Origin of the sequence: Streptomyces longispororuber (genome assembly GCF_024448165.1) — a bacterium.
GTDB lineage: Bacteria > Actinomycetota > Actinomycetes > Streptomycetales > Streptomycetaceae > Streptomyces > Streptomyces longispororuber_A.
Genome location: NZ_JAMOLN010000041.1, coordinates 1 through 56,650, shown reverse-complemented (window position 1 = coordinate 56,650; position 56,650 = coordinate 1). Strand labels below are relative to the sequence as shown.

The following is a 56,650-nucleotide window of genomic DNA, read 5'->3' as shown; positions in this document are numbered from 1 at the left end:
CGCGGGTGCCCACCAGGCCCACGTGCCCAGCAGCGCCATCGTGGCCGGGACCAGCAGTCCGCGCACGATCGTCGCGTCGACAAGGACCGCGATGACGAGGCCGACGCCGATCATCTTCATGAAGACGATCGAGGAGGCCATGAAGCCGCCGACGACCACGACCAGGAGCAGCGCCGCACTCGTGATGATCTTCGCGGTGCGCTGCACGCCGACCGCCACGGACTCGACGACGTCGCCGCCGGCGTCGTACTCCTCGCGCACCCGGGACAGCAGGAACACCTCGTAGTCCATGGCGAGCCCGAAGGCGATCGCGACGACCAGGACGGGGAAGTTCACGTCCACCGCGCCGATCGGGTCGAAGCCGAGCGGCCCGGACAGATGGCCGTCCTGGAAGATCCACTTGATCGCGCCGAACGCCGCGAGGAGCGAGAGCAGGTTCAGGACCACGGACTTGAGCGGCAGCAGCAGCGAGCCGAACGCCAGGAACAGGACCAGGAAGGACACCACGGCGACGAACAGCGCCATCCACGGCAGGCGTTCGCCGATCATGGCGACGATGTCGACACGGGAGGCCGGCATGCCGGTGACCAGGGTCTCGGCCCCGGCCGGCGGATCGACCGCGCGTACGTCGCCGACCAGGGTGCGCGCGGCGTCCGACATCGGGTCGGGCGTGTAGTGGAGGGTGACGCGGGCGTCGTGGCCCGCGACGTTCGTCGGGGACGCCGACGCCACTCCGTCGATCTTCGCCAGCTCGTCGGCGTACGCGGCGACCCGGGCGGGCTGCGCGGGACCGTCGAAGCGGACGACCGAGGTCATGATCCGGCCGGGGTCGGTCTCGAAGTCGGCGGCGAGCTGCCGGCTGACGACCTTCGCGTCGGCGTCCGAGGGCAGCACCCACTCGCCGGGGCGGGCCCAGTTCACGCCGAGCAGCGGTGCGCCGAGGCCGGCCAGGACGGCGACGATCGCGAGCGTGGAGACCAGCGGCTTGCGCATCACGGCGTGCGCGGTGCGGTACCAGCGGCCCTGCGTACCGGACTTGGGGGCGCGCCGGCCCGAACCGGGCAGCGGGATGCGCCACTTGTCGATGGCGTGGCCGGTGTAGCGCAGCAGCGCGGGCAGCAGGGTGAGGGCGCCGAGGACCGCGAAGGCGACGACGGCCACGGCCGCGTACCCCATGGAGGACAGGAAGCGGGACGGGAAGAGGAGCAGCCCGGCGAAGGAGATCGCGACGGCGACGCCGGAGAAGGCGACCGTGCGGCCCGCCGTGGCGGTGGCGCGCCGCACCGCCGTGTCGACGTCGGCGCCCGCGTGCAGTTCCTCGCGGAAGCGGTTCACCATGAACAGCGCGTAGTCGATGGCGAGTCCGAGGCCGAGGATCGTGATGACGTTGATGACGGTGCTGGAGATCTCCGTGAACATCGTCAGGACGCGCAGCACCACGAACGAGCCCAGTGCCACGAACGCGCCGACCGCCAGCGGCAGCAGTGCCGCGATCGCGCTGCGGAAGATCAGTACGAGGAGGAGCAGGAGGACCGGCACCGAGAGCAGTTCGGCGCGCGCGATGTCCGATCCGGTCAGCGCGTTGACCTGCTCGGTCATCGCGGTGACGCCGCCGTGGCGGACGTCGGTGCCCGGCGCCTCGAAGTCCTTCTCGATCCTGCCGAGCGCCTCGACCTGTTCCTGGTCGACGTCGCTGGTGAACTGCACGGTCGCGTAGGTCTTCGTGCCGTCCTTCGAGACGTACGCGCTCTTGTCCCGGGCGCCGGGGTGCCAGTACGAGTCGAGGCGTTCGATGCCGGCGCGCGGGACGCGGTCGAGGGCGGCGCGCACGGCGGGGGCGACGTCGTCGATCGTGGCGCCGTCCGCCGTCGCCTCGTAGACCACGATCAGGTCGTTCGACTCCCGGCCGAGCGGGCCCGCGAGGACCCGGTCCGCCCGGACGGACTCACTGGCCGGGTCGTCGAAGCCGGCGCCGCCGGTGAACGAGGCGAAGACGCGGGTGCCCCAGACGCCGGCGAAGAGGGTGAAGGCGACCGCCGCGACGACGACCCACTTGCGGCGCCGCGCGGTTAATTCTCCGAGTGCGGCAAACACATCATTCTCCTGAACTCGGTTCCGGTGTCGGGCTCTTGGCAGGAACTTACACTATCGATAGTGGAACTATCACTAGTGGTCGCGATGAGTGCCACGCGCCTGCCCGTTCCGGGTGGGTCGTCCTCAGGTGGTGCGTGCGGTCAGGCCGAGTGGCGGGAGGACACGTCCTCCTGGGCGATACGGCGCAGTGCCGACATCGCCGCGTCGCCCAGGACGGTGCCGAGGACGACGCCCTCCACCTTGCCGTCCGTGGACGGTGCGTCCGCGAGGGTGGCCAGTTCCGCGGCGGCCAACTCCCCTGCCGCCGTCGCGTACTTGTCGAGCAGGACCAGCAGGTCGCCGCGGTCCAGGTCCCGGTACGTCACCACGATCTGCACCAGCGACCGCCGGCCGGGGTTCTCCGGCTTCGCCGACCAGCCGTGGCGGGCGACCAGGTCGGCGACCTCCGCCTCCGCGCGCTCCCAGTCGGCCCGGTCGCCGTGCTCCGGGGCCGATCTGGTGACCGCGGACTGGGCTACGCCGAGTGCGCCGTGGACCGTGCGGTGCGGGGAGTCGACCTCGGCGAGGACCTCGCGGGCCGCGGCGATGGAGAGGCCGCCGACCTCCAGCATGGCGCGGATCAGTTTGAGGCGGCGTACGTGGGTGTCGTCGTAGGCGACCTGGTTCGGGCTGGTGCGTTCGCCGGCGGGGAGCAGGCCTTCGCGCGAGTAGTACTTGATGGTGGGTACCGGCACCCCGGTCCGCCGCGCCAGCTCTCCGATCCGCATCGCCCGAGAGTACCTGGCGTGGGGTTTCGGCCGGTTGTCGCGTGCGGGTCGGTGGGGGCCGGCCGCGCAGTTCCCCGCGCCCCTGAAAGCACGGCTGCTCGCCGTGGACAGCAGGCGTTTCCGCCGACTGCCGGCCGGTGGGACTTCTCGCGCAGTTCCCCGCGCCCCTGAGAGGCGCACTTCGTGCACCTCTCAGGCCGATGCCCTCTTGCGTGGAGTGGTCTTCTTGGCTGTGGTCGATGTCGACGTCGACTTCTTTGCCGACGTCGACTTCTTCTTCGACGCCGTTCCGGAGGAACTCTTCTTCGACGCCGTCGACTTGGCGGCGGACGCGCTCTTCTTCTTGGGGGCCGCCTTCTTCCGGGACCGCGACGACAGATGGGTCACCTCGGCCACGTCCTCCGCCGAACCGCCGGAGGCCCGCGCCTCCTTGGCCGCTCGTACGCTGCTCTCCAGCGCGGCCATGAGGTCGATCACCTTGCCGCCCTTGGCGGCCGGCGCCGCCGGAGTCTGCGCCTGCTCGCCGCCGGAGGTCTTCGCCGCGATCATCTCCTCCACCGCGGTCCGGTAGTCGTCGTGCAGCGAGTCCATGTCGACCTCGCCCAACGTGTCCATCAGGGCGTCCGCCAGGTCGAGTTCGGCGTCCCGCACCGTGACGTGGGTGTCGGGCGCGACGTCCTCGGGCGCCCGGATCTCGTCCGGCCACAGCAGCCCGTGCATCGCGATGGCGTCGTCGACGACCCGCAGCATGCCAAGACGTTCCCTGCCGCGCAGCGCGAACTTGGCGATGGCGACCTTCTTGCTGCGCTTCAGCGCCTCCCGCAGCAGCGTGTACGGCTTGGCCGCCGGCACGCCGTTCGCGGCGAGGTAGTACGCCGCGTCCATCTGGAGCGGGTCGATCCGGTCGGCCGGGACGAAGGCGACGATCTCGATCGTCTTGGCCGTGGGGATCGGCAGCTGCGCGAGGTCGTCCTCGGTGATCGGGATGATCGAGCCGTCGGCGTCCTCGTACCCCTTGCCGATCTCCGCGGCCGTGACCTCTTTCTCCTCCAGCTCGCACACCTTGCGGTAGCGGATCCGTCCGCCGTCCTCCAGGTGGATCTGGCGGAAGGAGATCGAGTGGTTCTCAGTGGCGTTGACCAGCTTGATCGGGATGCTGACCAGACCGAAGGAGATGGCGCCGTTCCATATGGAGCGCACGGTGTACCTCCCGTTTCGCCCTGCTTGGCTGGGAATTTCTCAGTATTGCCAGACTATTACCGTATGACGCCCATCACAGAAGTGGAGGGGCGGCGGCTCCCGCTCAGCAATCTGGAGAAGGTGCTCTACCCGGCCACCGGGTTCACCAAGGGCGAGCTGCTGCACTACTACGCGACCACGGCCGGCTCCCTGCTCGCGCACCTCTACAACCGTCCGGTCTCCTTCCTGCGCTTCCCCGACGGGCCCGCCGGACAGCGCTTCTTCGCCAAGAACGTGCCGCCCGGAACCCCCGCATGGGTGAAGACGGCCGAGGTTCCGCGTTCGGCGGGCGTCTCGCGGCAGATCCTCGTCCAGGACCTGGCGACGCTGATGTGGGCGGCGAACCTGGTCACGGAGTTCCACACCCCGCAGTGGCAGGCCGACGCCCCAGGGCAGGCGGACCGGCTGGTGTTCGACCTGGACCCCGGGGCCCCGGCCGACGTCGTGCAGTGCTGCGAGGTCGCCGTGTGGCTGCGCGAGCGGCTCGCCGCCGACGGTCTGCACAGCTACGCGAAGACCTCGGGCTCGAAGGGCCTGCACCTCCTCGTCCCGCTCACCCCGACCCCGTCCCCGCAGGTCAGCGCCTACGCGAAGGCCCTCGCCCAGGAGGCCGAGGCCGAACTGCCCCGCCTCGTCGTGCACCGCATGACGCGCAGCCTGCGGCCGGGAAAGGTGTTCGTGGACCACAGCCAGAACTCCGCCGCGAAGACGACGGCCGCCCCCTACACCCTGCGGGCCCGCCCCGAACCGACCGTGTCGACGCCGGTGACCTGGGAGGAGGTCGAGTCCTGCGCCCACGCGGACGACCTGGTGTTCCTGGCGGACGACATCGCCCCGCGGCTGCTGCGGTACGGGGATCTGCTCGGCCCGCTGATCAACCTCAACCGGGCCGGGCGGCTGCCGTCATGAGCGACGTCCTGAGACCGCCGGTCGACGTCGCCCTCGCCGAGTCCGTGGACGCGCTGCCCCGGGACGACACGGGTGGGGCGTGGGCGTACGAGCCCAAGTTCGACGGGCACCGGATGGTCGTCCTGCGCACGGCCGACGGCGTCGTGCTGCAGGCCCGCTCGGGGCGCCTGGTCGCCCGGGCCTTCCCCGACCTCGTCGCGGCGGCCGAGGCGCTGCCCGCCGGCACCGTGCTCGACGGCGAGGTCGTCGTCTGGCACGACGCGCGCACGGACTTCGCGGCGGTGCAGCGCCGGGCGGCCGCGGCGTCGACGGCCCGGGCCCGGGTGCTGGCCCGGGAGCTGCCCGCCTCGTACGCGGCCTTCGACCTGCTGGCCGAGGGCGGCACGGACCTGCGCCGCCGCCCGTACACGGAGCGCCGCGCCGGTCTGGTCCGCCTCCTCGCCCCGCTGGGCCCGCCGCTCCAGCCCGTCCCGTCGACGACCGACCGGGCGACGGCCCTGACCTGGTACGAGACGCTGCCCGCGAGCGGGATCGAGGGCCTGGTGGCCAAGCGTCTCGACGGCACCTACCTCGGCGGCCGCCGCACCTGGCTGAAACTCCGCCACAGCGACACCCGCGACGCCCTGGTGATCGGCTTCACGGGCCCGCCGACGGCGCCCCGCGCGCTGGTCGTCACGCTGCCCGGCGACGGCTCCCCGATCCTGACGACTCCCCTGCCGTCGGCCCTGCGCACGGAAGCGGGCCGCCTCCTGCCCCCGCCGACCGGCGAGGAGGCCGTGGTCACGGCGGTGGGCGTGGGCGAGGTCCCGTATCAACTCCTGCCGCAAGAGGGCGAGTTGAACCTGGAGATCCGCCAGCGCACCACCCGCCACGGCGCCTTCTCCGCCGAGCCGGTCCGCTTCCGGTGAGCGCAGGCCCGCCCGAAGGGCCCGATCCGGCGCGCCCCGGCCACACGCCCCGCAGGGCCCGGTCCACGGCGCGCCCCGGCTACACGCGCACCCACGCCCCCCGGTCCCGGGCCATCGCGTGGAGCGCCTCCACGTCCGCCGGCTTCAACAGCCCGCCCATCCGGGCCAGACCGGACACCTCGGTGTCGGTGAGCAGCCGGACGTCCCGCGGCGGCCCCGGCACGTCGACCGAGGACGGCTCCACCAGTACGAGCCCGGCCCGCACCTCGGCGGTGAGCGCGAACGAGGCCCGGGACGCGTCCGCCCGCACCCGCCGCAGCAGCGCGTCCGGTTCGCCCCGCCCCAGCGTGACCATGGGGTCGCTGACCCGGACCCGCTGCTTGCGGGCGGGCAGCACGTGCAGGGCGAAGAGGCCGCCGGGGCCGATCAGCAGGTGGTGGATGTGCGCCCCGCCGGGCAGCGGTACCGAGTGCAGCACCCGCCATCCCGCCGCTTCGAGCCCGTCGAGCACCTCCCCGGTCTGCTGCTGCGCGGCGAGCGCCCGGCGCCGCGGATCGCTGCGCAGCCTGCGCTGCGGCGCCGGATCCCGGTCGAGGGAGATCACCAGCGCCTCGCCCGGCCGGTTCGGCGCGAGGTCGTCGTCCGGGTGGAGGCTGAGCCGGGCGAGCTCGGCCGGGGTGGGCACCGGCGGCGGCCCGACGGCGACCTGCCCCGCGATGAACGGGCGGAGGACGGCGAGGACGTCCTCCCTGCTCGATTCGCTGAGCAGGTTGACCCGGCCCGCATCCCGGTCGTACCAGGCGACGTTCCTGCCGTCGTCGCCGTAGACGTAGAGCCGCTCCTGGCCGTGCCGCCAGGTCGGTATGACGCGCAGTCCGCTCATGCCCCATCACCCCATGACCATGGGAGCAGGATGCCCGCCGCAGGGCAAGAAGCCCGCAAGCCCGGCATGACGTCCGTAACCGCCCGGTCCTGCGGCCTTCACCGCATCGGGCGGAGAGCGTGGGCCTGCTGTTACACAGCTGCCGAATTGTCGTGATGGCGAACTTTTACCGTTCATGAGGTCGAACCGGACACCACCGTGTCCCCCAGAGCCGGACGGAGAGACCTTCATGCGCCCCGCCTTCCTCCGCAGCGCCGTCGTCACCGCCGTCCTCGGCGGCGCCCTGCTGGTGCCCGCCGGCGCGTTCGCCGAGGCCCGGGTGCCGCAGCACGCCACATCAACGGCGACGACCGCGCCCGCCGAGATGTCCGTGCCGCGTCCGCCCGAGGCCCAGGCCCCGGACGACCCGTCGGCCAATCCGTACTTCCTGCTGGCGGGCGGCGGCATGGCCGCGGCCGGGATCGCGGGGCTGGCCTACTCCACGGTCCGCCGCGGCCGCGCCGACGGCTGAGCCACCCCAGCACCCCACTCCCCGGAGCCGCACCGTGCAGACCCCCGCCCGTATCGCCGCCACCGCCGTCCTCGCGGCCTCCCTCGCCGCCGGGGTCACGGCCTGCGGTCAGGGCGGTGCGGGTGGCGCCGCCCCCGCGCCCGACGTCTCCGTGCGCGGCACCACCGCCCCCGCCACCCCGCGGGGCGCGCCCGCCGCCATGGACCGGTCGGCGCCCACCGGGCTGCGGATCCCGGCCGCGGGGGTCGACGCGCACGCCATGCTGCGGCTCGGCCTGGACGCCGACCACGAGCTGGAGGTGCCGCCGGTCGGCAGGGCGGAGCAGCCGGGGTGGTGGACGGGCAGTCCGACGCCGGGGCAGCAGGGCGCCGCGGTGCTCGTCGCGCACTACGACACGGCGCGCGGGCCCGCGCTGCTGCGGAACATCGCGAAGGTGCGGGCGGGTGACCGGATCGAGGTGCCGCGCGCCGACGGCAGCACGGCGGCGTTCGAGGTGCGCGAGATCCAGCAGGTTAATAAAAAGGACTTCCCCACCAATAAGGTGTACGCAGCGACCGACCGCCCCACCCTGCGCCTGATCACCTGCGGTGGTCCCATCGTGGACGGTCACCGCAGCGACAACATCGTTCTCTTCGCCGACCTCGTCGGGGACTGATCCGGTCCGGGCGAGCGGCCCGGCAGGCAGGAGTGCAGTGACGCCCAGGCGCCTCGGCCCGCTGGCCGCGACGGCCCTCGCCGTGCCCGCCGCCGCCCTGCTCCTGTCGGGCTGCGGGGACGCGGGCGGCCTGGAGGCCGCGGGCGCGACCCCGACGGCGGTGGGCCCGCGCCACCTGTGGCCCTCGCTCGCCCCCGCCTCCGCGCCCGCCGACGACTACGGCGCGGGCGAGACCGAGCTGGTCAAGGGCGTCACGGTGCCGCACGGGAACCTGCGCGAGGTCAGCCCGGTCGCGGTGGTGCGCGCCCAGGTCGCGGCCGGTGACCCGGACCTGTCCAAGGAGTCGGCGAAGAATCTCGACGCCTGCGGCGACCCGGGTCCGAAGAAGGCCGACTGCCCGGTCCAGCACGGGTACTACGCGGATCTGACCGGGGACGGCAAGGAGGACCTGGTCGTCGCGATCCGCGAGCCCAAGAGCCTCCTCGTGGTCCGCGTCTACATGTACACGGACCGGCAGCTCATCCAGATCATGGACGACGAGGACGCCGTCATCAGCGTCCAGCTGGCCGGGCGCAGCATCGTGGTGCGCGCGGTGGCGGACCTGCCCGGGTACGAGTACCGGACGTCGTGGTCGTACGACGCCCATCAGCGGGCGATGCTGCCGACGCGCGACGAGATCGTGCGCACCGGACCGCCGAAGACTCCCCCGGCCGAGACCCCTGCTCCGGAGTCGCCCTCGCCGGCCCCGTCCGCGTCACCGTCCGCGTCGCCGTCCGTGTCACCGCCCGCCGCGCCCTCCCCGAGCACCTCGTGACGGGCCGGCTGCGGCTGCCCGCCTGGACCGCTTCGCTGACCTGGAAGGCGGCGGCGTTCATCACGGTGATGTGCTGTGCGCTCGCCGCGCTGCTCGGCATCCTCGTGCACGTCTCGGTCACCAACCAGACGGTGCGCGAGGCGCGGGAGCGGGCGCTGTCCCGGCTCGACGAGGCGACCACGGCGTTCGAGGCGGGCGGGCGGCTCGGGCCGGGGGCCGGGGTGGATCCGCCGGGTCTGCCGGAGTCGCTGCGCGCGCTCGCCGTGGACGGGCAGCGCGGCACGATGGTCGGCAGCGGCCACGACGCGCGCCCCACGATGTGGGCGGCGGGCCCGGCGGCGGGCGGCACCGCGCTGGCGGTGCAGATCGACTACGGGCAGGGCGCCCGCACCATCGACGGCCTGGACAACGCGATCCTCGGCTCCTCCGTCCTGGCGATCGGGGCGACGCTCCTGGTGGGCGCGTTCGCGGTGACCCGGGTGACGCGGCGGCTGCACACGACGGCGCGGGTCGCGCGCAAGATCAGCGCCGGTGACCTGGACGCGCGGGTGAACGATCCGCGGACCAGAACCACCGGGACCGCCGGGGACGCCGCCCGCCACCAGGACGAGGTCGCGGCGGTCGCCGGGGCCCTCGACAGCATGGCGTCCTCGCTGCAGGCCCGGATCCTCACCGAGCAGCGCTTCACGGCCGACGTCGCGCACGAGCTGCGCACCCCGCTGACCGGGCTGCACGCCGCGGCGGAGCTGCTGCCGCCGGGCCGCCCCACGGAGCTGGTCCGCGACCGGGTCGCCGCGCTGCGCACGCTCACCGAGGACCTCCTGGAGATCTCCCGGCTGGACGCGCGCAGCGAGCGCGTGGACCTGGACGCGACGTGGCTCGGCCCGGTGGCGGAGCGGGTGGTGCGCGCGTCCGCCACCGACACCGAGGTCGTCGTCGTCCGGGACGTGTGCGTGGTGACCGACCGGCGCCGGCTGGAGCGCGTCCTCGGCAATCTCGTGGCCAACGCCCACCGGCACGGCGGCGCCCCGGTCACCCTCGCGGTGAACGGGCCGGTGATCACGGTCAGGGACCACGGCGAGGGCTACCCGGACTATCTGGTGGAGCACGGCCCGCAGCGGTTCCGCACCGAGGGCGGGGCGCGCGGCCACGGCCTGGGCCTGACCATCGCGCTCGGCCAGGCCGAAGTCCTGGGCGCGCGGCTGCGGTTCACGAACGCGCCGGACGGCGGCGCGGTGGCCACGCTGACGCTGCCGTACGACGAGCCCGTCACCTGGCCCGGCTAGGCGGACCGGGCCGGTCCGGGCCAGTCCGGGGTCACCCTGGCGGCGTCCGCCGCCGTGCGCATCCCCCGCGCGGCGCATTAGGTGGGAGGCACGGCCCGTGCACACGCGGCCGGCCCCGTCACTGCGCCCCAGGAGGCTCCATGAGCGCCCGCACCCGCACCGCCCGCCTCGGCATAGCCGTCGCCGCCGTCGCCGCCCTCGTCGCCACCGCGTCCCCCGCCCTCGCGGCCGACAGCACGACCGGCACGACCGGCGCCACCGACGCGAACAATCACCCGCCGGTCTACTGGGGGCGGGTCACCGCCAAGTCCGGTCTGCTGCTGCGCGACGCGCCCACCCGTGGCAGCCGCGTCATCCGCACCGAGCCGTACAACGCGAAGGTCCCGATCTTCTGCAAGACGGGCGGCGACGACGTCGGCGGCAACCACCTCTGGTACCTGCTGACCGACGGCACCTGGGCCTGGGGCTCGGCGAAGTACATCGCGAACATCGGCGCGGCACCCCGCTGGTGCTGACATATCTGGATATCACCAGCGAACTTGCTACGTTCCCGGCATGACCGGATCAACGGGATCACCGGGAACGACGGCCCGCTCCTCGGTGCCCGCCGTGCGCGTCCCCAGACGCCGGGGCACCGAACTCGCCCTGATCGTCCTGGCCGTGCTGCTCAGCGTCTACGGCTACTGCGACGTGGGGCTCGCCAAGAACGGGAACGTTCCGCCCGGCGCCGCCGGTTACGGCGCCGGGCTCGGTGTGCTCGCGCTGCTCGCGCACGTCGCGGTCCGCTTCCGCGCCCCGTACGCGGATCCGCTGCTGCTGCCGATCGCCGTGCTCCTCAACGGCCTGGGCCTGGTCCTGATCTACCGCCTCGACCTGGAGACCCCCAGTGACGAGGCGGCGCCCACCCAGTTGATCTGGTCGACGCTGGGCGTGGGCCTGTTCATCGCGTTCGTGGTGTTCCTGCGCGACCACCGGGTACTGCAGCGCTACGCGTACCTCTCCGTCGTCGCGGCGCTGATCCTGATGATCCTGCCGATCTTCTTCCCCGCCGTGAACGGCGCCCGGATCTGGATCCGCATCGGCAACTTCTCCATCCAGCCCGGCGAGTTCGCCAAGATCCTCCTCGCGATCTTCTTCGCCACCTATCTCGCGGCGAACCGCAACGCGCTCACGTACACGGGCAAGAAGTTCTGGAAGCTCCAGCTGCCCACGATGCGGGTGTTCGCGCCGATCCTCGCGATCTGGCTGATCAGCGTCGGTGTGCTCGTCCTGGAGACCGATCTCGGTACGTCGCTGCTCTTCTTCGGGCTCTTCATCGTGATGCTGTACGTGGCCACGGGGCGCGGCAGCTGGATCGCGATCGGGCTGGTGCTGGCCGCGGCGGGCGCCTTCGTCGTCGCCTCCTTCGAACCGCACGTGCACAGCCGCGTCGAGGACTGGCTGCACCCCTTCGCCTCCATCGACGCGGGCGACGGTCCCGGCCAACTCGCCCAGTCCCTCTTCGCGTTCGCGGCGGGCGGGATGCTCGGCACCGGGCTCGGGCTCGGCCACTCGATCCTCATCGGGTTCGCCGCGAAGTCCGACTTCATCCTGGCGACGGCCGGCGAGGAACTGGGTCTGGTCGGGCTCACCGCGATCTTCCTGCTGTACGCGCTGCTCGTGGAGCGCGGCTACCGGGCAGGGCTCGCGCTGCGCGACCCGTTCGGGCGGCTGCTCTCCATCGGTCTCGCCTCGATCGTCGCGCTGCAGGTGTTCGTCATCGCGGGCGGCGTGATGGGGCTGATCCCGCTGACCGGCATGGCGATGCCGTTCCTCGCGCAGGGCGGTTCGTCCCTCGTCACCAACTGGATCATCGTCGCCATTCTCGTCCGCGTCAGTGACCGGGCCCGCGGCTCGCTGCTGCCCGAGGGCGCCCCGGAGGCCGTCACGTGACCAAGTACATCCGCCGCGCCTCGGCGTTCTGTCTGATCCTGCTGGTCGCGCTGTTGGTCAACGCGGCCCGTGTGCAGGTCTTCCAGGCCGGATCGCTCGACGACAACTCGGCCAACCGCCGCTCCACGATCCAGCGCTACGACCAGCCGCGCGGGAACATCCTCGTCAACGGCAAGCCGATCACCGGCTCGAAGGACAGCGGGCAGGCGCTGCGCTACGAGCGGACGTACAAGAACGGCCCGCTCTACTCCCCCGTCACCGGGTACGCCTCGCAGACGTACGGCACGACGTTCGTGGAGAGCGCCGAGGACGACATCCTCGCCGGCACCGACCCGATGCTCTCCCCGATCCCCTTCTGGAACGAGATCTCCCGCACCCAGGAGCCCGGCGGCCACGTCGGGACGACCGTCAACGCGGCCGCGCAGCAGGCCGCGTACGCGGGGCTCGGCGGCAAGAAGGGCGCGGTCGCGGCGATCGACCCGTCGACCGGGAAGATCCTCGCGCTGGTGTCGACGCCGTCGTACGACCCCGGGGACATCGCCGGCACCGGCAGCGCCACCACCGACGCGTGGGCCCGCCTCAACGCCTCCTCGGACCAGCCGATGCTGAACCGGGCGATCCGCCAGACGTATCCGCCCGGTTCGACGTTCAAGGTGGTCACGGCGGCCGCGGTGCTGGAGAACGACGTCGTCAACGGCATCAGCACGCCGACGGACACCCCGTCCCCGTACACCCTGCCCGGGACGACGACGGTGCTGCGCAACGAGTCCGCGTCCGCCGCCTGCGAGGACGCCACCCTGGAGTACGCGCTCCAGGTCTCCTGCAACACCGTGTTCGCCAACCTCGGGGTGAAGGTGGGGCTCGCCGATATGGTGAAGACGTCGGAGAACTTCGGCTTCAACGACAGCGGCGTCAGGGTCCCGATGACCGCCGCGCGCTCCAACTTCGACACGGACATGAACCAGTCGCAGCTGGCGCTCTCCTCCATCGGCCAGTTCAACACCGCGGCGACGCCGCTGCAGATGGCGATGGTCGCGGCGGCCGTCGCCAACGGCGGGACGCTGATGTCGCCGTACCTGGTCGACAGGACGACGACCAGCGACGGGACCACCGTCTCGACGACCGGGAGCAGGACCTACAAGCAGGCCATGTCCCCGTACACGGCGACCCAGTTGCAGCAGATGATGGTGAACGTCGTGGAGAAGGGCACGGGCACCAACGCCCGGATCTCCGGCGCGACCGTCGGCGGCAAGACGGGCACCGCGCAGAACGGCGTGAACAACGAGGGCGTCCCGTACGCCTGGTTCATCTCCTACGCCCAGGCCGACGACGCCTCCCAGCCGCAGGTCGCGGTGGCCGTGGTGGTGGAGGACGCGGCGGCGGACCGGGCCGACATCAGCGGCGGCGGCAGCGCGGCGCCGATCGCCCGCGCGGTGATGGAGGCCGTGCTGAACTCGGCCGAGCACTGAGTGGTCCCCGTAGCGGGGAACGGAATGGCCCTGGTACGGGCCGGCCGTGGCCCCTACGGTCCCGATCATGACGACGCACGAGCTCGCGCAAGTGAACATCGGCCGCCTCAGGGCCCCGCTCGACGCCCCCGGGATGAAGGACTTCACGAACAACCTGGAGCCGGTGAACGCGGTCGCCGACGCGGCGGACGGGTTCGTCTGGCGGCTGCAGGACGACACCGGTGACGCCACGGACTTCCGGATCTACGGCGACGAGTGGCTGCTGGTGAACATGTCGGTGTGGCGCGACACGAACGCGCTGACGGCCTTCATGTACCAGGGCACGCACCGTGAACTCCTCGCCCGCAGGCGGGAGTTCTTCGATCGGATCAGCGAGGCGGTCACCGCGCTGTGGTGGGTGCCCGCCGGGCACCGGCCGACGATCAAGGAGGCCGAGGAGCGGCTCACGCTGCTGCGCGAGAACGGTCCGACCGAGCGTGCCTTCACGCTCGGGAGGTCGTTCAGCCCACCGGCTTCCTGATCTCCTCCCGGACCGCGGCCGTCTTCTCGGCGAAGGCCGCCAGGTCCACGTCCTGCGGGTCCTTGGTGGCGATGGCCGGGGTGACCTCGGCGACGGAGGCGCCGGTGTTGTCGTCGACCCAGGCGCACACAGGCATGGTCATCTTCGTGCCCGCGGTGGTCTGCGTGACGACCTCGCAGGTGATGGTGGCGTCGGTGCCCGAGGGGTGGAAGTCCTTGGGCTCGACGGCGACCTGGGCGTTGTCCGCCTTGCCCGCGCCGTCCATCATGTTGTCGCGCGCCTCGTCGGTGTTCTTGAAGCGGCCGTACATGCCGGAGACGACGAGCACGCCCTTGTTCTGGTCGCCGCCCTGCGCGTACTGCCCGATGACCGCGGTGGTGTCCTTGGCGTCCCAGGAGCCGTCGGCCTCCTCCTCCAGCTCCCGCCCCTTCTCGTCGGACAGGTCGGAGGCCAGCTCGTACTCGCCGTCGGACACCGTCTTCGGCAGCGTCAGCTTGTACTCGGCGTCGGGAAAGCCGCCCTCGGCCTGGAACCCGATGAACGCGAGGGCGCCGAGCCCGACGACGACCACGCCCACGACGCCGGCGACGATCCCGATGATCAGCCCGGTCTTCTTCTTGGGCGGCGGCGGGGCGCCCCAGGGTGCGGGGTACTGGCCGCCCGGCTGCTGCGGGAAGCCCGGGTAGGCCGCCGGCGGCTGCTGACCGTACGGCTGTTGCCCGTAGGGCTGCTGGCCGTAGGGACTCGGCTGCTGCCCGTACGGCTGCTGCGGCTGCGGGCCGTACGGGTTCGGCTGCTGGGGCTGGGGCGGCGGTGGCGTGGACACGCCCGGAACGCTACTGCATGGCGCCGCCCGACCGGATCGCCGCGTCCACCTCCGCGACCCGCTCCTGCTCCTCCGCCGCGAACCGCTCGGCGTCCAGCTTCTCGGCGATCTCCTCGTCCTGGGCCATCAGCAGATCGAGGTTCGAGTCGCCCATCTCGAAGACGCCCATGTCGACGTACGCCTGTTGCAGGCGCTTGCCCCACAGGCCGATGTCCTTGACGCAGGGCACGATCCGGGAGAACAGCAACTGCCGGAACAGGGCGAGGAATTCGGACTGCTCGCTGTACTCCTCGGCCTGCGCCTTGGGGATGCCGAAGTTCTCCAGGACCTCGACGCCGCGCAGCCGGTCGCGCATCAGGTAGCAGCCCTCGATGACGAACTCCTCGCGCTCGCGCAGTTCGGCGTCGGTGAGCTGCTTGTAGTAGTCGCGCAGCGCCATCCGCCCGAAGGCGACGTGGCGGGCCTCGTCCTGCATCACGTAGGCGAGGATCTGCTTGGGCAGCGGCTTGTCGGTGGTGTCGCGGATCATGCCGAACGCCGCCAGCGCCAGTCCCTCGATGAGGACCTGCATGCCCAGGTAGGGCATGTCCCAGCGGGAGTCGCGCAGGGTGTCGCCGAGCAGCGACTGGAGGTTGTCGTTGATCGGGTACAGCATCCCGATCTTCTCGTGGAGGAAGCGGCCGTAGATCTCCGCGTGCCGCGCCTCGTCCATGGTCTGGGTGGCCGAGTAGAACTTGGCGTCGAGGTCGGGCACGGACTCGACGATGCGGGCCGCGCACACCATCGCGCCCTGCTCGCCGTGCAGGAACTGGCTGAACTGCCAGGAGGCGTAGTGCTTGCGCAGCTCGCCCTTGTCCTTGTCGGTCATCTTCGCCCAGTGGGGCGTGCCGTACAGGGACATCGATTCGTCGGGGGTGCCGAGGGGGTCGTACGGATCGACTTCCAGGTCCCAGTCGATGCGCTTTGCGCCGTCCCACTGCTTGTCCTTGCCCTTCTGGTAGAGGGCGAGCAGGCGGTCGCGTCCGTCGTCGTATTCCCAGCTGAGGCGGGCCGAACTGGCCGACGGTACCTGCCAGTTGAGTCCATCCGCGGGGCTGGTGTACAGCTCGTGCGTCGACATGAGGGCAGGCTCACACGGCGGTAGACGCGGGGTCAACAAGTGGCGCGCAAGGGATTGACGGCCTTGCTGACGCGCAGTCTCATAAGTGATGACCGCCGGTAACCCTCACGGAAGCGGGACGTGCCATGACGACCATGACGGAAGCCGACGCGGTCGAAGGGCTGCGGGACGCGCTCGGTCTCCTCAAGGACCGGGAGCAGGTGGCCGAGCGGCTGCTCGACTCCTCCGCCAAGCACTCCTTCGACCCGGACAAGGAGCTGGACTGGGCGGCTCCGTTCGAGGACGGCAAGTGGTTCTGGCCGCCGGAGCTGGTGTCGCTGTACGGCACCCCGATGTGGCAGCGGATGAGCGAGGAGCAGCGGATCGACCTGTCCCGGCACGAGGCGGCCGCGCTCGCCTCGCTCGGCATCTGGTTCGAGCTGATCCTGATGCAGCTGCTCGTCCGGCACGTCTACGACAAGGCGGCGACGAGCGCGCACGTGCGGTACGCCCTCACGGAGATCGAGGACGAGTGCCGGCACTCGAAGATGTTCGCGCGGCTCATCACGCGCGGCGAGACCCCGCACTACCCGGTGGCGCGCGTCCACCACAACCTCGGCCGGCTCTTCAAGACGATCTCCACGACGCCGGGTTCGTTCACGGCGACGCTGCTCGGCGAGGAGATCCTCGACTGGATGCAGCGGCTGACCTTCCCGGACGAGCGGGTCCAGCCCCTGGTCAGGGGCGTCACCCGCATCCACGTCGTCGAGGAGGCGCGCCACGTCCGGTACGCCCGCGAGGAGTTGCGCCGCCAGATGGTGACGGCGCCGCGCTGGTCGCAGGAGTTCACCCGGCTCACCTCCGGCGAGTTCGCCCGCGTCTTCTCGGTGGCCTTCATCAACCCCGAGGTCTACACGAACGTCGGCCTCGACCAGCGGACGGCCGTGGCCCAGGTCAAGGCGAGCGCCCACCGCACGGAGATCATGCAGACCGGTGCGAAGCGGCTCACGGACTTCCTGGACGACATCGGCGTCCTGCGCGGCGTGGGCCGCCGGATGTGGCGGTCGTCGGGACTGCTGGCCTGACGCCGTCGGCGGGCCGCCGGATACGCTGCCGGGCATGACCTCGGCCACCGGCTCGCCCGCGTACAGACGGCTCAGCGTCGAGGAGCGGCGCGCCCAGCTGCTGGAGGCGGCGCTGTCCCTGTTCGCGCACCGGGCGCCGGAGGAGGTCTCCCTCGACGACGTGGCCGAGGCCGCCGGGGTCTCCCGGCCGCTCGTCTACCGCTACTTCCCGGGCGGCAAGCAGCAGTTGTACGAGGCCGCGCTGCGCTCCGCCGCCGACGAGCTCGAGCAGTGCTTCGCCGAGCCCGCCGAGGGTCCCCTCACCTCCCGCCTCACCCGGGCCCTCGACCGCTACCTGGCCTTCGTGGACCAGCACGACATGGGCTTCGCGGCGCTGCTCCAGGGCGGCAGCGTGATCGAGACGTCCCGGACGACCGCGATCGTGGACGGCGTCCGGCGGGCCGCGGCCGACCACGTCCTCAGCCATCTCGCCGCACCGGAGCCGGGTCCGCGGCTGCGGATGACGGTCCGCATGTGGATCACCGCGGTCGAGGCGGCGTCACTGATCTGGCTCGACGAGGGCAAGGAGCCGCCGCTGGACGAGCTGCGGGACGCCCTCGTCGAGCAGTTCCTCGCGGTGCTGGTGGCGGCCGCGGCCCGGGACGCGCAGACCACCGACGTCGTCCGCCGCGCCCTGGACCTCGAGACCCCGCAGGGCCCCGTCGGGGAACTCGCCCGCCGGGTGCTGCCCGTGGTGAGCGACGCCGGGCACCTGCTGTCCCCCGGCGCGGGCCCCCGGCAGCCGTGACCGGACCGACGGCGCGGCTGCGCCCGGCGGATCCCGGCACCCTGGGCCCGTGGCGGCTGCTCGGCGTACTGGGAGAGGGCGGCATGGGCGTCGTCTATCTCGGGCGCAGCGGACGACGGATCGCCGCCGTGAAGACCCTGAGGCCCGAACTCCTCGCCGAGGGACACTACGTGGACCGGTTCCGGCGCGAACGGCAGGCCGTCGAGGCGATCCGCCACCCCCACGTGGCACGGCTGCTCGGCGCCGATCTGGACGGGCCCCGGCCCTGGCTCGCCACCGAGTTCGTCGCGGGGCCCACCCTGGAGCGGTGCGTCGAGGACCGCGGACCGCTGCCGGAGCCCGCCGTGCGCGCCCTGGGCGCCCTGCTCGCCTCGGCGCTCGCCGCGCTGCACACCGCCGGGGTCGTGCACCGCGACCTCAAGCCGTCGAACGTGCTGCTCGCCGCCGACGGCCCGCGCCTCGTCGACTTCGGCATCGCCCGCATCCCGGCCGCCACCACCGTCACCGTGACCGGACAGCGCCCGGGATCGCCCGGCTACATGTCGCCCGAGCAGGTGCTCGGCCAGGAACTCGGCCCGCCCAGCGACGTGTTCACACTGGGCGCCCTGCTGACGTACGCGAGCACCGGGCACCACGCCTTCGACGCGGCCGGGTTCGCCCCCGTCGACTACGCGATCGCCCATGAGGAGCCGCGCCTGACCGGGGTCCCGGCCCCGCTCGCACCCGCGCTGCGCCACTGCCTGGACAAGGACCCGCGGCGCCGCCCGACGGCGGGCGAACTCACCGTGCTGTGGTCCCCCGCCGCGCGCAGGCCCCGCTCCGCCGGGAACTGGCTGCCCCCGTACGTCGTCGCCGACGTACGCGAACGGGAGCGCGCGGCACGGGAGTTGACCGGCGTGCGCGCGCTGCCCCGGCGGCGGGTCCTCGGTGCGGCCGGCGCCCTGCTCGCCCTCGGGGGCGGTGGCGCCGCCTGGTGGGCGTACGGCCGTGAGGAGGGCCGGGGCAGGGTGCCGCTGTGGGACGGTGCCGCCGGCGAGCAGCCCGAGCCCCTGTGGAGCGCCACGGACCTCGACCCCGCGATGCCGTTCGGCCCCGCCGTGGCGGGCGATGTCCTCCTGGTCGCCCGCCCCGACCGGGTCAGCGCCCTCGACCCGCGCACCGGCGACCGGCTGTGGACGTGCGCGGGCGGGCGGGCCCCGGCGCCACGTGCGCCCGGGCCGGTGCTGATCGGCCGGGACGGGGTGGTACGGGGGCTCGATTCCCGTACGGGGAAGGAGAGTTGGCGCGGACCCGGCGGGCTCGTGCGGCTCCTCGCCGTCGACGCGGAGGCCGTGTACGCGACCGACCCCGCCGGGCGTCTGGTCGCCGTACGGACCGGTGACGCCACCCCGCGCTGGCGCTCCCGTGACGCGCTCGACGCGCGGGGCGGGGCGGTGGCCACCGCGGGCGACGGGACGGTGCTGGTCACGACCCGGGACGGCGAGGTGGTCGCCCTCGACTCGGCCACGGGAAAGCAGGCTTGGGCCGTGCGGGGTTCCGCGCGCGGGCTGCGGGCCGCCCACGGGGACGGGCTCGCCGTCATCGGCGGGGCGACGCTGCGCGGGCTCGCGCTGGGGTCGGGGACGCAGCGCTGGACGGTGCGGCCGAGCGGGACACCCGGTGAGTTCGGCGCGCCGGTGGTGCACGACGGGCAGGTGTACGTCGCGGACGGGGACCAGGTCCGCTGCCTGGGGCTCAAGGACGGCTCCGGCCTGCGCGTGGCCAGTGGCGCGGGCGGCGACTACGCCCCGGACGCACCGCCGGTCGTGGCCGCCCACGGCCTCTACCTCCCCCTGGCGACCGGCCCCGACGGCATCGCCGCCCTCCCCCTCACCGGCGACACCGAGCGCTACCGCTTCGCCCCCTCGGCCGACCGCGACGCGCCCTGGGCGGTGGCCACGACGGGCGGCGTGGTGGTGATGCAGAACGGCGGACACCTGTACGCGCTGCCCCGGTTCTGAAGCGGGCCGGCACCGTCGAAGGCGTCCCGGCACGGTTGCGACTCCGCCCGGGCGGGGAACCAATCACCTCGGCCCGCTCGACTTCCACACTGGGCCTCAGAGGCACCAAGGGCACGAACGACCATGCGTGAAACGGGGGTTGGGCACACGTGGCGACACCGGTCACTGGGATCGATCCGGCGCGGGACGGCGCTCCGCCGCAGGTCCCCGGGTACACCGTGCTGGCGCGGATGCGGGAGAGCGCGGCCGCGGTGGAGTACGTGGCGCGGGCCGCGGACGGCGCGACCGTCACCCTCCTCGTCCCCCGGGAGCGGCTGACCGCGTCCGGCGCGCTGCGCCGCAGACTGCGCACCGAGGCCGACCTCGCCGTGCGGGCGGCCGGGCCCTGGACCGCGCCCGTGATCCGGGCCGGCGACGACTGTCTGGTCACCCCGTACCGCCCGGCCCTGCCCCTCGACACCGCCGTCACCCGGCACGGCCCGCTGCCCGAGCACGCGCTGCGGATCCTCGGCGCCGCCCTCGCCGAGGCCCTGACCCGGCTGCACACCCTGGTCCCGGCCCACCAGGGGCTGGCCCCGCACACGGTCCGACTCGCCGCGGACGGACCGCAGTTGACCGGGTTCGGGCCGCTCGCCGCCGCCACCTCGGTCGGCGCGGCGGGCGGCGAGCCCCGGCTGACCCTCGGCTACCTCACGCCCGAGCAGGTCGCCCGGCACGCGCCGGGGCCCGCGTCCGACGTCTTCGTCCTCGGCCTGCTCCTGGTGTACGCGGCGTCCGGCAGCGGGCCCTTCCCCGCGGCCACGCCGGACGCACTGGCCACGGCGGACGCCGAGCTGGGCGGCGTACCCGAAGGGCTGCGCCCGCTGCTCGCCCGGTGCCTGGCGAAGGATCCGGCGGCCCGTCCGACGCCCGCGCAGGTCACGGCCGAGCTGGCGCCCGACGGTGTCCCGGCGCTGCTCGCGGCGGGCTGGCTGCCGGGCCCGGTGATGGCCGAGCTGTCCGAACAGGCCGCGTACGTCATGGGGTTGGAGGCGCCGGACGCGGCGGAGACGGGTCGTACACCCACCGTCGTCGGCACGCGCACCGTCCCGGAAGACGCGGCGCCGTCCCCGCGCGGGCCGGGACGCCGCGCCCTGCTCATCGGCGGGGCCGGGCTCGTGCTGGGTGCGGCGGGCGGCTGGGGCGCCGCGCGCGCCTGGGGACCGTCACGCAAGAGCACCGCACCGGCCGCGGACGCCGCCCCGCGCGCCGTGGACCGGACGCCGCCCACGGCGCTGTGGCACTACAAGGCGCAGGACACGGCGGAGCCCGCGCTCGTGTGGCACGACGAGATCGTGGTGATCCCCATGGGCAGCCACACCGTCGGCCTCGACCTGCGCACCGGGAAGGAGCGCTGGAGCAAACCGTTCAGCTGCGTGTCCACCCCGGTCCCGGTCCGGGGCGACACCCTCGCCGCCTTCGTCGGCGGAACCCTCACCACGTTCTCCGCGCGGACCGGCACCCGGCGCGGCACCGACCCCCGCTACGACGACCACCTCACCAGCCGCTTCCACAGCCTCGACGGCCACCGGACGTGGTTCAGCATCACCAAGAACCAGAAGGTCCAGCTCGTCTGCTACGACCTCGCCAAGAGCGACGAGGTGTGGCGCGCCGCCCTGCCCAAGAGGCTCGCCCCGATCGATCTGGCCGCCACGGACGACGCCGTCCACGTGCGCCTCGCACCGGACGGGGAGTGGGAGCTCGTCAAGGACAAGGACGAGGCCGTCTTCCTCTCCTTCGACGGGGCCACCGGAAAGCAGCGCCCCAGGAAGTCGTACGGCCGGCTGAAGGGCAAGCGCCTGTCGCTGCTGACCCCGCAGGGCGTGCTGTACACCGTCGACGACTGGTTCTCGGCGTACGACCTGGACAGCGGCGAGCGGCTGTGGCGGACACTGCCGCCGCCGCGCGCGCTCGTGCGGGGACCGGGCGACGCGCTGTACGCCGCCGACATCACCCGGGGGACCTACCGCTTCGACTCCCGTGACGGGACGACCCGTTGGGACGTCGACGCCGCGGACCAGCAGATCCTCTCCAACGACGAGGTGAAGGTGTCCATGGCCGTCGGCCCCGGCGGCACCTCCGTGCTGCGCCTCGACACCCTGAACGTGACGGCGTACGACCCGAAGGACGGCACCGCCCAATGGGTCTTCGAGGGCGTCGGCGACCCGTACCCGGCGGAGAGCGCCGGGATCTGGCGGATGGCCCGCGGCACGAAGACCGCCGTGTTCTCCCGCGAACTCGCCCAGCACTACTTCGCCCTCCCGATCGGATGACCGCCGTGCCCGATTCGCCGGTCCAGCCGCTGCTGCCCGCCGACCCCGCGCGCGTCGGCCCGTTCACGCTGCTCGGGCGGCTCGGCGGTGGCGGCATGGGCACCGTCTACCTCGCCCGCTCCCCCGGCGGCCGGGTCGTCGCCCTGAAGACGGTGCACGAACACCTGGCGCGGGAGGCCGAGTTCAGGATGCGGTTCCGGCTGGAGGCCGAGGCCGCGCGGACCATCGGCGCCCTGCACGGCACGGCCGTGGTGGACGCCGACACGCAGGCGGCGATGCCCTGGCTGGCCACCGAGTACGTGCTCGGCCCGTCCCTCGACGAGACCGTCGGGCGGCACGGACCGCTGCCGGAGACGGCCGTGCGGGCCCTCGGCGCCCGGCTGGCCCGCGCGCTCGGCGACATCCACGGCGCGGGCCTCGTGCACCGCGACCTGAAACCCTCCAACGTCCTCGTCACCGCGACCGGGCCGCGCGTCATCGACTTCGGCATCGCCCGCGCCCTCGGCGCCCGTCGCCTCACCCGCTCCGGGCAGGCCGTCGGCACCCCCGCGTACATGTCGCCCGAGCAGGCCATGGGGCTCGACCACGAGCCGCCGGGCGACGTCTTCGCCCTGGCCGGGGTGCTGGTGTTCGCGGTCACCGGACACGGCCCGTTCCCCGGCGGGCCGGCGGCCGAGGTCCTGTACCGGGTCAGGTACGGGGACCCGGACCTGACGCGCGTACCGGAGGCGCTCCTGCCGCTGCTGACCCGCTGCCTCGCCAAGGACCCCGGCCGGCGGCCTCGACCGGCCGACCTGGAAGCCGAGTTGGGCAGCTCTGACTCCGGCTCCGGCGTCGGCTCCGTCGACTTCGCGTCCACCCTTCCCGGCACCGTCCTCGGCGACATCGGGCGCCGGGCCGCCGGGGTCTGGGAGCTGCGCCCGGTGCGGGCGCCCGGGCCGCCGCCCCCGCCGCCCCGGACGGAGACCGGCCCGGCGCGCAGGCGGCTGCTCATGGCGGGCGGCGCGGGCCTGCTCGCTCTCGGCACGGGCGGCGCGGTGTGGGCGGCGCGCGGCGACGGCGGCTCGGGGCGTCCGCGCGCGGCGGCGTCGCGGGCGCCCGGGACCGCACCCGAGGCCCTGTGGACGTACCGGGCCGAGGAGGAGGCGACGCTCGCCGGGGTCAAGGACGGGGTGGTCGTCGTGATCGTCGGTGACGTGGAGGAGCAGCGCTCCTCGGTGGGCCTCGACGCACGGACCGGCACGGTGTTGTGGCGGCAGCCGAACCCGGTCACCTTCGAAGCGGCCGGTGGGGGCGCCGTCGTCCGCGGGACGCCGGACCCGGCGGTGGGCAGCCGGCTGCTCGCCCTCGACGTCCGCACGGGCAGGCTCAGGGCGTACGGCGACGAGCTGGGCCGCCTGCCGAACGGCGAACTGCTCGCCATGGACTCCGGCACCCTGTACCTGACCAGCCTCTCCTTCAGCCAGGGCGACGGCTGGGCGCTGGTTGCCTACGAGGCGGCGACGGGCGAGCGGCAGTGGCTGGTGCGGCACAAGGAGACCGACGACCAGCCCCACGCGGCGGTCGTGGAGGGCGAGACGCTGATCTGCAACGCGGCGTGGGAGGTCGTCGCGCTCGGCCGGAAGGACGGCAAGCAGCGCTGGCGCACACGGTTCGACGAGACGTCGCCGACGCTCGGCAAGATGCATCCGCGCTCGCTGGCGGACGGCCGCCTGTTCCTGGGCGGCGGCGACGTGCTGGCCCTCGACACGGCCACCGGGAAGACGCTGTGGCGCTTCGGGGAGGAACGGAAGAGGACGACGGAAGGCCGCTCCTCCTACGGCACCCCCGCCGTGCACGACGGCGTGGTCTACGTGAACGGACTGGCCCCCCGCACGCGCGGCGTGACGGGCCTGCACACCCTTCTGGCGCTGCGGGCCTCCGACGGCCGGGAGCTGTGGTCGTACCCGGTCGGCGACCAGGCCAAGTACTGGCCCCCGCCGACCGCCCGGGGCGGCACCCTCTACCAGGACACGGGCGCGGTCCCCCAGCCCCTGCTCGCCGTCGACCTGGAGAAGCACCGCCCGCCGTGGACGTACCGCAGCGGCATCCCCGACGACGGCCACGCGGCGCTGAGCCCGCTCGACGGCCGCACCTCACTGCTCCTCGCGGCCGGCCGTCTGCACCTGACCTGCGGTACCTCGGTCGTCACGCTGCCCGCCGACGGCTGACACTGGGGGCGTGAAGACTGAAGACATCCCGTTCGTCGGCGGCCCGCTCGACGGCCGCGTGCTGCCCGTCCTGGTGACCGCCACCGGCAACCCGCCCAAGGTCTACAAGGTGCCGGTGCCCGATCCGGCCGACGGTCCCGACACCGTCCTGGTGTACGTCCGCGAGCCGGTGCCCGGCGGCAAGGCCGTCCAGCTCGTGCGGTGGCAGTACGCCTTCCGGCCCGACGGCAGGGCGGAGCGGTCCGTGAAGTGGCCGTGGTCGAAGAAGGACCCGGCGTAAAGACGGCACGCCGCACGCCCCCTGGAGGGGTGGTGGAGTTGGGCCGAACCGCGCAGCCGTCCGAGCGCACCAGGTGGCTGTCTGTTGATGTTCACGGTGCGGGGCACAGGGGCTGTCCCGCACCGGAGGTGATGAGGTGTCCGTCAGCCTTGTGCGGTGGGTGTGCACGGCGGCCGTCGCGGGGGCGCTGCTGGCGCCCGGCCCGGCGGGTGCGGCACCGGGTCCCGGTGGCGGCGGGCAGTCCGTCGCCGATCTGCTGACGGATCTTCAGACGCTGTACCAGGAGGCCGAGGAGGCCACCGAGACGTACAACGCGACCGAGGAGCAGCTCAAGGAGCGCCGCACCGAGGCCGAGTCGCTGGCCGGGAAGCTGGCGAAGGCGCGTGGCGCACTGCACTCCAGCCGGCTCGACGCGGGGCGGCTGGCCCGGGAGCAGTACCAGGGGCGCAGCGAGATCTCCCCGTACGTACGGCTGCTGCTGGCGCGGGATCCGCAGCACGCGCTCGACCAGGGGCACGTGCTGCGGCGGGCGGCGCGCGAGCAGGAGGCCACCGTCGACCGGCTCATCGGCAGCGAGAAGAAGGCCGACGACCTGGCGACGAAGGCGCGGGCCGCCCTCGATCAGCAGCTGGAGCTCGCGGCGGCCCGGAAGAAGGAACGGAACGCGGTGCAGGCCCGGCTGAAGGAGGTCGAGGAACTCCTCGCCTCGCTCACCACCGACCAGCTGGCCGAGCTGGCGCGGGCCGAGCAGGCCGGAATGGCGGACGCGCAGCGGCAGTTCATGGCGTCGGGGGCGCTGAGCTCGGTGGGCCGGGCACCGTCGAAGGCGGGCGACGCGGCCCTGGCCTACGCCGTGCGGCAGATCGGGAAGCCGTACGTGTGGGGCGCGGAGGGGCCGGAGTCGTTCGACTGTTCCGGGCTCACCTCGCAGGCGTGGGCGCACGCCGGGCAGGTGATTCCGCGGACGTCGCAGGAGCAGTGGGCGACGCTGCCGCGGGTGCCGCTGGGCGAGCTGCGCCCCGGTGACCTGGTCGTCTACTTCCCCAAGGCGACGCACGTGGCGATCTACCTCGGCGACGGGATGGTGGTGCAGGCGCCGCGTCCCGGAGCGCGGGTGAAGGTGTCGCCCATCGCCGCGAACCCGCTGCTGGGGGCCGTACGGCCGGATCCCGGGGCCGGGGCGATGTCCGGGTACCGGGCGCCGGAGCTGCCCGCGGGGGCGATGGACGGCGGCGACGCGGGGTACGGCTCCGCCGGGGCGCCCGGCCAGTAGGTCCTGCCCGTGGGAGCGGGCGAGGCGGGCGAGGCGGGAGGGAGCGGGGTCCGGGCTGCGGACTCGGGGACTCTGCCGCCCCCGGACCCCGCGGCTCCCTCGCTGCGCGGGCGCCGGCCGCTGTCAGCTGCTACCCGTCGCTGTCAGCTGCCGTCAGCTGCCGTCAGCTGCTGAGCGACGCCAGGTACGCGTTCGTCTTCTCCGGCTCGTAGAAGAAGTTCTCGAAGTCGGCCGGGTTGTTGAAGCCGTTCGCGAAGCGGTCGGCGGCCGGCTGGAGCTGGCCCGCCGCGCCGATCAGGTTGAGCACGTGCTCCGGCGGGGCCTGCAGCATCGTGTTCGTCCACTTCGTGACGTGCTGCGCCGTCTCCCAGTACCGGTCGAACGCGGACTGCATCCACGCCTCGTCGAACGGCTTGTCGCCGTGCTCGACGATCGCGGCGAGGTACGCGGCAGCGCACTTGGACGCCGAGTTGGAGCCCTGGCCCGTGATCGGGTCGTTGGCGACGACGACGTCGGCGACGCCGAGCACCGCACCGCCGGAGGGGAGGCGGCCGATGGGGTTGCGGACCGTCGGGGCGTAGCGGCCGGCCAACGTGCCGTTCGCATCGGTCAGTTCGACCTTGGTGGCGCGGGCGTACTCCCAGGGCGTGAACTTCTCCATCAGCTCCAGGGTCAGCGCCAGGTGCTCGGAGGGGTCCTTGACGCCCTTGAACGCGTCGAGCGGGCCGCCGGGGATGCCCTCCCAGAAGAGGATGTCGGCGCGGCCCGAGGTGGTCAGCGTCGGCATGACGAAGAGCTCGCCGACGCCGGGCACCAGGTTGCAGCGGACCGCGTCGAAGTCCGGGTGCTCGGGGCGCACGCCCATGCCGTGGACGTAGGCGACCGCGAGGGCGCGCTGCGGCTCCGTGTACATGGACTTCTCGGCGTCACGGCCGAACATCGAGACCAGTTCGCCCTTGCCGGCCGAGACCAGCACCAGGTCGTAGGTGCGCGAGAAGTAGTCCAGGTCCGACACCGCCGCGCCGTGGATCACCAGCTGGCCGCCGCGCTGCGCGAACGTCTCCATCCAGCCGGCCATCTTCACGCGCTGGTCGACGGACTGCGCGTAGCCGTCGAGCTTGCCGACCCAGTCGATGGCGCGCTGGGACGGGCCCGGGTCGAAGGAGCCGGGGGCGGCGACGGAGACGCCGAGGCCCTCGATCTTCGGGGCCTGCGACTCCCAGAAGTTGAGCTGGAGGTCGCGCTCGTGCTGCAGGGCGGTGTGGAACATGCACTGCGTCGACATGACCCGGCCGGAGCGGATCTCGTCGGCGGTGCGGTTGGACATCAGGGTGACCTCGTAGCCGTGGGACTGCAGGCCCAGGGCGAGCTGGAGACCGGACTGGCCGGCTCCGACGACGAGTATCTTCCGCGACATACGGCTGCCTCTAACTGATCACTGATGGCTGATAACTGGCGTAAATGTACGGGGAAGTTACTCGGGTGTGGCGTCCAGCGCGTGGCCGACCAGCGCGAGCAGCGTCTCGATCACCGATATCCGCCCGCGCGCGTCCATGATCAGCACGGGCACGTGCGGCGGCACGGTGAGCGCCTCGCGCACGTCGGCGGCGTCGAACTCCTCGCTCCCGTCGAAGTGGTTGACGGCCACGACGTACGGCAGTCCGCAGCTCTCGAAGTAGTCGAGGGCCGGGAAGCAGTCCGAAAGGCGGCGGGTGTCGGCGAGCACGACGGCGCCGATCGCGCCGCGCACCAGGTCGTCCCACATGAACCAGAACCGCTGCTGCCCCGGCGTGCCGAAGAGGTACAGCACCAGGTCGTCGTCGAGCGTGATGCGGCCGAAGTCCATCGCGACGGTCGTCGTGAGCTTGTCCGGCGTCGCGGTGAGGTCGTCGGTGTCCTCGCTCGCCTGGGTCATCAGCGCCTCCGTCTGGAGGGGCTGGATCTCCGAGACGGCGGTCACCAGAGTCGTCTTGCCGACACCGAATCCGCCCGCCACGACGATCTTCGTGGCGATCGGTGCCCTGGTCCTGTCCGTCTGCCAGGACTGCAACTGCTCCTCGTCGTCGAGGAGTTCAGAGACGGCGGAGTCCACTCAGCACCCTTTCGAGCAGCGCCCGGTCCGGCTGTCCCGGGCCGTGACCGGTTCCGTACACACGGATCTTTCCCTGGTCGGCGAGGTCGCTCAGGAGCACGCGGACCACACCGAGGGGCATCTTGAGGAGCGCGGCGATCTCGGCGACCGTCCGCATGCGGCGGCACAGTTCCACGATGGCCCGCATCTCCGGCATGATCCCGGAGAGGGTGCCCTTCCCCAGTTCGAGCCGCTCGTCGGGCGCCTCGATGGCGGCGACGAACGTCTCGACCAGCAGGACGTGCCCGAAGCGGGTGCGGCCGCCGGTCAGGGAGTAGGGGCGTACGCGGGCGGCCTTGCGATCGCCGCCGCGTACCGGAAGTTTCGGACTGGTCACCTGGTGATCTCCATCGACTGGCGCAGTTCGCTGCGGAGTTCGGGCGTCAGGACGTGCCCGGCACGGCCGACGAAGAGCGCCATGTGGTACGCCACGACGCTCATGTCGCAGTCCGGGGTGGCGTGCACGCCGAGCAGGGAGCCGTCGCTGATGGACATGATGAAGACGCTGCCCTCCTCCATCGCGACCATGGTCTGCTTGACGGATCCGCCGTCCATCAGCTTGGCGGCGCCGATGGTGAGCGAGCCTACGCCGGACACGATCGTGGCCAGGTCGGCGCTGGATCCCTTGGGTCCACCGCTGTGGTCGACGGGGGCCTCGTTGTTCCTTCCCGGGTCGGAGGAGAGCAGGAGCAGTCCGTCGGACGAGACGACCGCGACGGAGAGCAGACCTGGCACCTCCTCGACCAGATTGGTCAGCAGCCAGTGCAGGTTGCGTGCTTCGGTGCTGAGGGCGCCGATGGCTCCGGGTGCAGGGGTGGGCGCAGTCAACTGCTTGCCTCCTCGGCTGTGTCCCCCTTGGCTTCTCCACTACGTTCTGCGTGCTCGCCGTCCAGCTCCACGGCGACGTCGCGGCGGCCCTCCTGGGCGCCGCGGTGGAATCCGCCGAGCCTGCGCCGCAGCGCGTCCGCGTCGACGGAGCCGGTGCGCGGCTTCGGAGCGGGGGCCGGGGCCGCCACCTTCGGGGTGCGCTTGGGCAGCCCCTTGTCGGTCACGCGCTCCCGCTGTTCGAGCGGCGGGGTGCGCTGTGCGGGCACCTCGGCGGCGGGCTCCGCGGGGCTCTCGGCAGGGCTCTCCGCGGGGCTCGTCGTCTTCGGCGCGGAACTCTCGACCGGGCTCTCGTCGGCTGTCCGCTCGTGGGTGTCGGGCTCCGGGGCCGGGTCCGTGCGCACCGGCAGGGGCGGCGGTACGGGCGCGACCAGCTCCATGGTGGTCTCGGCCTCGGAGGTGTCGGGCACGACGGCCTCGGGCTCGGCGGCGACCGGGGCGGCGGCGGTCGGCTGAGCGGCGGTCGGCTCGGAGACAGGCTCAGCGGTGGTGGCGGTCGCCGGCTCCTCGGCCGTCTCCGCCTCTGCCTCCGCTTCCCGTACGGCGTGCTCCGCGGCCTCGATCAGCGGATCGCCCGCAGGGGACCCGGAACGGCCGTCCAGCACATTGGAGTTGGCCTCGGCCTCGGACCCCGGCAGATGCACGGCGGGCGCCCCGCCCGGCACCGGCACGGCCGGCGGCACCGCCGCGGCGGGCACGGCGGCGAGCAGCGCGGTGGGCAGCACGACGACGGCCGCGATGCCGCCCTGCTTCTGCTCCCGCAGCCGGACCCGGACCCCGTGCCGCGCCGCGAGGCGCGCGACGACGTAGAGCCCCAGGCCGAGCCCGTCCGTGTCCTCGGGGTCGTGCGCCTGCTCGACGCTGAAGGACGCGAGCCGCGCGTTCAGCTCGCGCATCCGGTCCTCGGCCATCCCTATGCCCTCGTCCTGCACGGAGAGCATCACCTCGCCGTTCTCCAGGAGCCAGCCGGAGACCTCGACGGAGGCGTCGGGCGGCGAGAACGACGTGGCGTTCTCCAGGAGTTCGGCGACGAGGTGGCTGAGGTCGTCGGCCGCGAACCCGGCGATGTGCGCGTGCGGCGGCAGCGCGGCGATCCGGACCCGCTCGTAGCGCTCGATCTCGGAGACGGCGGCGCGCAGCACGTCGACGAGCGGCACGGAGCCCGCGTGCTGCTGGCCGTGCTCGGCACCGGCCAGGACGAGCAGGTTCTCGCTGTGCCGGCGCATGACGGTGGCGAAGTGGTCGAGCTTGAAGAGGGTGGCGAGGCGCTCGGGGTCCTGCTCCCGCTCCTCCAGGCCCTCGATGACGCCGAGCTGCCGCTCGACGAGGCCGAGCGTGCGCAGCGCGAGGTTGACGAAGGTGCCGTGGATGGAGTGCTTGACCTTCTCCAACTGGGCGCTCGCAGCGGTCAGTTCGGCACGCAGCGCGTCCCGGTCGTCGGCCATGCGCTGCCGCTCGCCGATCAGGTGCCTGCGGTCGGACTCCAGGGTGCCGAGCCGCTCGTGGAGGGCGACGGCGTGCGCGTGCAGGGCGTTGACGGAGCGGACCACCTCGGCGAACTCGTCGTTGCGCCCGGTGAACTTGACCGCTTCCTCGGCCGGCGGGTCACCGGCGACGCGGGCGGCGCCGATCCGCAGCGCGGCGAGCGGCCGGGTCAGCGAACGGGCCGTGCCCATCGCCACGCCGACGGCGGCGAGGAGACAGACGCCGACAAGGGCGGTCCGGATCTCCAGCGCGGTGACGTCGTCGTCGCGCAGCTTCTCCAGCCGCTCCAGGCGCTCGCTGCCCAGGGCCGCCTCGGCGCCTCGCATCTGGTCGACGCGGGCGGTCAGCGCGGCGTCGACGCTCTTCTTGCTGTAGCCGAGCTCGTCGTCGGAGAGCGTCGGCGCGTCCACGAGCTTGGCCAGGTACTTCTCGGCCTTGGCGACGTCGGGCCCGCTGACCGTGGAGTCGTACGAGGCGACGGAACGGGTCGGCGCGGAGTCGCGGAAGTCGTCGAGCGCGGCCTGTGCGCGCACGTGGGCCTGCTGGGCGGCGGCGCTGAGCGCGTCCCGCTGCTCGCTGTCGGCCGACGACTCGCTCACGACGGTCTTGGGCAGCCCGGTGATCGGGTCGATGGTGGTCGTGGTGGCGGTGGAGCGCGGCACGGAGTACGTGGCCAGCAGCAGCCCGCGCGCGGCGGACGCCTGGTCGACGGCCCGGTCCAGGTCGGCCAGCGCGTGGGCGCCCGCCCCGGCCCTGACCGGGATGCGGTCGGCCAGTTCCTCGGCGAGGCGGTGCAGTTCGGTGATGGCCTTGGAGTACGCCTTGTGCGCGGCCAGGGCGGAACCCTTGCCGGTGAGGGCGGAGCGGCGGACGGCGGCGACCTCGCCGATGGTGCGGCGCAGCGACCCCGTGGCGTCGACGCGCAGCTCCTCGACCTGCCGGTCGACGCGTGCGCTGCGGTCCTCGCTGAGTCCCTGCCCCTTGGGCCGTCCGGCGGCGATGTAGGCGGTGACCTCGTCGCGCTCGTCGGCCAGGGAGTGCGACAGGGCGAGCGCCCGCTGGGTCCGCGCGGCGTCGTCGACCAGCACCTGCGAGTCCGCGGCCCGCCCCGAAGCTGCGATGACGACGGGCGCACCGGCCCCGGCGACGGCGGCGGCCACCACGGCGACGGCCACGATGAGCCGCTTGCGCACCTTGGTCCGCTTGCCCTTGCCGACCGCGGGAGGCGTGGCGACGGGTGAGCCGGTCAGGGGCGCGCCCGGCCCGGACGGACGATCAGCGGCCGACGGCCGCTCGGGCCCTGCGGACGGAGTGCCGCTCGCCCCACCCCCGGACGACTGAACACCACCCGACTCACCCAGCCCACTGGCCCCACTACCGCCGGAGGTGTTCCGCACCTGGTGCTCGCATTCCTGACTCGTCCTACCCATGGGCCCGGGTGACGGTCCGTCAACACGCGCGCCCCGCTGGCATGGCTCCTGACCATTCCAGTGCCGGTGAGCAGGGGGCGCACATCACCTGGCCCGCCACCCGAAGGAGTGAACATCGAGCGGGAGTTGAGGGGCAAGTTCCCTGCATACGGCCATCCACTCGGCACAGCGCGCCGGTTGGACGTCCTTCACAGGCTTTGGCAAGATGCCCCGCCACGCCTCTGCGGAGTTGATCATTCCGCCCCAAAACCGGCGCCCGACCTGCCGGTACGGACCAACTCGCACGCTTCCGCCACCCTTGTGAAGGGCTCGTGCAGACTGGCCGGATGCGCATCGAACTGAGCACCGAACCCGGGGACCCTGCCCGCCCGAACGAGGACTACGCGTCGGTCGCGGTTCCGGCCTCCGGACAGGGCGGATCACTCGTCGTCCTCGACGGGGTCACACCCCCGCCCGGCGACGACGGCTGTCTGCATTCCGTCCCCTGGTTCACGGCCCGGCTCGGTGGCGCACTGGCCGAACTGTCCGCTTCGCGGCGGGATATGACGTTGCTTGACATCCTGGCGGCGGCCATCGCCCGTACCGCCGACGCCCATCGAGCCACCTGTGACCTTTCTCACCCGCGCACTCCGCAGGCAACCGTCGTCCTCGCCCGCTGGGACGCCGACCGGGTGGAGCATCTGGTGCTGTCCGACTCGGCGTTGCTCGTGGAGGCGCCCGACGGCACCGTCACTCCGCTGCTCGACGACCGTCTCGACCGGGTCCCGCGGTCGTCCCTGGTCTCGAACGAGGTGGCCGACGCGACCGTGCGCAACAAGGAGGGTGGCTTCTTCACGGCGGCCGCGGACCCGTCGGTCGCGGCCCGCGCGGTGACCGGCACGTTCCCCCGCGCCGAGGCCCGCGCCCTCGCCGCGCTGACCGACGGCGTGACGCGCTGGGTGGAGAAGTTCCACGAGGGCGACTGGGCCGACCTGTTCGCCCTCGTCCGCAAGGAGGGCACGGAGGCGACGCTGGCCCGCGTCCGCTCCCTGGAACTCGCGGACGCGGAGTCCCGCACGTACCTGCGCCGCGGCAAGACCCACGACGACGCGTCGCTGGTGTACGTGGAGTTGTGAAGGCGCCGCGGGCTCAGTGGTCGCCCTGCGCCGGCGAGGGAGTGCCGCTGACCGAGGGCGGCGCGGGCGGTTGCTCCTGGCTCTGGTCGGGCACCGCCCAGAAGCCCACCAGCGCGGTGGCGAGGGCCGTGGCGGCGGCCACGACCACCGTGGTCGCCGGGACGGCGAGGGTGGACAGCGACCGGAAGTTGCGGATCTGCCCCCAGCGCAGCCCCGCCGCCCGGACCTGTCGGGCCTCCCAGTACAGGCCGAGGACCAGGAACACGGCGAGGCAGTCGCCGGTGGTGAGCAGCAGCGTGATGGCGAACTCCCCCGGGTCCTTGCCCTGGTGGAGCAGCGCCGTCAGCTCGGCGGGGAGCACGACCGCGAGCAGGCACATGGCCTTGCCCAGGGGGGTGCCGCCGCGCAGCCAGGAGTAGAAGTAGCCGTACAGGAACCCGTACAGGGGCCAGCGCAGCGGCGTGGACCACACGGCGACGGCCTTGGTGAACTCACCGCCGGATATCTCGACCACCTTGGGCGCCAGCGTGTAGGCGGACCAGGGCAGGCTGAGGACGGCCAGCAGCGTGGCGGCGGCGACCCCGTTGCGCCAGGCCGGGCGGCCTCCGGAGGAGCCGAGCGCGACGGACCGCAGCACCTGCCAGCGCTGGTGGGGCGATTTCCCGCCGTCGCTGCGGCCGCCCAGCTCCCGCCAACGGACGCTCCACGCGCGGGAGGAGAGGTCGCCGTCGGCGAGCTTGGTGTGCGAGCCCGTGAGGAACGTGCGGCGCCCGGCATCCAGCGTCTGGTGCTTGAGCAGCCGGTGCACGGCCCGGGTGTGTTCGACGGACGTGGTGAGCTGTCGGCGCTCGGCCGCGTCCTGTGCGGCGAGCGGGAGCAGCCAGGCGAACCCGAAGGTGGCGACCGCGAGCGCGAAGTAGACCCCGGTGCCCTCGCCCGACGGGTACGTGAACGGGACGAGGCGTCGTTCCACGACGACCGTGCCCAGCGCGGCGACGCCGAGCACCAGACCGGCCGTGCGGGCGTGCGGCGGCAGGGCGCGGGCCTTGGCGCCGTCGCGCACGAGCAGCACCAGCGCCAGGCCCACGGCCGCCGGGAGGACGACGGTCAGGGGCCGGTTCACCGCGACTTCCGTGTAAATCCCGGTCGCGTACCAGCTGCCGTCGGAGAACCTGAACCAGTAGTACAGGAGGTCGCCGTCGCCCAGCAGGAGCAGCAACCACGCGATCACCGCGGCCTGCGCCGACACCCGGTCCCCGAGCCCCAGCGCGCCCAGGCCCACCAGGACCACCGCGGGCCAGAACCAGGCCAGGGAGGCGCTCGCCAGCGTGTCGGCGAACTGCCAGACGGCGGCCGGATCGGCGCCGGTGACGAACGGTCCGGTCCTCACCGGCAGGCCCGTACCCGCGCCCACTGCCGCCACGGCCACCGCCACCGCCGCCGCGGCCGGCAGGGCCCAGCGGCGCCCGACGGGCCCGAGCAGTCCGCCACGAAGCAGCAGGCCCACCGACCCCGACGCCCCGGCCACCGCCACGAGCTGGGTCAGCGCGGCCCCGCCGCCACCCGACACCAGGAGGGCGGCGACCGGCGCGAGCAGCCCCGCCCCCGGCAGGACCAGCAGGGCCAGTCGGCGCGGCCGGGGCGGCCGCCCGGTCCCGGCACGGACGGCCCACACCGCCACCAGGAACGGCAGGACCACCCACCACCACGCGACAAGCGCCTGGACGTTCAGGTCCGTGTCGGTCCCCCAGAGGGCCCAGGCCAGGAGCGCACCGGTGATCAGTACGGCCAGTCCGCCCGCCGTCTCCCACCGGCGCGCGGTCGCGGCGGGCGCCCAGCTGTCGAGTGCCGGCCGGACCAGGAGCATCGCCACGAAGAACAGGGCCAGGCCGAGGGCGGACCCCTCACGCCAGGGATCCTGCTCGCTCTGCAGGGCCCCGGCGAAGATCCGGGCGTCTCCGACCTCCCGCACCTCGGCGTCGGTCCGGTCCAGGCTGATCCGCACCCGGCCGCTGGCGGGAGCCGCGAACTCGGCTCGGTCCGCGGCCTGTTCGACGACCCGGCCGCCGTCCAGGGCCGTGATGCGATACCCCCGGGCGCGGAGGTGGACCGTCCAGCTGTCGTAGAGGTCCCGCTTGCCGAGGAGACGCTCGTCGGCCTGGAGTTCGATGACGAGCGAGGAGTAGGGGCCCTTCCCCAGGCGGCAGATGTCGTCCACGGCCGAGCCGCTCGTCTCCTGCCGCACGGCGACGCCGACTGCGGACTTCTTCTGCGAGACCCGGTTGTCCTCGTCGGAGTCGTCGCCGAGCGTCTCCGGTCCGCAGCCGATGTCGCCATGGACGACGCTCACCTCGAACGGCAGCCAGTCCAGCAGTCGTTGGGTCCCGCGCCGCAGGTCGCCCGCCATGCGGTCGGCGCTGCGCAGGCTCAGCCGGTGCGTCACGGCGATGTTCCACTCGGCGCCGTACCCCACCGCCAGGCCGTTGGAGGTGACGGTGATTCCGGTCGTCCCCGTGCGCGGGAGCCGTCGCTTCCCCCGGTAGTCCTTCTCGGCCGCGCGCCGCCGCTCCGCCGTCTCGGCCTCGTCCTTCTTCGCGGCCTTGTCGGCGGCCGCCTGCGCGGATGCCGCCCGCACGTCGAAGCGCGCCTTCGCGTCCCGCACCCACTGCGTGTGCGCCACCACGCACACCGCACCCACCCCGACGACCAACAGCCCCGCCGCCACAGCCCGCCATAATCGGACCACCGCGCCCCCTGTCCAGCGCCTGCCGCAGAGCACCAGGGTAGTCACAGGAGCGGAGAATCAGCCCTCCGCGCCCGCGTTCAACTGGTGCAGCAGACGCGCCAGTTCGGCCACCTCGTGCCGGTCCCACCCCGCCAGCTGCCGCACGTACCGCACCCGGCGGGCGTCGCGCACCTGGCGGAAGTCGGCGCGGCCGCGGTCCGTGAGGGAGACGAGCCAGGCGCGGCCGTCGGCCGGGTCGGGTTCGCGGGCGACGAAGCCGAGCTCCTCCAGGGCGCGCAGCTGGCGGCTCATCGTCGCCTTGCCGACCCCGATGTAGGCGGCGAGTTCGGTGGCCCGCTGCGCGCCGCACTCCTCCAGGCGCACGAGGAGTCCGTACGCGGCCGGTTCCAGGTCGGGGTGGACCTCGCGGGCCATCTCGCCCGACGAGGCCCTGGCGCGCCGCAGGAAGACGGTCAACTCCCGCTCAAGAGCCAGGAATTCGTGGTCCACACCAGTCGGCCCGGCAGCAGAATTCGCGTCGCGTTCCGCGTTCCGCCGCTCGCCGTTCCCGTCTTCGCGCACGTCAGCACCCATGGCCAGAGATTCCCCGGGTTTCCCGATTCTGAAAGTTTTCGCCAATCGCCGCCATTGCCGCAGCTCCGTCAGTATTTCGCAGGAGTAGACCAACGGCAGCATCCAGGCCCCCTTCCCTCCCACGGGTCTACATGCGTAGCGTCATGCATGGCATGTCCATACCAGTCACGCGTACGGACATGTCGACAGACCCTCCCGCACACCGCACAGCAGTCGCACAGCAGCCGCACAGCACAGGTCCCCGATCAGTGAAACCTGATCCCCCACGAGGCCTTCGGAGGCATGCAATGCCCGTGCACAAGCACAGACCGACCGGCCGTCGCCGCCTCGGCGTCGCCGGAACCCTCCTCGCAGCACTCTCCCTCCTGTTCACCCTCCCGAGCGCGGCGCAGGCCGCCGACGTCCCCCAGCGCGGTGAGGCCTTCATGGGCATCGGCGTCGCGGCGCACGACGGCGACACCGGCAAGCCGCCGGTCTCCCGCGCCGTGCAGACCGAGGGCGTGGACGTCAGCAGCCACCAGGGCAACGTGGCCTGGTCGACGCTCTGGAACAGCGGCGTGAAGTGGGCCTACGTCAAGGCCACCGAGGGCACGTACTACACGAACCCCTACTTCGCGCAGCAGTACAACGGCTCGTACAACGTGGGCATGATCCGCGGCTCCTACCACTTCGCGACGCCGGACACGACGAGCGGCGCCACCCAGGCCAACTACTTCGTGGACCACGGGGGCGGCTGGTCGAAGGACGGCAAGACGCTGCCGGGCGCCCTCGACATCGAGTGGAACCCCTACGGCGCCGCCTGCTACGGCAAGACGCAGAGCGCGATGGTGACCTGGATCCGGGACTTCGTGAACCAGTACAAGGCCCGTACCGGCCGCGACCCCGTCATCTACACGGCGACGAGCTGGTGGACGCAGTGCACCGGCAACTCCAGTGCCTTCGGCACCACCAACCCGCTGTGGGTGGCGCGTTACGCCTCCGACGTGGGCACGCTGCCCGCCGGCTGGGGCTACTACACGATGTGGCAGTACACCTCGTCGGGCCCGACGGTCGGTGACCACAACAAGTTCAACGGCGCGCTCGACCGCGTCCAGGCGCTCGCCAACGGCTGAGCCTGCCGCCCGCCCATAGGAAAGCAGTGGCCGGGCTCCCCCCTCCGGGAGCCCGGCCACTGCCGTGTGCGATGCCTCAGATCAGTACGTTCCTCAGCACTTGCCGGCCGGCCGGTCCCGCTTCACGAGGTTGGTGTAGCCGGTCGTGCCGTCGAGCCACAGCACGCGCTGGCCCGTGTCGGCGGTGGCGTACACCTGGTCACCGCGGTTGCAGGAGACGCGCTGGGCGCCGCCCTTGCCGTCGGGGGCCACCTGGTACAGCTTCGGCAGCGTGTCGTTGGCCCACGACGTGGCCGGCGGCAGCGTGGTGACGGTGATCGCGTCGTCCGAGGCGGTGAGCGAGTAGGCGTACAGCGAGCCGTCGCCGGCCTCGGGGGTGACGGTGGTCAGGCCGCTGCCGTCGGGCGCGGCGCGCTTGACCGCTGCCTGGCCGGAGTCGGTGATGTCGTCGTCCTCGATCCAGCTGACACCGTCGTCGGTGAACGCGGTCTGGCCGATGCCGACCGCCTTGGACTTGTCGACGGGCATCAGCGTCTTCTTGCCGGTGGCGGTGTCGAGGACCTCGACGCCCAGCTTGTAGCCGTCGGACTCGGGCCACATCTTCGCGTAGGCGATCTTGCCGTCACGGACCGAGGGCATCGTCGTGGCGGTCACGTAGCTCTGGTCGGCCTGGGTGGTCTCGCCGGTCTTGAGGTTGGTGTACCAGACGTGCTGGAGGCCGTAGTACGGGTCCGGCACGTTGTAGGCGAGGATGTCGCCGTCCAGTGCGAGCCCGGAGACGTTGGCGCCGATGCCGAAGACGGTCTTGTCGACGCCGCTGCCGACCGGGCGCACGTGCAGCATCGCGGCGCTCGCGCCGTACTCGACCCAGGCGACGTTCTTGCCGTCCGTGGTGGCGTAGACGTTGTAGTTGCCGTTGTTGGGGCTCTTCTGCTCCGGCGTGCCCTTGCCGCTGGTGTTGCCGACCCACACCGAGTACGGCTCGCTGCCGTCCTCGTTGGTGCGGGACAGGGCGTACTTGCCGCCGCCCGCGCCGACGCCGGTGCCGGTCACGTTGACCTTGGACAGGATGGTGTCGGTGTCGATGCCGAGCGCCGTCTCCCAGCCGGGCACGATGCCGTGCGCGTCGAAGGAGGTCTTGACCTTCTTCAGCTGGGCCTTGGTGACGCCCAGTTCCTGCGCGGCGGCGACGACCGCGGCGCGGCCCTCGGTGAAGCCGTCCAGCGGGGTCATGTACGCGGTCAGCGCGCGGTAGACGATCTGGTCGGCGAGGTCGCCGCCGAGGTCCTGGCGCATGTCCCACAGGGCGCCGGAGAAGATCGTGGAGTTGAGGTGCACGCCGCCGTTGTCACCGCGGTAGCTGACGCCGATGAAGTTCTTCGACGTGGTGGCGCCGTCGTTGAGGTCGCGCAGGGCGCACTCGCGGGGGCTGAGCGTGGTGCACAGGTCCTCGCCGAGCAGACCCGAGTCCGGGTCGTCCATCGACTGGCCGTTGGCCTCCAGGTCGATGGCGTTGCCGAAGTAGTCGGAGAGCGCCTCGTTCATCGCGCCGGACTGGCCCGCGTAGACCAGGCCCGCGCTGTGCTCGGTGACGCCGTGCGTCATCTCGTGGCCGACGACGTCGGTGTCGGCGGAGAAGGTGCGGAAGTCGCCGCCGCCCTGGCCGTACACCATCTTCTGGCCGTCCCAGAAGGCGTTGTCGTACGGCTGCCCGTTCGCGGTCACGCCGACCAGGGAGTAGACGTAGCCGTTCTTGCCGTCGATGCCGTCCCGGCCGAAGTGGTTCTTGTAGTAGTCGTAGACCTTGCCGGCGGCCCAGTGGGCGTCGACCGCACCGGAGTTGGTGGCATCGGCGCCGAAGTCGGGGGTGGTCGACTGGAAGGTCTTGATGCCGCTCGGCCAGGCGCCGGAGGCGGTCGACACGTCGCGGCCGCGGGCGTCGTACGTGGCGATCATCTCGCCGGAGAACGGGGTCGCCGCGTCCCGCTTGCTGTAGTCGATCATCTGGTAGACACCGGTGGTGTCCCTGTACAGGTTGAGCTCGGTCTTCTCGCCGTTGTAGCGGACGCCGGTGCCCTTGACGTACGAGTCGCCGGCCGGGTTGGTGGCCTCCGGCGTCGCACCCGTCTCACCGGCGGCGGTGGCGGTGGCGCCCTGCGCGCCGAACGTCTTGATGTCGCTGTACTGCATCACCGCGAACCCGGAGTGCGCGTCGATGTAGACCTGCTGCTTCACCGGGGTGCCGTCGGCCGGGTTCACGCCGGTGACGGTGATCTGCCGGGTGAGCACGCCGTCGCCCTGCGGGAGGATCGTGACGCCGTCGGCCGTGCCGGAGAGCGTGCCGCCCTTGGTCAGCTTCTCGCCCTTGGCGGGGGCCTTCAGGAGGCCGCCGCCGAGCTGCTGGGTGACGGCGCCGATCGCGCGCTGGATCGCGGTCTTCTCGGAGACCTCCGGCGTGACCGAGTCCAGCTTCAGCTTGGTGAAGTAGTTGCCGGAGGTGCCGGTGACGGTGCGCTTGCCGTCCTTCTTCGTCATGCGGACCACGTACTGGCCGCCCATGACGTCGACGCCCTTGTACTTCTGCTGGAGACGGACCGTCTCCTTGCCGCCCTCGGTCACGGTGCCGAGAGAAGCGAGGTCCTTCGCCGAGGTGTCCGCGATGTGGTAGCGGCCCTTCTTCGCCTTGAGGTGGCCGCGGGCGGCGTCGGCCGCGGCGCCGGTCGCCGGGACCTCCTCGTCCAGCCCGGTCACCAGCGACGGGGTGTCGGTGTCGGGGCTCGCGGTGGTGGCCGCGGCCGGCGGTGCGGTGTCCGCGTGGGCGGCCGTCATGCCGGTCACGAGGAGCCCGGCGGCGGCGAGCAGCGCCGCCACTCCCTGGCCGACGGCTATGCCGCCCGGCCGGTCTGCTCTGTTTCTGCGCGCTGAAGTCCGCACGTCTGATCCCTTCGCTGCCATCGGCGGGTGAACGGAAATCGGATGCGGACATGCAAAGGCCGGGGCACGGCCGTGAACAATGCGTTGCCGGTGCTTACTTGTGTACGTGCACACTTGTGTGGCCTGCACGGACCGGGTGAGAATCGCGCCGTGAGACAGGCCGACGTGGACGCGCAGTGGGAGGCCCTCGGGCTCGGCGCCGACGGGCTCCAGGTCTACGAAGCGCTGCTCAACCGGCCGGGACAGCCGTCCCGTGCCGCGCTCGCCCGCTCCCTCGGCCTCCCGGTCCGCCGGGTCACGGCCGCCCTCGACCAGCTCGCCGCGCACGACTTCACCCGGCCCGCCGGCGGCTCGGCGCTGCCCCAGCCGGTCGCCCCGGCGACGGCCCTGCGCAACATGCTCCACCTGCACCAGGCGCAACTCCTGCACCGGTCAGCGGAGTTGGAGGAGCTGACCGGGTCGGTGGACCGGATGTCGGCGCAGCTCCTGAGCACGGCGCAGGATCCCCGGGAGATCGGCATCGAGACCGTGCGGGGCGGCCCGGCGATCGCCGAGCGGGTGGCGGCGCTGCTGATGTCGGCGCGCGAGGAGGTGGCCCTGATCGACCGGCCGCCCTACGCCTCCAGCCAGCCCGACGGCATGCCGACGCCGCTGGACATGGGGGCGCCGGTGCGGCGCGGGGCGCGGGTGCGGGCCATCGTCGACCGGGAGGGCCTCAGCTTCCACGGCCGGGCCCGCGGTCTGAACGAGCTGGCCGAGCAGGGGGTGCAGATCCGGCTGGGCACGGACCTGCCCACCAAGATGTTCACGGTCGATCGGCGCATCACCCTGCTGCCGCCGACCGACGCGGCGGACCCGACGGCCTCGGCGCTCGTGGTGAGCGACGCGCTGCTGGGCAACGCGCTGGTGCCGCTGTTCGACGCGCTGTGGGAGCGGGCGGTGCCGATCGGGTCCGCCGAGCGGGAGCGGATCACGGACGTGGACCGGGAGTTGCTGACGATGCTCTCCTCCGGTCTGAAGGACGAGGCGATCGCGCGGCGCCTGGACATCCACGTGCACACGGTGCGCCGCCGGATCACCCGCCTGATGCAGGAGCTGAACGCGCAGACCCGCTTCCAGGCCGGGGTGCAGGCGACGCTGCGGGGCTGGCTCACGGCCTGAGCGCGCCCGTCGGGCCCCCGACGGCCGGAAGGCCCGGACCCCCTGCGGGGCCCGGGCCTTCGTCGTCCGGCCGCGTCCGTCACGCCGCGACCGGAACCTCCAGGTCCGACGAGGCGGGCGCGAGGGCCAGTTCGAGCACCTGGCGCACGTCCGTCACCGGGTGCACGTCCAGCTTCTCCAGGACCTCGGCCGGGACGTCGTCCAGGTCGGCCTCGTTCCGCTTCGGGATGATCACCGTGGTGATCCCGGCCCGGTGCGCGGCGAGCAGCTTCTGCTTCACTCCGCCGATCGGCAGCACCCGCCCGGTCAGCGAGACCTCACCGGTCATCGCCACGTCGGTACGGACGAGGCGTCCGCTCAGCAGCGACGCGAGGGCGGTCGTCATGGTGACGCCCGCGCTCGGCCCGTCCTTCGGGACCGCGCCGGCCGGGAAGTGGATGTGCACGCCGCGCTCCTTCAGGTCGGCGACGGGCAGCTCCAGTTCGGCGCCGTGCGAGCGCAGGAAGGAGAGCGCGATCTGCGCGGACTCCTTCATGACGTCGCCCAGCTGACCGGTGAGGGTCAGTCCGGCCGCGCCGGTCTCCGGGTCGGCCAGCGACGCCTCCACGAAGAGCACGTCACCACCGGCGCCGGTCACCGCGAGTCCGGTCGCCACGCCCGGCACCGCCGTGCGCCGCTCGGCCGGGTCCTGCGCCGACTCGGGCACGTGGTGCGGCCGTCCGATCAGCGCCCGCAGGTCACCCTCGCCGACCGTGAACGGCAGGTCCCGGTCGCCGAGTTCGTGCTGTGCGGCCACCTTGCGGAGCACCCGGGTGACGGCCCGCTCCAGGTTGCGGACCCCGGCCTCCCGCGTGTACTCGCCGGCCAGCTTGCGCAGCGCGTCCTCGCCGATGACGACCTCGTCCTCGCCCAGACCCGCGCGCTCCAGCTGCCGCGGCACCAGGTGGTCGCGGGCGATGACGACCTTCTCGTCCTCGGTGTAGCCGTCGAGCCGGACCAGCTCCATACGGTCGAGCAGGGCCTCCGGGATCGCTTCGAGCACGTTCGCCGTCGCGAGGAACACGACGTCGGACAGGTCGAGTTCGACCTCCAGGTAGTGGTCGCGGAAGGTGTGGTTCTGTGCCGGGTCGAGCACTTCGAGGAGGGCCGCGGCCGGGTCGCCGCGGAAGTCGGAACCGACCTTGTCGATCTCGTCGAGCAGCACGACCGGGTTCATCGACCCGGCCTCCTTGATGGCGCGGACGATGCGGCCGGGCAGCGCACCTACGTACGTACGCCGGTGGCCGCGGATCTCCGCCTCGTCGCGGACGCCGCCGAGGGCGACGCGGACGAACTTGCGGCCCATGGCGTGCGCGACGGACTCGCCGAGCGACGTCTTGCCGACGCCGGGCGGGCCGACGAGCGCGAGCACGGCACCACCGCGCCGTCCGCCGACCACCCCGAGACCGCGGTCCGCACGCCGCTTGCGCACGGCCAGGTACTCGGTGATGCGCTCCTTCACGTCCTGCAGGCCCGCGTGCTCGGCGTCGAGGACGGCCTGGGCGCCCTGGATGTCGTACCGGTCCTCGGTCCGCTCGTTCCACGGGAGTTCGAGGACGGTGTCGAGCCAGGTCCTGATCCAGGAGCCCTCCGGCGACTGGTCGCTGGACCGCTCCAGCTTGTCGACCTCCTTGAGGGCGGCCTCCCGGACGTTCTCCGGCAGGTCGGCGGCCTCGACGCGGGAGCGGTAGTCGTCGGACTCCTCGCCGTCCTGCTCGCCGTTGAGCTCGCGCAGCTCCTTGCGGACGGCGTCGAGCTGACGGCGAAGGAGAAACTCGCGCTGCTGCTTGTCGACGCCTTCCTGGACGTCCTTGGCGATGGTCTCGGCGACGTCCTGCTCGGCGAGGTGCTCGCGCAGCTGGGCGGTGGCGAGCTTAAGGCGGGCGACCGGGTCGGCGGTCTCCAGGAGCTCGACCTTCTGGGCGGTCGTGAGGAACGGCGAGTAGCCGGAGTTGTCGGCGAGCGCGGAGACGTCGTCGATGGCCTGGACGCGGTCCACGACCTGCCAGGCGCCGCGCTTCTTCAGCCAGTTCGTGGCGAGCGCCTTGTACTCCTTGACCAGCTCGGTCACGGCGCCGGGCACCGGGTCCGGCACGGTCTCCTCGATCGTCAGGCCCTCCACCCACAGGGCGGCGCCCGGGCCGGTGGTCCCGGCGCCGATGCGGACGCGGCCGACGCCGCGGATCAGCGCGCCCGGGTCGCCGTCGGCGAGGCGTCCCACCTGCTCGACGGTGCCGAGCACCCCCGTGTTCGCGTACGTGCCGTCGATCCGTGGAACAAGCAGCACCTTCGGCTTGCTGGGTCCGGTACGGGCGGCGGCCTGTGCGGCCTCCACCGCGGCGCGTACGTCGGTGTCGTTCAGGTCCAGGGGCACCACCATTCCGGGCAGCACGACCTCGTCGTCGAGCGGCAGCACGGGCAGGGTGAGTGCGGCGTTGTACGCCTTGGACTCAGCAGCCATGATCTCCCCTTCGGCAGTCAAGTTGAGCTATGTCGACTCAATGCACGGGAGCTGCCGGATGTTCCCAGGCGGCCGTTCGCTCTGAGCGATCACCCCTGTCGCCGGGAAAAAGCCGCCCAGTAAGGTTCACTTACCGAGAGAGACTATTACTCCTACTGGGGGCGGCCATGGTGAGCGGTGACGAGCACGTACGGAACTGGGTCGACGGCTGGGTCCTTTCGCGGGGAGCCGCGCCGCCGCTCGTCGAGCCCTGGGGCTACACGATCCACGTGGGCCAGGAGCAGCACGTGAGCCGGCACGTCCTGGGCGCCACGAACGACGACGTGCACGAGGACGACGTGCGCAAGGCCGCCGAGTCGACCCGCGGCCGCGGCTTCCACCTGAAGGTCTTCGCGGACCCGGCGCGGGTGCTGCCGTGGCTGGGCCCGGAGTGGGAGCCGTACGGGTCGGGCGACTGGCTGATGACGACGGAGCTGACACCGCGGCCGGCCCCCGACGCCCCTGCCGGATACCGCCTGCACACGTGGTCGCGGGGCGGCGTCGTCCGGGTCATGCTGACCGACGCCGACGGCGCGTTCGCGGCGCGCGGCCAGGTCGCCCCGACCGGCGCGAGCGCGGTCGTCGACCAGATCGAGACGTCCGCCCTGCACCGCCGCAAGGGCCTCGGCACGACGGTGATGCGCACCCTCCACGCGGCCGCCGCCGCCCAGGGCGCGACCCGCGCCGTCCTTGCCTGCACGCCCGAAGGCCACCTGCTGTACGAGTCGCTCGGCTGGCGCGTGGTGGCGCCGCTGACGAACGCGACGTACGCAGGGGCGAGCGACTGACCGGCCGGCCGGGCCCCGAATTCCTTTGCCGGGCGGTCCCGCGCCGCCCGATACTGCCGTGATGGCCGCACCGGCGATCGTCCCGACCCGCGCCCAGGAAGCCGCGCTCCGGCACCTGCGCGCGGTCGCGCGCGCGGGCCGCGCCGACGCCCTGGCCCGCCTGGCGGCCCACGGCGTCGGTCCCGACCTGGCCGAGGCCCTGATCGCGGCGCTGCGCGCCCACGCCCGCATCACCCTGAACTTCCACCCGGACCGGCTCCTCGGCGACCACCGGACCACCGTCGCCGACCGGCTCGCCGCGGACGGCCGCTACCGCGGCCAGTACGAGACGGGCCTGTCGAACGGCAGCCGCACCGCGCACCCCGGCGGACTGCGGGACGGCTGGGAGGAGCAGCTGTTCGCGGGGGCCTACGCGACGGCCGCCGCGACGGAACGGCCCAAGTACGGCGCGCTCGACGTGATGCGGCACGCGGACGGCGCCGCGCCCCGGTTCGGCTCGTGCCACGTGCGGCTGCGCGCGGCGGCGGCCGCACGGGCCACGTTCTGCTTCGGCGACAGTCACCTGGGCCCGGCCGACACCGGCACCGCCGACGCCCTGCACCCGGTCCTCGCCGCGCTCGTCGAGGACGCGGCGCGCAGCGGCCAGTCGCTGGGCGTCCCGGGCGCCGACCCGGTCGCGGTGATCCGCGCCCTGCCCCGGTCACCGGCGCGCGGCCCCGGGCGCTCGCTCGACTTCTACGTCGAGGCGCAGGTGCACGCCGACGTGGACCTGCGCCGGGACGCCGAGGCCCTCGTCCTCGACCCGGCGTTCCGCGGGACGCGCACCGGTGACCTGCTCGCCGGGCTGGGGGTCCCGGTCGAGTGGCACGGCGGGTTCGTGCTCGGCCCCGACGTGCCGGACGAGGACCTCGCCGCCTTCCGCGGCCCGGCGCTGCCCGCGGTCGCGGCCCGGGTGCGCGCGGAGTTCGGGGACGGCGGCGGGATCGACGCGGCCGTCGTCGGCCGGGCCGCCGCGTCCGTGGTCCGGTCGCCCGGGAGCTGGGCGGCGTACGGCGGTCAGGACGACGTCCTGCAGTACGTCAAGCAGTTGTGGCACTGCCTCGTGCGGTTCGGGTCGGCTCGGTGACCGGCCGGCCGGGCGTCCGGTCCGCGCGGGTCCGCCACCGCCGCACGAGCGGCCACGTCGCGACGCCGATCGCGAGGGCCGTCAGATGCCCCCAGCTGGTCATCGGGTCGGCGAACGCGATCAGGTCCTGGACCAGCATCGCCCCGAACCCGAGCAGCACCCCCCAGCGCAGCCACGGCGTGAGCAGCCCCGCGAGGGCGCCGATGCTGGCGGCGACGCCGAAGCTGATGCCGTAGTCGAGGCGGTGCAGCGAACTGTCCGGGAGATGGCCGACCATCACGGACAGGCCGACCGGCACCTCGGTCGCGAGGGTCGCGAGGACATGGCCGAGGACGAAGACCCCGGCGGTGCGCAGCCCGCCTATCCGGCGCTCCAGCGCGGTCAGGACGACCACGAAGGCGATCACGAACGGTGACGTGAGCCCGCCCGCGATCCACAGCGCGCTGGCGACGAGGACGAGCGCCGGGTTCTGGGCCAGATGGGTGACGTCGGTGCTGGAGGCCCGCAGGGCGGTGGAGACCGTGTCGGGGTCGGCGAACTCCATGAACAGCGAGGTGCCGACGAGCACACAGGCGTAGGCGAAGGTGAAGGGCGTCCCGGTCGGTGTGGGCAGCAGCCGCCAGGGCCGCGGACGGCGTCGCCGGGCGGGCGGCGGGCCCTCCAGGACGGGTGGCCGCGGCTGCGCCGGGACCGCGTCGAGCAGGACCCCGGCGCCGCTCGTCCGCTCGACGCCGGCCGTCACGCCTTGTTCCACGTACGACACGCGCGCACCCCTTCCGTACCGATCCGACCCACGGTTCGCCCCGCCCCGCGGCGCTGTCCATGACCGACGCCACACGCGACCCGATCCACAGCAACCTCACAGCGCCCGGCAGCCTCCGCAACCGTGGGACAACCCTAGACGGGGCCGAAGTCGCCACCTGGCCGACCACGGTCCGCAAGGATGGCCCGCATGACCACCGCCCCGTACGCCGACCACGACCAGCCCCGAGTCCTGGACCGCCGCACCGGCCCCCACGGCGAGGTGGTGCTGCGGCGGCACGGCGCGCTGCTGCAGATCATCGCCAACGGCACGTTCCTGATGGACACGTCCGACGGACGGTCGGAGCGGCTGCTCGTCGACACCGCCCGGGACGAACTGGGCCCGGGACGCGCCGCACCGCACGTACTCATCGGCGGCCTGGGCGTCGGATTCTCCCTGGCTCACGCGGCGGCGGACCCGTACTGGGGCCGCATCACGGTCGTCGAGCGCGAGCGGGCCATCATCGACTGGCACGTCGAAGGACCGCTCCGCGACCTGTCCGCCGAGGCCGTCGCCGACCCGCGCACCGAGATCGTCGAGGCCGACCTCCTCCACCACCTCCACACATCCGCGCAGACCTACGACGCGCTCTGCCTCGACATCGACAACGGACCGGACTGGACGGTCACCGAGGACAACGACAGCCTTTACTCGTTTTCCGGTCTCGCCACCTGCAAATCCCGCCTCAGCCCCGGCGGTGTGCTGGCGGTCTGGTCGGCACAGCCCTCCGAACATTTCGAAGGAACCTTGTGGAATGCCGGATTCCAGGCGGTCCGCACCGAAGAGATCCCGGTTGTCCGGGGCGTACCGGACGTGGTGCACGTCGCAGTACGGGCCGCGTAGCCGACCGGCGGTAACTCCCCGTACGCTGACGTCCGAAACCCAGATCATTCAAGCGTCAAGCGCGTCACGAGGGCGCGCATTCAGGGGCGGGGCGATGGAGCAGACACACACCTCCCACAACGGCAACACGGCGACCCCGGGTGCCCAGCGACGGGTCCTGGTCGTCGAGGACGATCCCACGATCGTGGAAGCCATCGCCGCCCGGCTGCGGGCCGAGGGATTCCTCGTGCAAACCGCACAGGACGGTCCGGCGGCGGTCGACACGGCCGAGGCATGGCAGCCCGACCTGCTGATCCTCGACATCATGCTGCCGGGGTTCGACGGACTCGAGGTATGCCGCCGCGTGCAGGCTCAGCGACCGGTTCCGGTGCTGATGCTCACGGCGCGCGACGACGAGACGGACATGCTGGTGGGCCTCGGCGTGGGTGCCGACGACTACATGACCAAGCCGTTCTCCATGCGGGAACTGGCGGCACGGGTGCACGTGCTGCTGCGGCGGGTGGAGCGCGCGGCCCTGGCCGCCTCGACGCCGCGCAGTGGCATCCTCCGGCTCGGCGAGCTGGAGATCGACCACGCGCAGCGCCGCGTCCGGGTCAGGAGCGAGGACGTGCACCTCACTCCCACCGAGTTCGACCTCCTCGTGTGCCTGGCGAACACGCCGCGCGCGGTCCTCTCCCGCGAGCAGCTGCTCGCCGAGGTGTGGGACTGGGCCGACGCGTCGGGCACGCGGACGGTCGACAGCCACATCAAGGCGCTGCGCCGGAAGATCGGCGCGGAGCGCATCCGCACCGTGCACGGTGTGGGCTACGCGCTGGAGACGCCGACCCCATGAGCGCCGGGGACCGGGCCCCGCACGAGAGGGCCTTGTACGGGCGACCCCAGCGGCCGCCCCTCAACCCGCACTGGGCGTCGGGCGGGCTGCGCCCCTTCTCGATCAAGGCGAAGCTCGGCACGCTCGTCGTCGTCTCGGTCTTCATCACCACGGGCCTGCTCATGGTGGCGATGTACACGGCGACGGAGCTGCGCTTCATCACGGTGTTCTCGATCATCGCGACGCTGTTGATCACCCAGTTCGTGGCGCATTCGCTGACCGCGCCGCTGGACGAGATGAACACGGTGGCCCGGTCGATCTCCAACGGCGACTACACGCGGCGGGTGCGCGGCGCCGACCGCCGTGACGAGCTGGGCGACCTGGCCGTCACGATCAACCGCATGGCCGACGAGCTGGCCGCGCAGGACCAGCAGCGCAAGGAACTCGTGGCGAATGTCTCGCACGAGCTGCGCACCCCGATCGCGGGCCTGCGGGCGGTGCTGGAGAACGTGGTGGACGGCGTCATGTCCGCCGACCCCGAGACGATGCGCACGGCGCTCAAGCAGACGGAGCGGCTGGGCCGGCTCGTGGAGACCCTGCTCGACCTCTCCCGCCTGGACAACGGTGTCGTGCCGCTCAAGGCCCGCCGTTTCGAGGTCTGGCCGTACCTGTCGGGCGTGCTGAAGGAGGCCAACATGGCCGTCTCGCAGCGCGCGGGCATCGCCTCGGGATCGGGTACCCACACGCGCACGGACGTCCATCTCCACCTCGACGTCTCGCCGCCGGAGCTGACCGCGCACGCCGACCCGGAGCGCATCCACCAGGTAGTGGCGAATCTCATCGACAACGCGGTGAAGCACTCCCCGCCGCACGGCCGCGTCACCGTGCGTGCCCGGCGCGGTCCCCTTCCGGAGTCGCTCGACCTGGAAGTGCTCGACGAGGGGCCCGGCATCCCGCAGTCCGAATGGCACCGGGTCTTCGAGCGCTTCAACCGCGGGGACTCCGGGAACACGGCCAAGGGCAAGGGCGACGGGGGCACCGGCCTCGGTCTCGCCATCGCACGCTGGGCCGTGGACCTGCACGGCGGCCGCATCGGAGTGGCCGAATCGACGCGCGGCTGCCGCATCAAGGTCACTCTTCCGGGAGAGCCACGACCGCAAAGTTGACGTAGGGTTTCGGTCAGGCGGAGGTCAAGCCGCGCCGAGGCGTACCCGAACGCGCCGGGCGTGCATCCGGTCGTACCGAAACCTCGGTTGTTTCCCGCCATTTCCCGGCCCGAAACACGGCTTCCAGTGTGACTTACGCGACGGATCACCGGCCCGGTCTGCACTCCCCGCCGATGGAGGCGTAGCCTTTATTCCCGCTGTCCATCACCTTGTGAGAAGCGGAAGAGGGCGGTTCACGCCGTGTCGCCACAGTCCCCCAGTAACTCGAGCATCTCCACCGAGACCGACCAAGCCGGGCAGGGCAAAAACCCTGCTGCCGCCTTCGGTCCCAATGAGTGGCTCGTCGACGAGATCTATCAGCAGTACCTCCAGGACCCGAATTCGGTTGACCGAGCCTGGTGGGACTTCTTCGCCGACTACAAGCCCGGTGCCGCAGCCGCGGGGGCTGCGCCGACTGAGCCCGTGAAGCCGGCCCCGCAGCCGGCCGCCCCGGCCCAGCCCGCACCCGCCGCGCAGGCCCCGGCCCCGGCCGCCGCGAAGCCCGCAGCCGCAGCTCCCGCACAGGCTGCCGCCGCCCCGGCCCCCGCGAAGCCCGCGCCGAAGGCTGCCGCCGCTCCCGCCGCCACCCCTGCACCGAAGAAGGCTGAACAAGTGACGACCGAGGCCCCTGCCGGCCCCGAGTTCGTGACGCTGCGCGGTCCCGCCGCCGCCGTCGCGAAGAACATGAACGCCTCCATCGAGGTCCCCACGGCCACGTCCGTGCGCGCCGTCCCGGTGAAGCTGCTGTTCGACAACCGCATCGTCATCAACAACCACCTGAAGCGCGCCCGCGGCGGGAAGATCTCCTTCACGCACCTCATCGGGTACGCGATGGTGCAGGCCATCAAGGCCATGCCGTCGATGAACTACTCCTTCGCCCAGAAGGACGGCAAGCCGACGCTGGTCAAGCCGGAGCACATCAACTTCGGCCTCGCCATCGACCTCGTGAAGCCGAACGGCGACCGCCAGCTGGTCGTCGCGGGCATCAAGAAGGCCGAGACGCTGAACTTCTTCGAGTTCTGGCAGGCCTACGAGGACATCGTCCGCCGCGCCCGCGACGGCAAGCTCGGCATGGACGACTTCACCGGTGTCACGGTCTCCCTGACCAACCCCGGCGGCCTCGGCACCGTCCACTCCGTGCCCCGCCTGATGCCCGGCCAGTCGGTCATCATGGGCGTCGGCTCCATGGACTACCCGGCGGAGTTCCAGGGCACGTCCCAGGACACGCTGAACAAGCTCGGCATCTCGAAGGTCATGACGCTCACGTCGACCTACGACCACCGGGTCATCCAGGGCGCCGCCTCCGGCGAGTTCCTGCGCATCGTGGCGAACCTGCTCCTCGGCGAGCAGGACTTCTACGACGAGATCTTCAAGTCCCTGCGCATCCCCTACGAGCCGGTCCGCTGGCTCAAGGACATCGACGCCTCGCACGACGACGACGTCACCAAGGCCGCGCGGGTCTTCGAGCTGATCCACTCCTACCGGGTCCGCGGCCACGTCATGGCCGACACCGACCCGCTGGAGTACCAGCAGCGCAAGCACCCCGACCTGGACATCACCGAGCACGGCCTCACGCTCTGGGACCTGGAGCGCGAGTTCGCGGTCGGCGGCTTCGCCGGCAAGTCGATGATGAAGCTGCGCGACATCCTCGGCGTGCTGCGCGACTCGTACTGCCGCACCACCGGCGTCGAGTTCATGCACATCCAGGACCCTAAGCAGCGCAAGTGGATCCAGGACCGCATCGAGCGCGCGCACACCAAGCCGGAGCGCGAGGAGCAGCTGCGCATCCTGCGCCGGCTGAACGCGGCCGAGGCGTTCGAGACCTTCCTGCAGACGAAGTACGTCGGCCAGAAGCGGTTCTCCCTGGAGGGCGGCGAGTCCGTCATCCCGCTGCTCGACGCGGTCATCGACTCCGCCGCCGAGGCCCGCCTCGACGAGGTCGTCATCGGCATGGCCCACCGCGGCCGCCTGAACGTCCTGGCGAACATCGTCGGCAAGTCGTACGCGCAGATCTTCCGCGAGTTCGAGGGCAACCTCGACCCGAAGTCGATGCACGGCTCCGGCGACGTGAAGTACCACCTGGGCGCCGAGGGCACCTTCACCGGTCTGGACGGCGAGCAGATCAAGGTCTCGCTGGCAGCCAACCCGTCCCACCTGGAGACGGTCGACCCGGTCATCGAGGGCATCACCCGCGCCAAGCAGGACATCATCAACAAGGGCGGCACGGACTTCACGGTCCTGCCGGTCGCCCTGCACGGTGACGCGGCCTTCGCGGGCCAGGGCGTCGTGGCCGAGACGCTCAACATGTCGCAGCTGCGCGGCTACCGCACGGGCGGCACGGTCCACATCGTCATCAACAACCAGGTCGGCTTCACCGCCGCCCCGGAGTCGTCGCGCTCCTCCATGTACGCCACCGACGTGGCCCGCATGATCGAGGCGCCGATCTTCCACGTGAACGGCGACGACCCCGAGGCCGTCGTCCGCGTGGCCCGGCTCGCCTTCGAGTTCCGCCAGGCGTTCAACAAGGATGTGGTCATCGACCTCATCTGCTACCGCCGCCGCGGTCACAACGAGTCGGACAACCCGGCGTTCACGCAGCCGCTGATGTACGACCTGATCGACAAGAAGCGCTCGGTGCGCAAGCTCTACACCGAGTCCCTCATCGGTCGCGGCGACATCACCCTCGAAGAGGCCGAGCAGGCGCTGCAGGACTTCCAGGGCCAGCTGGAGAAGGTCTTCACCGAGGTCCGCGAGGCCGTCGCGGCCCCGGCCGAGGCGCAGGTCCCCGACCCGCAGGCCGAGTTCCCCGTGGCCGTGCAGACGGCGATCTCCCAGGAGGTCGTCAAGCGCATCGCCGAGTCCCAGGTGAACATCCCGGACAACATCACCGTGCACCCGCGTCTGCTGCCGCAGCTGCAGCGCCGTGCGTCGATGATCGAGGACGGGACGATCGACTGGGGCATGGGCGAGACCCTCGCCATCGGCTCCCTCCTCCTGGAGGGCACCCCGGTCCGGCTGTCCGGCCAGGACTCGCGCCGCGGCACGTTCGGACAGCGCCACGCGGTGCTGATCGACCGGGAGACCGGCGAGGACTACACCCCGCTGCTCTACCTGTCGCCGGAGCAGGCCCGCTACAACGTCTACGACTCGCTGCTCTCCGAGTACGCGGTGATGGGCTTCGAGTACGGCTACTCGCTGGCCCGCCCCGAGTCGCTGGTCATGTGGGAAGCCCAGTTCGGTGACTTCGTCAACGGCGCGCAGACGGTCGTCGACGAGTACATCTCGGCCGCCGAGCAGAAGTGGGGCCAGACGTCCGGCGTCACGCTCCTCCTCCCGCACGGCTACGAGGGCCAGGGCCCGGACCACTCCTCGGCCCGTGTCGAGCGCTTCCTGCAGCTCTGCGCGCAGAACAACATGACGGTCGCGATGCCGACCCTCCCGTCGAACTACTTCCACCTCCTGCGGTGGCAGGTGCACAACCCGCACCACAAGCCGCTGGTGGTCTTCACGCCGAAGTCGATGCTGCGCCTCAAGGCCGCCGCGTCGAAGGCGGAGGAGTTCACGACGGGCGGCTTCCGTCCGGTCATCGGCGACGAGTCGGTCGACCCGAACGCGGTCAAGAAGGTCGTGTTCGTGGCGGGCAAGCTCTACTACGACCTCGAGGCCGAGCGGAAGAAGAGCGGGATCACCGACACCGCGATCATCCGCGTCGAGCGTCTGTACCCGCTGCCGGGTGCGGAGCTCCAGGCGGAGATCGCCAAGTTCCCGAACGCCGAGAAGTACATCTGGGCGCAGGAGGAGCCGGCGAACCAGGGTGCCTGGCCGTTCATCGCGCTCAACCTGATCGACCACCTGGACCTGGCCGTCGGCGCCGACGTCCCGCACGGCGAGCGCCTGCGCCGCATCTCGCGGCCGCACGGCTCGTCCCCGGCGGTCGGCTCCGCCAAGCGGCACCAGGCGGAGCAGGAGCAGCTGGTGCGTGAGGTGTTCGAGGCGTAACCGCCCCGGCGCGTCAGCAGGGCCGTACTCCCGCGAGGGGGTGCGGCCCTGCCGCATATCCTGGTGCCATGTACTTCACGGACCGCGGCATCGAAGAGCTGGAGAAGCGGCGTGGCGAGGAGGAGGTCACCTTCGAGTGGCTCGCCGAGCAGCTGCGGACCTTCGTCGACCTGAACCCCGACTTCGAGGTGCCGGTGGAGCGGCTCGCCACGTGGCTGGCGCGGCTCGACGACGACGAGGACGACGAGTAGGTCGCCCGAGCGGGGGCGCGAGCAGGTCCCCCGGGCGGAGTGTCAGTCGCGGGCCGCGCGCATCCGGTCGTACGCGAGTCCGAGCGCGCCGTGGGCGAGCAGGACGGCCCCCGCGGTGAGCCAGCCGCCGCTGCGCCGCCGCAGGCCGTGCACGGTGAGCGGGAGGCCCGCCGCGAGCTGCAGGGCGGCCAGGCAGCGGGCCTTGGGGCCGCGCAGCCACGGGCCGATGCTGCTGCTCTCGACGACGTCGAGTTCGGCGTGGACGGCGTCCCGCCAGCCCGACCACTCGATCCGTTCCACGTCGGGCTGGATGCGGGCGACCTCGCGCAGCCGGTCGGCCGGTTCGCCCGGGGTGAGGCCGGTGGGGAGCGTGAGGCCGGTGCGGGTGAGGACCGCGAGCAGGCCGAGCATCCGGGCCCGGGCGTCGGCCTCGCTGTCCGGTACGGCGAGGGCTTCCAGCGACTGCATGTCGAGCACCGGGTCGAGGCCGAGGCGGGCGGCGAAGGTGCGCAGGGCCTCGTCCTCGCCGACCGGGGTGCCGTTCGCCAGCCATACGTAGCCCACGGGGCGGCGGAAGCCGGAGGCGAGCATGAAGCCGCTGCGGTCGGCGTCCCACCACAGGGCGAGCACCGGCCACGGGGCACCCACCGCGAGGGCTCCGGCCCAGCCGCCGAGCACCCGGTCGACGGGTTCGCCGCCGGCGTCGGAGGCGGCCAGCCAGGGCTTCGTCTCCGGTACGAGCACGCTCCACTCACGTCCGGCCCGGGCGAGCAGCATGCGCTCGCGCAGCAGCTGGGCAGCGGGGCCGACGACGGCGGGTTCGGCGCGGCAGAGGAGCAGCGCGCCGGCGGGTTCGGGAGACAGCATGGCCCCACGCTAGGGCAATTCACCCATCTTGGACCACAAATGTCCGCCTTGATGGTGGCGCGGGTGGTGACGCGACGGCGACGCGGGGTGCTCACGAAAGACGGAAGTCGTCCACGGCAGTCTTGACTTCCCGTATCCGCGATATATCGTGTTTGACAGAGGACGCGATATGGCGCGTTCGCTGCCGAGGAGGTCCCACCATGCCCGAGTGGTCCGTCGCGGAGCCGCAGAAGCTCGCCTTCGACGAGCCGTTGACGACCCTGCGCGTACGCATCGTGAACGGAACGGTGAACGTGGTGGGCACGGACGAAGGTTCCGCCCGCCTGGAGGTCTCCGCCATCGAAGGGCCGCCGCTCCTGGTCACCCAGCAGGAGGGCACGCTCTCGGTGGCGTACGACGACCTGCCCTGGAAGGGCTTCCTCAAGTGGCTCGACCGTAAGGGCTGGCACCGCAGCGCGGTCGTCTCGCTCGCGGTGCCCGCGGGCACCCGGGTCGAGGTCGGCGTGGTCGGCGCGGGCGCCGTCGTCTCCGGCATGGAGGGGCACACGGAGGTGAAGGGCGTCACCGGCGACACGACCCTGGTCGGCGTCACCGGGCCGGTGCGCACCAGCACGGTCTCGGGCAGCGTCGAGGCGCAGGCGGTGACCGGCGACCTCCGGTTCAACTCGGTGTCCGGGGACCTCACGGTGGTGGAGGGCTCGGGTTCCTTCGTGAAGGCCGACACGGTGAGCGGCTCGATGATCGTGGACCTGGACCCGGCGGGCCCCACGGACGTGAGCCTGACGAGCGTCTCCGGCGAGATCGCCATCCGCATCCCGCACCCGGCGGACACGGAGGTCGAGGCGAACACGGCGAGCGGCGCGGTGTCGAACGCCTTCGACGGACTGCGGGTCTCCGGCCAGTGGGGCGCCCACAAGATCACCGGCCGGCTCGGTGCGGGCACCGGCAGCCTGAAGGCGACCACGGTCTCGGGCTCGATCGCCCTGCTGCGCAGGCCACCCGGCGAGGACGAGCCGACCGACATCACCCCCGACGCCGTCCCCTCCGACGCCGTCCCTTCCTCCGATGCGGCCTCCTCCGGCGCCACCCCGTCCGCGCCCACCGACAAGAAGGTGCTCTGACATGGCCCCCGTCTTCGCCCACGGCCGTCTGCGCCTCTACCTGCTCAAGCTGCTCGACGAGGCCCCGCGCCACGGCTACGAGGTGATCCGGCTCCTGGAGGAGCGCTTCCAGGGGCTGTACGCGCCGTCGGCGGGCACGGTGTACCCGCGCCTGGCCAAGCTGGAGACCGAGGGACTCGTCACGCACACGACCGAGGGCGGCCGGAAGGTCTACGCGATCACCGACGCGGGCCGGGCCGAACTGGCCGACCGGAGCGGCGAGCTGGCCGATCTGGAGCTGGAGATCCGCGAGTCCGTGGCCGAGCTGGCCGCCGAGATCCGGGACGACGTCCGGGGCGCGGCGGGCGACCTGCGCCGCGAGGTGCGGGCCGCGGCGTCGCAGACCCGCAGCGGCGGCAGCGCCGGATCCGGTGCCGGTGCGGGCGCCGGTGCGGGTGGCTTCGGCGACCTGGGGGACCTCACGGACAAGGAGTCCTGGCGGGCCGCGAAGGAGGAGCTGCGCCGGGCCAAGCAGGAGTGGAAGGAGCAGGCGCGGCGGGCGAAGGACGAGAGCCGCCGGGCCCGCGAGGAGGCCCAGCGGGCGCGCCGCCAGGCCAAGGAGACCCAGGACCGGGTGCAGGCGCAGGCGCAGGAGGAGTTCCAGCGCATGGCCAAGCGCGTCCAGGACCAGGTCCAGGACCACTTCACGCGCGGCGACTGGCCGACCGGGGTGCGCGAGGGCCTGTCCGAGCTGGCCAGGGAGTTCGGCGAGTTCGGCAAGTCCTTCGGCAAGGACTTCACCGGGGGCTCCGCCAAGGGGGCCGACCGCAAGCCGGGCGACGCCGGGGAGCGCACGGGTGAGCAGGCCAAGGGCGCCCCGGCACCGGC

General features: G+C 72.5%; 46 protein-coding genes. 29 read left to right on the top strand and 17 right to left on the bottom strand.

Features of this window, described 5'->3' with window-relative positions:
- The 3 genes from M4J07_RS14630 to ku form a co-directional block, all read right to left on the bottom strand.
- On the bottom strand, window positions 1-2,094 hold a 2,094-nt coding region (locus M4J07_RS14630; protein WP_255971833.1), incomplete at its 3' end, for an MMPL family transporter.
- 140 nt (window positions 2,095-2,234) lie between these two features.
- Window positions 2,235-2,861, bottom strand: a complete 627-nt coding sequence (locus M4J07_RS14625; protein ID WP_255971831.1) for a MerR family transcriptional regulator — start codon at window positions 2,859-2,861, stop codon at window positions 2,235-2,237.
- Window positions 2,862-3,053: 192 nt separating this feature from the next.
- On the bottom strand, window positions 3,054-4,061 hold the full coding sequence (ku, locus tag M4J07_RS14620; protein WP_255971829.1) for a non-homologous end joining protein Ku: 1,008 nt from the start codon (window positions 4,059-4,061) through the stop codon (window positions 3,054-3,056).
- A 63-nt stretch (window positions 4,062-4,124) separates the two neighbouring features.
- Between ku and ligD the strand changes: the two genes are divergently transcribed.
- Both ligD and M4J07_RS14610 read left to right on the top strand, forming a co-directional pair.
- Window positions 4,125-5,009, top strand: a complete 885-nt coding sequence (gene ligD, locus M4J07_RS14615; protein WP_255971828.1) for a non-homologous end-joining DNA ligase — start codon at window positions 4,125-4,127, stop codon at window positions 5,007-5,009.
- Window positions 5,006-5,917: an ATP-dependent DNA ligase gene (locus M4J07_RS14610; RefSeq protein ID WP_255971826.1), complete on the top strand. Its 912-nt coding sequence runs from the start codon at window positions 5,006-5,008 to the stop codon at window positions 5,915-5,917. Before ligD ends, M4J07_RS14610 begins: the two co-directional genes overlap by 4 nt.
- Window positions 5,918-5,996: 79 nt before the next feature.
- On the opposite strand, the gene M4J07_RS14605 is transcribed toward M4J07_RS14610, so the two are convergent.
- Window positions 5,997-6,800 (bottom strand): nuclease-related domain-containing protein, encoded by an 804-nt coding sequence (locus tag M4J07_RS14605; protein ID WP_255971824.1) that lies wholly within the window; start codon window positions 6,798-6,800, stop codon window positions 5,997-5,999.
- Between the two features lie 229 nt (window positions 6,801-7,029).
- Here M4J07_RS14605 and M4J07_RS14600 point away from each other — a divergent pair, with 229 nt between their 5' ends.
- The 8 genes from M4J07_RS14600 to M4J07_RS14565 all read left to right on the top strand — a co-directional run bounded on the left by M4J07_RS14600 (window position 7,030) and on the right by M4J07_RS14565 (window position 13,987).
- Window positions 7,030-7,311: a hypothetical protein gene (locus tag M4J07_RS14600; RefSeq protein WP_255971822.1), complete on the top strand. Its 282-nt coding sequence runs from the start codon at window positions 7,030-7,032 to the stop codon at window positions 7,309-7,311.
- A 34-nt stretch (window positions 7,312-7,345) separates the two neighbouring features.
- Window positions 7,346-7,966, top strand: a complete 621-nt coding sequence (locus M4J07_RS14595) for a class F sortase (protein WP_255971820.1) — start codon at window positions 7,346-7,348, stop codon at window positions 7,964-7,966.
- Window positions 7,967-8,003: 37 nt separating this feature from the next.
- Window positions 8,004-8,780, top strand: a complete 777-nt coding sequence (locus M4J07_RS14590) for a hypothetical protein (RefSeq protein WP_255971818.1) — start codon at window positions 8,004-8,006, stop codon at window positions 8,778-8,780.
- Window positions 8,781-8,788: 8 nt separating this feature from the next.
- Entirely contained in the window at window positions 8,789-10,066 is a 1,278-nt protein-coding gene (locus tag M4J07_RS14585) for an ATP-binding protein (RefSeq protein ID WP_305127714.1), read from the top strand.
- A gap of 140 nt (window positions 10,067-10,206) precedes the next feature.
- Window positions 10,207-10,581: an SH3 domain-containing protein gene (locus M4J07_RS14580; protein ID WP_255971814.1), complete on the top strand. Its 375-nt coding sequence runs from the start codon at window positions 10,207-10,209 to the stop codon at window positions 10,579-10,581.
- A 40-nt stretch (window positions 10,582-10,621) separates the two neighbouring features.
- Complete coding sequence (locus tag M4J07_RS14575) at window positions 10,622-11,998, top strand: FtsW/RodA/SpoVE family cell cycle protein (protein ID WP_255971812.1); 1,377 nt, start codon at window positions 10,622-10,624, stop codon at window positions 11,996-11,998.
- A complete protein-coding gene (locus M4J07_RS14570) occupies window positions 11,995-13,467 on the top strand; it encodes a penicillin-binding transpeptidase domain-containing protein (RefSeq protein ID WP_255971811.1) in 1,473 nt (490 codons plus the stop codon). Before M4J07_RS14575 ends, M4J07_RS14570 begins: the two co-directional genes overlap by 4 nt.
- A gap of 67 nt (window positions 13,468-13,534) precedes the next feature.
- Complete coding sequence (locus M4J07_RS14565; protein WP_255971809.1) at window positions 13,535-13,987, top strand: DUF3291 domain-containing protein; 453 nt, start codon at window positions 13,535-13,537, stop codon at window positions 13,985-13,987.
- Here the strand turns inward: M4J07_RS14565 and M4J07_RS14560 are convergent.
- On the bottom strand, window positions 13,968-14,813 hold the full coding sequence (locus M4J07_RS14560; RefSeq protein ID WP_255971807.1) for a hypothetical protein: 846 nt from the start codon (window positions 14,811-14,813) through the stop codon (window positions 13,968-13,970). The two genes, M4J07_RS14565 and M4J07_RS14560, sit on opposite strands and share 20 nt — an antisense overlap.
- A gap of 10 nt (window positions 14,814-14,823) precedes the next feature.
- The gene (locus M4J07_RS14555) at window positions 14,824-15,933 is read right to left on the bottom strand and encodes a ferritin-like domain-containing protein (RefSeq protein ID WP_255971805.1); all 1,110 of its coding nucleotides are present in this window, start codon (window positions 15,931-15,933) and stop codon (window positions 14,824-14,826) included.
- A 125-nt stretch (window positions 15,934-16,058) separates the two neighbouring features.
- Here M4J07_RS14555 and M4J07_RS14550 point away from each other — a divergent pair, with 125 nt between their 5' ends.
- The 7 genes from M4J07_RS14550 (at window position 16,059) to M4J07_RS14520 (ending at window position 25,859) form a co-directional block, all read left to right on the top strand.
- A complete protein-coding gene (locus tag M4J07_RS14550) occupies window positions 16,059-16,997 on the top strand; it encodes an AurF N-oxygenase family protein (protein ID WP_255971803.1) in 939 nt (312 codons plus the stop codon).
- Between the two features lie 34 nt (window positions 16,998-17,031).
- On the top strand, window positions 17,032-17,784 hold the full coding sequence (locus M4J07_RS14545; protein ID WP_255971801.1) for a TetR/AcrR family transcriptional regulator: 753 nt from the start codon (window positions 17,032-17,034) through the stop codon (window positions 17,782-17,784).
- Window positions 17,781-19,784, top strand: coding sequence for a protein kinase domain-containing protein (locus M4J07_RS14540; protein ID WP_255971799.1), 2,004 nt, complete (start codon window positions 17,781-17,783; stop codon window positions 19,782-19,784). The genes M4J07_RS14545 and M4J07_RS14540 overlap by 4 nt, the downstream gene beginning before the upstream one ends.
- Before the next feature lie 149 nt (window positions 19,785-19,933).
- Window positions 19,934-22,096, top strand: a complete 2,163-nt coding sequence (locus M4J07_RS14535) for an outer membrane protein assembly factor BamB family protein (RefSeq protein ID WP_255971796.1) — start codon at window positions 19,934-19,936, stop codon at window positions 22,094-22,096.
- Window positions 22,097-22,101: 5 nt separating this feature from the next.
- Window positions 22,102-24,306, top strand: a complete 2,205-nt coding sequence (locus M4J07_RS14530; RefSeq protein WP_255971794.1) for a protein kinase domain-containing protein — start codon at window positions 22,102-22,104, stop codon at window positions 24,304-24,306.
- A 10-nt stretch (window positions 24,307-24,316) separates the two neighbouring features.
- Entirely contained in the window at window positions 24,317-24,586 is a 270-nt protein-coding gene (locus tag M4J07_RS14525; protein WP_255971792.1) for a hypothetical protein, read from the top strand.
- Window positions 24,587-24,722: 136 nt separating this feature from the next.
- Window positions 24,723-25,859 (top strand): C40 family peptidase, encoded by a 1,137-nt coding sequence (locus tag M4J07_RS14520; protein WP_255971790.1) that lies wholly within the window; start codon window positions 24,723-24,725, stop codon window positions 25,857-25,859.
- Between the two features lie 163 nt (window positions 25,860-26,022).
- Here the strand turns inward: M4J07_RS14520 and M4J07_RS14515 are convergent, their stop codons facing one another.
- The 5 genes from M4J07_RS14515 to M4J07_RS14495 are packed head-to-tail and all read right to left on the bottom strand — an operon-like array spanning window position 26,023 to window position 31,610.
- On the bottom strand, window positions 26,023-27,276 hold the full coding sequence (locus tag M4J07_RS14515; RefSeq protein WP_255971788.1) for a styrene monooxygenase/indole monooxygenase family protein: 1,254 nt from the start codon (window positions 27,274-27,276) through the stop codon (window positions 26,023-26,025).
- Window positions 27,277-27,333: 57 nt separating this feature from the next.
- Complete coding sequence (locus M4J07_RS14510; RefSeq protein WP_255971786.1) at window positions 27,334-27,951, bottom strand: GTP-binding protein; 618 nt, start codon at window positions 27,949-27,951, stop codon at window positions 27,334-27,336.
- Window positions 27,932-28,327 (bottom strand): DUF742 domain-containing protein, encoded by a 396-nt coding sequence (locus tag M4J07_RS14505; protein WP_255971784.1) that lies wholly within the window; start codon window positions 28,325-28,327, stop codon window positions 27,932-27,934. The genes M4J07_RS14510 and M4J07_RS14505 overlap by 20 nt, the downstream gene beginning before the upstream one ends.
- Window positions 28,324-28,818, bottom strand: coding sequence for a roadblock/LC7 domain-containing protein (locus M4J07_RS14500; protein ID WP_255971782.1), 495 nt, complete (start codon window positions 28,816-28,818; stop codon window positions 28,324-28,326). Before M4J07_RS14500 ends, M4J07_RS14505 begins: the two co-directional genes overlap by 4 nt.
- Window positions 28,815-31,610 (bottom strand): sensor histidine kinase, encoded by a 2,796-nt coding sequence (locus M4J07_RS14495; protein ID WP_305127706.1) that lies wholly within the window; start codon window positions 31,608-31,610, stop codon window positions 28,815-28,817. Before M4J07_RS14495 ends, M4J07_RS14500 begins: the two co-directional genes overlap by 4 nt.
- A gap of 506 nt (window positions 31,611-32,116) precedes the next feature.
- Here M4J07_RS14495 and M4J07_RS14490 point away from each other — a divergent pair.
- Window positions 32,117-32,905 carry a protein phosphatase 2C domain-containing protein gene (locus M4J07_RS14490; RefSeq protein ID WP_255971778.1) on the top strand — a complete coding sequence of 263 codons (789 nt, stop codon included), beginning with the start codon at window positions 32,117-32,119 and terminating at the stop codon, window positions 32,903-32,905.
- A 13-nt stretch (window positions 32,906-32,918) separates the two neighbouring features.
- Here the strand turns inward: M4J07_RS14490 and M4J07_RS14485 are convergent, their stop codons facing one another.
- Window positions 32,919-35,630: a hypothetical protein gene (locus tag M4J07_RS14485; RefSeq protein ID WP_255971776.1), complete on the bottom strand. Its 2,712-nt coding sequence runs from the start codon at window positions 35,628-35,630 to the stop codon at window positions 32,919-32,921.
- Window positions 35,631-35,708: 78 nt separating this feature from the next.
- The gene (locus tag M4J07_RS14480) at window positions 35,709-36,224 is read right to left on the bottom strand and encodes a MarR family winged helix-turn-helix transcriptional regulator (RefSeq protein WP_255971774.1); all 516 of its coding nucleotides are present in this window, start codon (window positions 36,222-36,224) and stop codon (window positions 35,709-35,711) included.
- A gap of 287 nt (window positions 36,225-36,511) precedes the next feature.
- On the opposite strand from M4J07_RS14480, the gene M4J07_RS14475 reads away from it, so the two are divergent.
- Entirely contained in the window at window positions 36,512-37,336 is an 825-nt protein-coding gene (locus M4J07_RS14475) for a lysozyme (RefSeq protein WP_255971772.1), read from the top strand.
- 93 nt (window positions 37,337-37,429) lie between these two features.
- Here M4J07_RS14475 and M4J07_RS14470 read toward each other — a convergent pair whose 3' ends face one another.
- On the bottom strand, window positions 37,430-40,270 hold the full coding sequence (locus M4J07_RS14470; protein ID WP_374215036.1) for a M4 family metallopeptidase: 2,841 nt from the start codon (window positions 40,268-40,270) through the stop codon (window positions 37,430-37,432).
- A 150-nt stretch (window positions 40,271-40,420) separates the two neighbouring features.
- Between M4J07_RS14470 and M4J07_RS14465 the strand changes: the two genes are divergently transcribed.
- Window positions 40,421-41,431: a LuxR C-terminal-related transcriptional regulator gene (locus M4J07_RS14465; protein WP_255971770.1), complete on the top strand. Its 1,011-nt coding sequence runs from the start codon at window positions 40,421-40,423 to the stop codon at window positions 41,429-41,431.
- Between the two features lie 79 nt (window positions 41,432-41,510).
- Here M4J07_RS14465 and lon read toward each other — a convergent pair whose 3' ends face one another.
- Window positions 41,511-43,931: an endopeptidase La gene (lon, locus tag M4J07_RS14460; protein ID WP_255971768.1), complete on the bottom strand. Its 2,421-nt coding sequence runs from the start codon at window positions 43,929-43,931 to the stop codon at window positions 41,511-41,513.
- A 167-nt stretch (window positions 43,932-44,098) separates the two neighbouring features.
- Here lon and M4J07_RS14455 point away from each other — a divergent pair, with 167 nt between their 5' ends.
- Both M4J07_RS14455 and M4J07_RS14450 read left to right on the top strand, forming a co-directional pair.
- Window positions 44,099-44,758 carry a GNAT family N-acetyltransferase gene (locus tag M4J07_RS14455; protein ID WP_255971766.1) on the top strand — a complete coding sequence of 220 codons (660 nt, stop codon included), beginning with the start codon at window positions 44,099-44,101 and terminating at the stop codon, window positions 44,756-44,758.
- 61 nt (window positions 44,759-44,819) lie between these two features.
- Complete coding sequence (locus M4J07_RS14450) at window positions 44,820-45,884, top strand: DUF3626 domain-containing protein (protein ID WP_255971764.1); 1,065 nt, start codon at window positions 44,820-44,822, stop codon at window positions 45,882-45,884.
- Here the strand turns inward: M4J07_RS14450 and M4J07_RS14445 are convergent.
- The gene (locus M4J07_RS14445) at window positions 45,838-46,638 is read right to left on the bottom strand and encodes a rhomboid-like protein (RefSeq protein WP_374215037.1); all 801 of its coding nucleotides are present in this window, start codon (window positions 46,636-46,638) and stop codon (window positions 45,838-45,840) included. The two genes, M4J07_RS14450 and M4J07_RS14445, sit on opposite strands and share 47 nt — an antisense overlap.
- A 198-nt stretch (window positions 46,639-46,836) precedes the next feature.
- On the opposite strand from M4J07_RS14445, the gene M4J07_RS14440 reads away from it, so the two are divergent.
- From M4J07_RS14440 to M4J07_RS14420, 5 genes are all read left to right on the top strand, one after another.
- The gene (locus M4J07_RS14440; RefSeq protein ID WP_255971760.1) at window positions 46,837-47,529 is read left to right on the top strand and encodes a spermidine synthase; all 693 of its coding nucleotides are present in this window, start codon (window positions 46,837-46,839) and stop codon (window positions 47,527-47,529) included.
- A 94-nt stretch (window positions 47,530-47,623) separates the two neighbouring features.
- On the top strand, window positions 47,624-48,361 hold the full coding sequence (locus M4J07_RS14435) for a response regulator transcription factor (protein WP_255971758.1): 738 nt from the start codon (window positions 47,624-47,626) through the stop codon (window positions 48,359-48,361).
- Window positions 48,358-49,506, top strand: a complete 1,149-nt coding sequence (locus M4J07_RS14430) for a sensor histidine kinase (protein WP_255971756.1) — start codon at window positions 48,358-48,360, stop codon at window positions 49,504-49,506. The genes M4J07_RS14435 and M4J07_RS14430 overlap by 4 nt, the downstream gene beginning before the upstream one ends.
- 240 nt (window positions 49,507-49,746) lie before the next feature.
- Window positions 49,747-53,544 (top strand): multifunctional oxoglutarate decarboxylase/oxoglutarate dehydrogenase thiamine pyrophosphate-binding subunit/dihydrolipoyllysine-residue succinyltransferase subunit, encoded by a 3,798-nt coding sequence (locus M4J07_RS14425; RefSeq protein WP_255971754.1) that lies wholly within the window; start codon window positions 49,747-49,749, stop codon window positions 53,542-53,544.
- Between the two features lie 68 nt (window positions 53,545-53,612).
- The gene (locus M4J07_RS14420) at window positions 53,613-53,795 is read left to right on the top strand and encodes a DUF6104 family protein (RefSeq protein WP_019058231.1); all 183 of its coding nucleotides are present in this window, start codon (window positions 53,613-53,615) and stop codon (window positions 53,793-53,795) included.
- Between the two features lie 42 nt (window positions 53,796-53,837).
- Here the strand turns inward: M4J07_RS14420 and M4J07_RS14415 are convergent, their stop codons facing one another.
- Window positions 53,838-54,662: a hypothetical protein gene (locus M4J07_RS14415; RefSeq protein ID WP_255971752.1), complete on the bottom strand. Its 825-nt coding sequence runs from the start codon at window positions 54,660-54,662 to the stop codon at window positions 53,838-53,840.
- Window positions 54,663-54,862: 200 nt separating this feature from the next.
- Here M4J07_RS14415 and M4J07_RS14410 point away from each other — a divergent pair, with 200 nt between their 5' ends.
- Entirely contained in the window at window positions 54,863-55,783 is a 921-nt protein-coding gene (locus M4J07_RS14410; RefSeq protein ID WP_255971750.1) for a DUF4097 family beta strand repeat-containing protein, read from the top strand.
- A gap of 1 nt (window position 55,784) precedes the next feature.
- A partial coding sequence (locus M4J07_RS14405; protein WP_255971748.1) for a PadR family transcriptional regulator occupies window positions 55,785-56,650 on the top strand: 866 nt, incomplete at its 3' end.

Bases quoted from the DNA above. Each gene is read 5' to 3' on its own strand.
- M4J07_RS14625 (WP_255971831.1), bottom strand. From the start codon at position 2,861: ATGCGGATCGGAGAGCTGGCGCGGCGGACCGGGGTGCCGGTACCCACC.
- ligD (WP_255971828.1), top strand. From the start codon at position 4,125: ATGACGCCCATCACAGAAGTGGAGGGGCGGCGGCTCCCGCTCAGCAAT.
- M4J07_RS14610 (WP_255971826.1), top strand. From the start codon at position 5,006: ATGAGCGACGTCCTGAGACCGCCGGTCGACGTCGCCCTCGCCGAGTCC.
- M4J07_RS14605 (WP_255971824.1), bottom strand. From the start codon at position 6,800: ATGAGCGGACTGCGCGTCATACCGACCTGGCGGCACGGCCAGGAGCGG.
- M4J07_RS14600 (WP_255971822.1), top strand. From the start codon at position 7,030: ATGCGCCCCGCCTTCCTCCGCAGCGCCGTCGTCACCGCCGTCCTCGGC.
- M4J07_RS14580 (WP_255971814.1), top strand. From the start codon at position 10,207: ATGAGCGCCCGCACCCGCACCGCCCGCCTCGGCATAGCCGTCGCCGCC.
- M4J07_RS14575 (WP_255971812.1), top strand. From the start codon at position 10,622: ATGACCGGATCAACGGGATCACCGGGAACGACGGCCCGCTCCTCGGTG.
- M4J07_RS14565 (WP_255971809.1), top strand. From the start codon at position 13,535: ATGACGACGCACGAGCTCGCGCAAGTGAACATCGGCCGCCTCAGGGCC.
- M4J07_RS14555 (WP_255971805.1), bottom strand. From the start codon at position 15,933: ATGTCGACGCACGAGCTGTACACCAGCCCCGCGGATGGACTCAACTGG.
- M4J07_RS14550 (WP_255971803.1), top strand. From the start codon at position 16,059: ATGACGACCATGACGGAAGCCGACGCGGTCGAAGGGCTGCGGGACGCG.
- M4J07_RS14545 (WP_255971801.1), top strand. From the start codon at position 17,032: ATGACCTCGGCCACCGGCTCGCCCGCGTACAGACGGCTCAGCGTCGAG.
- M4J07_RS14515 (WP_255971788.1), bottom strand. From the start codon at position 27,276: ATGTCGCGGAAGATACTCGTCGTCGGAGCCGGCCAGTCCGGTCTCCAG.
- M4J07_RS14490 (WP_255971778.1), top strand. From the start codon at position 32,117: ATGCGCATCGAACTGAGCACCGAACCCGGGGACCCTGCCCGCCCGAAC.
- M4J07_RS14480 (WP_255971774.1), bottom strand. From the start codon at position 36,224: ATGGGTGCTGACGTGCGCGAAGACGGGAACGGCGAGCGGCGGAACGCG.
- M4J07_RS14475 (WP_255971772.1), top strand. From the start codon at position 36,512: ATGCCCGTGCACAAGCACAGACCGACCGGCCGTCGCCGCCTCGGCGTC.
- lon (WP_255971768.1), bottom strand. From the start codon at position 43,931: ATGGCTGCTGAGTCCAAGGCGTACAACGCCGCACTCACCCTGCCCGTG.
- M4J07_RS14455 (WP_255971766.1), top strand. From the start codon at position 44,099: ATGGTGAGCGGTGACGAGCACGTACGGAACTGGGTCGACGGCTGGGTC.
- M4J07_RS14450 (WP_255971764.1), top strand. From the start codon at position 44,820: ATGGCCGCACCGGCGATCGTCCCGACCCGCGCCCAGGAAGCCGCGCTC.
- M4J07_RS14440 (WP_255971760.1), top strand. From the start codon at position 46,837: ATGACCACCGCCCCGTACGCCGACCACGACCAGCCCCGAGTCCTGGAC.
- M4J07_RS14435 (WP_255971758.1), top strand. From the start codon at position 47,624: ATGGAGCAGACACACACCTCCCACAACGGCAACACGGCGACCCCGGGT.
- M4J07_RS14430 (WP_255971756.1), top strand. From the start codon at position 48,358: ATGAGCGCCGGGGACCGGGCCCCGCACGAGAGGGCCTTGTACGGGCGA.
- M4J07_RS14420 (WP_019058231.1), top strand. From the start codon at position 53,613: ATGTACTTCACGGACCGCGGCATCGAAGAGCTGGAGAAGCGGCGTGGC.
- M4J07_RS14415 (WP_255971752.1), bottom strand. From the start codon at position 54,662: ATGCTGTCTCCCGAACCCGCCGGCGCGCTGCTCCTCTGCCGCGCCGAA.
- M4J07_RS14410 (WP_255971750.1), top strand. From the start codon at position 54,863: ATGCCCGAGTGGTCCGTCGCGGAGCCGCAGAAGCTCGCCTTCGACGAG.